Source organism: Streptomyces sp. NPDC001002 (assembly GCF_053599215.1).
In genome coordinates this window covers 1-56555 of sequence record NZ_JBSFLV010000038.1, presented here as the reverse complement: position 1 = coordinate 56555, position 56555 = coordinate 1, and the positions used below count along the sequence as shown (strand labels likewise).

Annotated in this window: 53 protein-coding genes and 1 pseudogene (1 of these 54 running past the window's edge); 28 read left to right on the top strand and 26 right to left on the bottom strand. The window is 71.1% G+C overall.

Annotated elements, in window-relative coordinates; genetic code table 11:
* The 6 genes from ACWDR3_RS19255 to ACWDR3_RS19230 all read left to right on the top strand — a co-directional run.
* On the top strand, positions 1-687 hold the end of the coding sequence (locus ACWDR3_RS19255; RefSeq protein WP_450353691.1) for an LCP family protein. The gene continues 1056 nt to the left of window position 1, outside the view; 687 of the gene's 1743 nt are visible here — the last part of the coding sequence; its start codon lies off the left edge, out of view; the stop codon is at positions 685-687.
* Positions 688-812: 125 nt separating this feature from the next.
* Positions 813-2459, top strand: a complete 1647-nt coding sequence (locus ACWDR3_RS19250) for an LCP family protein (RefSeq protein WP_450353690.1) — start codon at positions 813-815, stop codon at positions 2457-2459.
* Between the two features lie 134 nt (positions 2460-2593).
* A complete protein-coding gene (locus ACWDR3_RS19245; RefSeq protein WP_450353689.1) occupies positions 2594-4291 on the top strand; it encodes an LCP family glycopolymer transferase in 1698 nt (565 codons plus the stop codon).
* Between the two features lie 120 nt (positions 4292-4411).
* Positions 4412-5989 (top strand): LCP family protein, encoded by a 1578-nt coding sequence (locus ACWDR3_RS19240; RefSeq protein ID WP_450353708.1) that lies wholly within the window; start codon positions 4412-4414, stop codon positions 5987-5989.
* A 161-nt stretch (positions 5990-6150) separates the two neighbouring features.
* On the top strand, positions 6151-7671 hold the full coding sequence (locus ACWDR3_RS19235) for an LCP family protein (protein ID WP_450353707.1): 1521 nt from the start codon (positions 6151-6153) through the stop codon (positions 7669-7671).
* 28 nt (positions 7672-7699) lie between these two features.
* Positions 7700-8638, top strand: coding sequence for a squalene/phytoene synthase family protein (locus tag ACWDR3_RS19230; protein WP_450353688.1), 939 nt, complete (start codon positions 7700-7702; stop codon positions 8636-8638).
* A 36-nt stretch (positions 8639-8674) separates the two neighbouring features.
* Here ACWDR3_RS19230 and ACWDR3_RS19225 read toward each other — a convergent pair whose 3' ends face one another.
* Entirely contained in the window at positions 8675-9718 is a 1044-nt protein-coding gene (locus tag ACWDR3_RS19225; protein ID WP_450353687.1) for a glycosyltransferase family 2 protein, read from the bottom strand.
* A 129-nt stretch (positions 9719-9847) separates the two neighbouring features.
* On the opposite strand from ACWDR3_RS19225, the gene ACWDR3_RS19220 reads away from it, so the two are divergent.
* Positions 9848-11329 (top strand): LCP family protein, encoded by a 1482-nt coding sequence (locus tag ACWDR3_RS19220; protein WP_450353686.1) that lies wholly within the window; start codon positions 9848-9850, stop codon positions 11327-11329.
* A gap of 17 nt (positions 11330-11346) precedes the next feature.
* Here the strand turns inward: ACWDR3_RS19220 and ACWDR3_RS19215 are convergent, their stop codons facing one another.
* Complete coding sequence (locus ACWDR3_RS19215) at positions 11347-11979, bottom strand: HAD family hydrolase (RefSeq protein ID WP_450353685.1); 633 nt, start codon at positions 11977-11979, stop codon at positions 11347-11349.
* Positions 11972-13282: an LCP family protein gene (locus ACWDR3_RS19210; protein WP_450353684.1), complete on the bottom strand. Its 1311-nt coding sequence runs from the start codon at positions 13280-13282 to the stop codon at positions 11972-11974. The genes ACWDR3_RS19215 and ACWDR3_RS19210 overlap by 8 nt, the downstream gene beginning before the upstream one ends.
* A 118-nt stretch (positions 13283-13400) precedes the next feature.
* Between ACWDR3_RS19210 and ACWDR3_RS19205 the strand changes: the two genes are divergently transcribed.
* Positions 13401-13976 (top strand): acyl-CoA thioesterase, encoded by a 576-nt coding sequence (locus ACWDR3_RS19205; protein ID WP_450353683.1) that lies wholly within the window; start codon positions 13401-13403, stop codon positions 13974-13976.
* A 37-nt stretch (positions 13977-14013) separates the two neighbouring features.
* On the opposite strand, the gene ACWDR3_RS19200 is transcribed toward ACWDR3_RS19205, so the two are convergent.
* Positions 14014-15171, bottom strand: a complete 1158-nt coding sequence (locus ACWDR3_RS19200) for an acyl-CoA dehydrogenase family protein (RefSeq protein ID WP_450353682.1) — start codon at positions 15169-15171, stop codon at positions 14014-14016.
* A 202-nt stretch (positions 15172-15373) separates the two neighbouring features.
* Here ACWDR3_RS19200 and ACWDR3_RS19195 point away from each other — a divergent pair, with 202 nt between their 5' ends.
* The gene (locus ACWDR3_RS19195) at positions 15374-16717 is read left to right on the top strand and encodes a UDP-glucose dehydrogenase family protein (protein WP_450353681.1); all 1344 of its coding nucleotides are present in this window, start codon (positions 15374-15376) and stop codon (positions 16715-16717) included.
* Positions 16718-16888: 171 nt separating this feature from the next.
* Here the strand turns inward: ACWDR3_RS19195 and ACWDR3_RS19190 are convergent, their stop codons facing one another.
* On the bottom strand, positions 16889-17389 hold the full coding sequence (locus tag ACWDR3_RS19190) for a CGNR zinc finger domain-containing protein (protein WP_450353680.1): 501 nt from the start codon (positions 17387-17389) through the stop codon (positions 16889-16891).
* Positions 17390-17502: 113 nt separating this feature from the next.
* On the opposite strand from ACWDR3_RS19190, the gene ACWDR3_RS19185 reads away from it, so the two are divergent.
* Both ACWDR3_RS19185 and ACWDR3_RS19180 read left to right on the top strand, forming a co-directional pair.
* The gene (locus ACWDR3_RS19185; RefSeq protein ID WP_450353679.1) at positions 17503-17862 is read left to right on the top strand and encodes a VOC family protein; all 360 of its coding nucleotides are present in this window, start codon (positions 17503-17505) and stop codon (positions 17860-17862) included.
* A gap of 51 nt (positions 17863-17913) precedes the next feature.
* Positions 17914-18321 (top strand): VOC family protein, encoded by a 408-nt coding sequence (locus ACWDR3_RS19180; protein ID WP_450353678.1) that lies wholly within the window; start codon positions 17914-17916, stop codon positions 18319-18321.
* Here the strand turns inward: ACWDR3_RS19180 and ACWDR3_RS19175 are convergent, their stop codons facing one another.
* The 4 genes from ACWDR3_RS19175 to ACWDR3_RS19160 form a co-directional block, all read right to left on the bottom strand.
* A complete protein-coding gene (locus ACWDR3_RS19175; RefSeq protein ID WP_450353677.1) occupies positions 18322-19440 on the bottom strand; it encodes a dipeptidase in 1119 nt (372 codons plus the stop codon).
* 148 nt (positions 19441-19588) lie between these two features.
* Positions 19589-20767: a dipeptidase gene (locus ACWDR3_RS19170; RefSeq protein WP_450353706.1), complete on the bottom strand. Its 1179-nt coding sequence runs from the start codon at positions 20765-20767 to the stop codon at positions 19589-19591.
* 5 nt (positions 20768-20772) lie between these two features.
* A complete protein-coding gene (purE, locus tag ACWDR3_RS19165) occupies positions 20773-21312 on the bottom strand; it encodes a 5-(carboxyamino)imidazole ribonucleotide mutase (protein ID WP_450353676.1) in 540 nt (179 codons plus the stop codon).
* Positions 21309-22469 carry a 5-(carboxyamino)imidazole ribonucleotide synthase gene (locus ACWDR3_RS19160; protein ID WP_450353675.1) on the bottom strand — a complete coding sequence of 387 codons (1161 nt, stop codon included), beginning with the start codon at positions 22467-22469 and terminating at the stop codon, positions 21309-21311. Before ACWDR3_RS19160 ends, purE begins: the two co-directional genes overlap by 4 nt.
* A 208-nt stretch (positions 22470-22677) precedes the next feature.
* Between ACWDR3_RS19160 and ACWDR3_RS19155 the strand changes: the two genes are divergently transcribed.
* Positions 22678-23187 carry a GtrA family protein gene (locus ACWDR3_RS19155; protein WP_450353674.1) on the top strand — a complete coding sequence of 170 codons (510 nt, stop codon included), beginning with the start codon at positions 22678-22680 and terminating at the stop codon, positions 23185-23187.
* Positions 23188-23203: 16 nt separating this feature from the next.
* Here the strand turns inward: ACWDR3_RS19155 and ACWDR3_RS19150 are convergent, their stop codons facing one another.
* Both ACWDR3_RS19150 and ACWDR3_RS19145 read right to left on the bottom strand, forming a co-directional pair.
* The gene (locus ACWDR3_RS19150) at positions 23204-24484 is read right to left on the bottom strand and encodes an ATP-binding protein (RefSeq protein WP_450353673.1); all 1281 of its coding nucleotides are present in this window, start codon (positions 24482-24484) and stop codon (positions 23204-23206) included.
* A gap of 112 nt (positions 24485-24596) precedes the next feature.
* Positions 24597-25274, bottom strand: a complete 678-nt coding sequence (locus tag ACWDR3_RS19145; RefSeq protein WP_124003719.1) for a response regulator transcription factor — start codon at positions 25272-25274, stop codon at positions 24597-24599.
* Between the two features lie 329 nt (positions 25275-25603).
* Between ACWDR3_RS19145 and ACWDR3_RS19140 the strand changes: the two genes are divergently transcribed.
* A complete protein-coding gene (locus ACWDR3_RS19140; protein WP_450353672.1) occupies positions 25604-27100 on the top strand; it encodes an oligopeptide:H+ symporter in 1497 nt (498 codons plus the stop codon).
* Between the two features lie 95 nt (positions 27101-27195).
* Here ACWDR3_RS19140 and ACWDR3_RS19135 read toward each other — a convergent pair whose 3' ends face one another.
* From ACWDR3_RS19135 to ACWDR3_RS19110, 6 genes are all read right to left on the bottom strand, one after another.
* On the bottom strand, positions 27196-28416 hold the full coding sequence (locus ACWDR3_RS19135; protein WP_450353671.1) for a hypothetical protein: 1221 nt from the start codon (positions 28414-28416) through the stop codon (positions 27196-27198).
* Between the two features lie 86 nt (positions 28417-28502).
* Positions 28503-29627: a hypothetical protein gene (locus ACWDR3_RS19130; RefSeq protein WP_450353670.1), complete on the bottom strand. Its 1125-nt coding sequence runs from the start codon at positions 29625-29627 to the stop codon at positions 28503-28505.
* On the bottom strand, positions 29624-30448 hold the full coding sequence (locus tag ACWDR3_RS19125) for a hypothetical protein (RefSeq protein ID WP_450353669.1): 825 nt from the start codon (positions 30446-30448) through the stop codon (positions 29624-29626). The genes ACWDR3_RS19130 and ACWDR3_RS19125 overlap by 4 nt, the downstream gene beginning before the upstream one ends.
* Before the next feature lie 33 nt (positions 30449-30481).
* The gene (locus ACWDR3_RS19120; protein ID WP_450353668.1) at positions 30482-31171 is read right to left on the bottom strand and encodes an LPXTG cell wall anchor domain-containing protein; all 690 of its coding nucleotides are present in this window, start codon (positions 31169-31171) and stop codon (positions 30482-30484) included.
* 151 nt (positions 31172-31322) lie between these two features.
* Positions 31323-31880 carry an ATP-binding protein gene (locus ACWDR3_RS19115; protein ID WP_450353667.1) on the bottom strand — a complete coding sequence of 186 codons (558 nt, stop codon included), beginning with the start codon at positions 31878-31880 and terminating at the stop codon, positions 31323-31325.
* Between the two features lie 217 nt (positions 31881-32097).
* Entirely contained in the window at positions 32098-32475 is a 378-nt protein-coding gene (locus ACWDR3_RS19110; protein ID WP_450353666.1) for an STAS domain-containing protein, read from the bottom strand.
* Positions 32476-32711: 236 nt separating this feature from the next.
* Here ACWDR3_RS19110 and ACWDR3_RS19105 point away from each other — a divergent pair, with 236 nt between their 5' ends.
* A complete protein-coding gene (locus ACWDR3_RS19105) occupies positions 32712-33629 on the top strand; it encodes an RNA polymerase sigma factor SigF (RefSeq protein ID WP_450353665.1) in 918 nt (305 codons plus the stop codon).
* Between the two features lie 140 nt (positions 33630-33769).
* On the opposite strand, the gene ACWDR3_RS19100 is transcribed toward ACWDR3_RS19105, so the two are convergent.
* A complete protein-coding gene (locus ACWDR3_RS19100; protein ID WP_450353664.1) occupies positions 33770-34756 on the bottom strand; it encodes a helix-turn-helix transcriptional regulator in 987 nt (328 codons plus the stop codon).
* Positions 34757-35056: 300 nt separating this feature from the next.
* On the opposite strand from ACWDR3_RS19100, the gene ACWDR3_RS19095 reads away from it, so the two are divergent.
* The 3 genes from ACWDR3_RS19095 to ACWDR3_RS19085 all read left to right on the top strand — a co-directional run bounded on the left by ACWDR3_RS19095 (position 35057) and on the right by ACWDR3_RS19085 (position 38542).
* A complete protein-coding gene (locus ACWDR3_RS19095) occupies positions 35057-36457 on the top strand; it encodes an FAD-dependent oxidoreductase (RefSeq protein ID WP_450353663.1) in 1401 nt (466 codons plus the stop codon).
* Entirely contained in the window at positions 36454-36861 is a 408-nt protein-coding gene (locus ACWDR3_RS19090) for a nuclear transport factor 2 family protein (RefSeq protein ID WP_450353662.1), read from the top strand. The genes ACWDR3_RS19095 and ACWDR3_RS19090 overlap by 4 nt, the downstream gene beginning before the upstream one ends.
* 172 nt (positions 36862-37033) lie before the next feature.
* Complete coding sequence (locus tag ACWDR3_RS19085) at positions 37034-38542, top strand: ricin-type beta-trefoil lectin domain protein (RefSeq protein ID WP_450353661.1); 1509 nt, start codon at positions 37034-37036, stop codon at positions 38540-38542.
* Between the two features lie 30 nt (positions 38543-38572).
* On the opposite strand, the gene hutI is transcribed toward ACWDR3_RS19085, so the two are convergent.
* From hutI to hutU, 4 genes are all read right to left on the bottom strand, one after another.
* Complete coding sequence (gene hutI / locus ACWDR3_RS19080) at positions 38573-39760, bottom strand: imidazolonepropionase (RefSeq protein ID WP_450353660.1); 1188 nt, start codon at positions 39758-39760, stop codon at positions 38573-38575.
* A gap of 35 nt (positions 39761-39795) precedes the next feature.
* Positions 39796-41151 (bottom strand): formimidoylglutamate deiminase, encoded by a 1356-nt coding sequence (locus ACWDR3_RS19075; RefSeq protein ID WP_450353659.1) that lies wholly within the window; start codon positions 41149-41151, stop codon positions 39796-39798.
* Positions 41148-42350, bottom strand: coding sequence for an allantoate amidohydrolase (locus ACWDR3_RS19070; protein ID WP_450353705.1), 1203 nt, complete (start codon positions 42348-42350; stop codon positions 41148-41150). The genes ACWDR3_RS19075 and ACWDR3_RS19070 overlap by 4 nt, the downstream gene beginning before the upstream one ends.
* Before the next feature lie 293 nt (positions 42351-42643).
* Complete coding sequence (hutU, locus tag ACWDR3_RS19065; protein WP_450353658.1) at positions 42644-44308, bottom strand: urocanate hydratase; 1665 nt, start codon at positions 44306-44308, stop codon at positions 42644-42646.
* 129 nt (positions 44309-44437) lie between these two features.
* Here hutU and ACWDR3_RS19060 point away from each other — a divergent pair, with 129 nt between their 5' ends.
* From ACWDR3_RS19060 to ACWDR3_RS19040, 5 genes are all read left to right on the top strand, one after another.
* Complete coding sequence (locus ACWDR3_RS19060) at positions 44438-45904, top strand: diaminopimelate decarboxylase (protein ID WP_450353657.1); 1467 nt, start codon at positions 44438-44440, stop codon at positions 45902-45904.
* Positions 45905-46073: 169 nt separating this feature from the next.
* Positions 46074-46481, top strand: coding sequence for a hypothetical protein (locus ACWDR3_RS19055; protein WP_124003734.1), 408 nt, complete (start codon positions 46074-46076; stop codon positions 46479-46481).
* The gene (locus ACWDR3_RS19050; RefSeq protein ID WP_450353656.1) at positions 46478-47320 is read left to right on the top strand and encodes a transcriptional regulator; all 843 of its coding nucleotides are present in this window, start codon (positions 46478-46480) and stop codon (positions 47318-47320) included. The genes ACWDR3_RS19055 and ACWDR3_RS19050 overlap by 4 nt, the downstream gene beginning before the upstream one ends.
* Before the next feature lie 13 nt (positions 47321-47333).
* The gene (locus ACWDR3_RS19045; RefSeq protein WP_450353655.1) at positions 47334-47834 is read left to right on the top strand and encodes a roadblock/LC7 domain-containing protein; all 501 of its coding nucleotides are present in this window, start codon (positions 47334-47336) and stop codon (positions 47832-47834) included.
* Positions 47835-47856: 22 nt separating this feature from the next.
* Positions 47857-48231, top strand: coding sequence for a roadblock/LC7 domain-containing protein (locus ACWDR3_RS19040; protein WP_124003737.1), 375 nt, complete (start codon positions 47857-47859; stop codon positions 48229-48231).
* Between the two features lie 25 nt (positions 48232-48256).
* Here ACWDR3_RS19040 and ACWDR3_RS19035 read toward each other — a convergent pair whose 3' ends face one another.
* The 3 genes from ACWDR3_RS19035 to ACWDR3_RS19025 all read right to left on the bottom strand — a co-directional run bounded on the left by ACWDR3_RS19035 (position 48257) and on the right by ACWDR3_RS19025 (position 51392).
* Entirely contained in the window at positions 48257-48850 is a 594-nt protein-coding gene (locus ACWDR3_RS19035) for a hypothetical protein (protein ID WP_450353654.1), read from the bottom strand.
* 104 nt (positions 48851-48954) lie between these two features.
* Entirely contained in the window at positions 48955-49818 is an 864-nt protein-coding gene (locus tag ACWDR3_RS19030; protein ID WP_450353653.1) for a MurR/RpiR family transcriptional regulator, read from the bottom strand.
* Positions 49815-51392, bottom strand: coding sequence for an aromatic amino acid ammonia-lyase (locus ACWDR3_RS19025; RefSeq protein ID WP_450353652.1), 1578 nt, complete (start codon positions 51390-51392; stop codon positions 49815-49817). Before ACWDR3_RS19025 ends, ACWDR3_RS19030 begins: the two co-directional genes overlap by 4 nt.
* Positions 51393-51533: 141 nt before the next feature.
* On the opposite strand from ACWDR3_RS19025, the gene ACWDR3_RS19020 reads away from it, so the two are divergent.
* From ACWDR3_RS19020 to ACWDR3_RS18995, 6 genes are all read left to right on the top strand, one after another.
* On the top strand, positions 51534-52601 hold the full coding sequence (locus ACWDR3_RS19020; RefSeq protein WP_450353651.1) for an ABC transporter ATP-binding protein: 1068 nt from the start codon (positions 51534-51536) through the stop codon (positions 52599-52601).
* On the top strand, positions 52598-53239 hold the full coding sequence (locus ACWDR3_RS19015) for an ABC transporter permease (RefSeq protein WP_450353650.1): 642 nt from the start codon (positions 52598-52600) through the stop codon (positions 53237-53239). The genes ACWDR3_RS19020 and ACWDR3_RS19015 overlap by 4 nt, the downstream gene beginning before the upstream one ends.
* Before the next feature lies 1 nt (position 53240).
* Positions 53241-53903 carry an ABC transporter permease gene (locus ACWDR3_RS19010; RefSeq protein ID WP_450353649.1) on the top strand — a complete coding sequence of 221 codons (663 nt, stop codon included), beginning with the start codon at positions 53241-53243 and terminating at the stop codon, positions 53901-53903.
* 11 nt (positions 53904-53914) lie between these two features.
* The gene (locus tag ACWDR3_RS19005; RefSeq protein ID WP_450353648.1) at positions 53915-54847 is read left to right on the top strand and encodes an ABC transporter substrate-binding protein; all 933 of its coding nucleotides are present in this window, start codon (positions 53915-53917) and stop codon (positions 54845-54847) included.
* Between the two features lie 149 nt (positions 54848-54996).
* Complete coding sequence (locus ACWDR3_RS19000; protein WP_450353647.1) at positions 54997-55656, top strand: carbonic anhydrase; 660 nt, start codon at positions 54997-54999, stop codon at positions 55654-55656.
* 251 nt (positions 55657-55907) lie between these two features.
* Positions 55908-56333, top strand: a complete 426-nt coding sequence (locus ACWDR3_RS18995; RefSeq protein ID WP_450353704.1) for a hypothetical protein — start codon at positions 55908-55910, stop codon at positions 56331-56333.
* Positions 56334-56459: 126 nt separating this feature from the next.
* Here ACWDR3_RS18995 and ACWDR3_RS18990 read toward each other — a convergent pair.
* Positions 56460-56555 (bottom strand): annotated as a pseudogene (locus ACWDR3_RS18990) (nucleotide exchange factor GrpE); the annotation flags it as partial.

The window sequence follows — 56555 nt, the reverse complement described above, 5'->3', positions numbered from 1 at the left end:
ATGCTGAAGCTGGCGGAGACCGGCACCAAGGCGCTGACCGTCGACTCCAAGCTCGACAGCATCGGCAAGCTGAAGGACCTCGGTCTGGAGCTGGGCAAGCTCAACCCGAAGAACCTGACCTTCACCACGGTCCCGGTGGTCGACAACCCGGCGGAGAAGGTCGCGGCGACCGTCGTCCTCAACGACACGACGGCTCCGCAGGTCTTCGACATGATCAAGAACGATGTGTCGTTCACCGCGGTCAAGCAGCAGCAGAAGAAGGAAGCCGCCGCCGTGGCCGCCCGGTTGAAGGGCACCAAGTCCGCCGCCGCGGACGTCCGGGTGCGGATCCTCAACGGCGGTGCGGCGGCCGGCAGCGCGCAGGCGGAGCTGAACTACCTGCAGAACGACGAGGGTGTGCTGAAGTCCGAGAACGCGGGCAACGCGGACGCGGCGCTGGCGAAGACCACCCTCGAATACGCCCCCGACCAGGCCGATCAGGCCCGCCGCCTGGCCGACATCATGGGCCTGTCCGGCTCGGCGCTGAAGCCGGGCAAGAGTGTGACCAACTCCCAGGGCCTGCCGACCATGACGCTCACCCTCGGCAAGGACTTCAAGGGCGCCGGAGTCAAGATCAACGCTTCTTCCGGGTCGACTCCCGCCGGGGTGCAGAAGTCCACCGCGGACAAGGTCGAGTGCGCCAAGTAATCCGCAAGGGTTCGAAGCGATCCTGAAGGGCCTGCCGTGCATCTCACTAGATGCACGGCAGGCCTGTTCGCTTCCACTGAGGATTTTTCGGCTTCTTTCGGGCGTAGGGGTGGGGAGACAGAGGGATGACGCAGAGCAGTGTGCGCGGGGAAGGGACGTTCGACGACGTCCGGCACGCTCCTGATCCGGACGGCGGCGGCACCGAGGGTCCCGCCGAACCGGAGGGGTCCGGCCGCCGCAGACAGCCGCCCAAACGCGGGCACCGGGTGCTGCGTTGGTCGGCGCTGACCCTGTCGGTGCTGATACTCGGGACGGCCGGCGCCGGATACCTCTACTACGAGCACCTGAACGGCAACATCGAGAAGGGCCAGCGCAGCAGCGGCGACTCGAAGGCGCGGAAGACCGGTCCGAACGCGGACGGGCAGACGCCGATGAACATCCTGCTGATCGGCTCCGACAGCCGTAACTCCGCGGAGAACCTCAAGCTCGGCGGCTCCAAGAACGACGTCGGCAGCCCGCCGCGCGGCGATGTGCAGATGCTCATCCACCTCTCCGCGGACCGCAGGAGCGCCGCGATGGTCAGCATCCCGCGGGACACCCGGGTGGACATCCCCAAGTGCACGGATCCCGACACCGGCACGAAGTACCCGGCGACCAACACCATCATCAACGAGTCGCTGGCCCGCGGCGGCGCCGGCTGCACGCTGGCCACCTGGGAGAACCTCACCGGGGTCTACATCGACCACTGGATGACGATCGACTTCGCCGGCGTGGTGCGGATGGCGGACGCGATCGGCGGCGTCGACGTCTGTGTGCGGCAGAACGTGTGGGACCACCCGACGGCCGCCGTGCCCGGCGGTTCGGGGCTGAAGCTGACGGCCGGCACGCACAAGGTCAAGGGCGAGAAGGCGCTGCAGTGGCTGCGCACCCGGCACGCCTGGGGCAGCGACCTGATGCGGGCCAGGGCCCAGCACATGTACCTCAACTCGATGATGCGCACGCTGACGAAGCAGAACGTCTTCACCGACACCGGGCGGCTGACGGGCCTGGCGGAGGCGGCCACCAAGTCGCTGACGGTCTCCGAGGAGATCGGCACCGTCAAGAAGCTGTACGACCTGGGCATGCAGCTCAAGTCGGTGCCGTCCGACCGGATCACGTCGCTGACGATGCCGAACGTCGCGGACGCCGAGAACAGCGACCATGTGGTGCCGGACGCCGCCAACGCCGACAAGCTGTGGCAGATGCTCCGCGACGACGTGCCGCTCGACAAGAACGGCAAGGCATCGGACGGCAAGGCGTCCGACGCCAAGAAGAAGAGCAAGGGCACGAGTACGGCCACCGAGGCGCCCTCGGTCGACGCGAGCGCGCTCGGCGTGCTGGTGCAGAACGCCACCAGCAGCTCCAATGAGGCGCCGGTCTCCGGGCGGGCGCGCGCGATCGCCCAGGTGCTCACGGGCAAGGGCTTCACCAGGGCCGCCGCGGACACCACGGCGGCGCTCTCGGAGGAGAAGACGGTGGTGCGCTACCCGAGCGCCGACATGAAGGGTGACGCCCAGTCGGTCGCCAAGTCCCTCGGGATTCCGCTGAGTTCGGTGAAGAAGTCGACCGATGTGTCAGGAGTCACGGTCGTGGTGGGCGCCGACTGGCGGGAGGGCACGGCGTATCCGAAGCAGTCCGCGCCGCAGGCCGGTGACCTGCCCGACAACGCCGACGCCATCAACGGCTCGGACAAGGGCCAGTGCATGGATGTGTACGCGCCCTATCGCTGGTAGCGGATCCGCGTTCGAGATTGAGAGGGAATGACCACTTGTAGGGGGGCGCGTTTCCTCAGGGGCGACACCTGAGGCGGAACTGTGCGGTTAGTGTGGGCGATCCAGCGCCGCGCCTGACGGAGGACTCATACACCGTGGACGTGCAAGGCCGTGGCCGTGCGGACGGCATCGACCCCGCAGACCAGTGGGTGCTCAACCCGAACACGGGAGAGTACGAGCTGCGTCTGACGCCGTCCACGCCCGAGGCGGCGGTCCCGGGCCCTCGCAGAGCGGCCCCCCGGGACCCCGCACCCCGTGACACCGCACCGCAGGGCACCGGCCGTACGCCGTCCCCCGGGGCGAGCGCGGGCCGGCGCGGCCGTCGCCCGGTGCCGAAGAAGCCGAAGGCGTCCCGGGCCAAGAAGGTCCTGCTGTGGACCGGCGGCACCATGGCGTTCGTCCTGGTCGCCACCGCCGGCGGTGCCTACTTCTATCTGAAGCACCTCGAAGGCAATGTGGCGACGACCGACATCGGCGACGCGGGCAAGAGCGGCTTCAGCAAGGACGAGGCCTTCAACATCCTGATCATCGGCACCGACAAGCGCACCGGTGACGGCAACGAGGGCTACGGCGACCAGGGCAGCGTCGGCCACGCCGACACGAACATCCTGCTGCACGTCTCCAAGGACCGTACGAACGCGACCGCGATGAGCATCCCGCGCGACCTGATCGTCGACATCCCCGACTGCCCGACCAAGCAGGCCGACGGCACCGAGACCGTCGTCCCGGGGCAGCAGGCCGTGCGCTTCAACCGGAGCCTGGGCGAGAGCGGCCGGGACCCCGGCTGCACCATGCGCACGGTGAAGGAGACCACCGGCATCTCGGTCGACCACTTCATGATGGCCGACTTCAACGCGGTCAAGACGCTGACGACCGCGGTGGACGGCGTCACGGTCTGCCTTGAACACGCCGTCAAGGACAAGCAGTCCAAGCTCGACCTGCCCGCGGGCGAGTCCAAGGTGGAGGGCGAGCAGGCCCTCGCCTTCGTGCGCACCCGGCACAGCTTCGGCAACCAGGGCGACCTCGACCGCATCAAGGTGCAGCAGCAGTTCCTCGGTTCGCTGATGCGCAAGATGTCCTCCGGTGACACCCTCACCAGCCCCACCAAGCTGCTGAAGCTGGCCGAGGCCGCCACCAAGGCGCTCACCGTGGACAGCGCCATCGGCAAGGTCGGCACGCTCAAGGACATGGCCCTGGAGCTGAAGAAGGTGCCGACGAAGAACATCTCCTTCACCACGGTGCCGGTGCGGGACAACCCGGCCGAGGTGGTCAGGGCGACGGTCGTCGTCGACCAGTCGACCGGGCCGCAGCTCTTCGACATGATCCAGAACGACGTCTCGCTCACCGCGGTCAAGCAGCAGAAGAAGAAGGAAGCCGCCGCCGTGGCCGCCCGGTTGAAGGGCACCAAGTCCGCCGCCGCGGACGTCCGGGTGCGGATCCTCAACGGCGGTGCGGTCGGCGGCAGTGCGCAGGCCGAGCTGAACTACCTCCAGAACGACGAGGGCGTGGAGAAGTCCGAGAACGCCGGCAACGCGGATGCCGAACTGGCGAAGACCACCCTCGAATACGCCCCCGCCCAGGCCGACCAGGCCCGCCGCCTTGCCGACATCCTCGGTCTGTCCGGCTCCGCCATGAAGCCCGGCGAGAGTGTGACCAACTCCCAGGGCCTGCCCGCCATGACGCTCACCCTCGGCAAGGACTTCAAGGGCGCCGGGATCAAGCTCAACTCCTCCGCCGCGGCGAGCGTCGACGTCGACAAGTCCACGGCCGACAAGGTCCAGTGCGCCGGCTGACGGGTCCGTGCGCCGGTTAACAGGGCGGTAACGCCGATCAGGGCAACCTCACGGGCCCTTCGTATGTCTCCAGAACGTACGGGGGGCCGGTGGGAGGACGGGTAAGTGACGCAGGGGACTGTGCGGGAGACCGAGTCTGCCGCCACGGGGGACGACGCCGGTGACGGCACCGGCGCGGCCGAGGGCAACGGACGGCACGGCGGGGGCGGCCGGTCGGCGCGGAGATTCCGGCTGCTGAGATGGTTCGCGCTCACGCTCGCCGTGCTCATAGTCGGCACGGCCGGGGCCGGTTACCTCTACTACGAGCACCTGAACGGCAACATCAAGAAGGACGACCTCAACCTCGGCGACAACAAGGTCGCCGCGCCCACGCCGAACGCGGCCGGGCAGACCCCGCTGAACATCCTGATCATCGGCTCGGACGCGCGGGACACCAAGGAGAACCAGGAACTGGGCGGCGCCCGGGAGACCTTCGGCTCCACCCCGCTCGCCGACGTCCAGATGCTGGTCCACCTGTCCGCCGACCGGTCCAACATGTCGGTCGTCAGCATGCCCCGCGACACCCTCGTGAAGATCCCGAAGTGCACCGACCCCGACGACGGCGAGGTGTACCCGGCGAGCGACGGCCGGGTGATGACCAACCAGAGCCTCGGGCGCGGCGGTCCGGGCTGCACGGTGGCCACCTGGGAGAAGCTGACCGGCGTGCACATCGACCACTTCATGATGGTCGACTTCTCGGGCGTGGTCTCCATGGCCGACGCCATCGGCGGTGTCCCGGTCTGCGTGGACGCCAACATCTACTCCCGCGACAGCTCGGGCCACGGCTCCGGGCTGAAGCTGGAGGAGGGCACCACGTCCATCAAGGGCGAGCAGGCCCTGCAGTGGCTGCGCACGCGCTACGGCTTCGAGGACGGCAGCGACCTCGCCCGCGCCAAGGCCCAGCACATGTACATGAACTCGATGGTCCGCGAGCTGCGCGAGAACGCCACGCTCAGCAACCCGGGCAAGCTGCGCACCCTCGCCGAGAAGGCCACCGCGGCCCTCACGGTCGACCCGGGCCTGGACACCGTGAAGAAGCTCTACGACCTCAGCAACGAGCTGCGCAGGCCCGCGCCGAAGCGGATCACGATGACGACCATGCCGAATCGATACGTCGGTGCGCGCGTCGAGCCCACCGAGGACGCCGACCAGCTGTTCCGGCTGGTGCGCGAGGACATCGCGCTGGACGGCAAGGACAAGAAGAAGGCGACGGCGGCGCAGGAGGCCTCGGACGACCCGGCGGCCGCCCCCGGCACGATCGGCGTCCAGGTGCAGAACGGCACCCGCACCGACGCCCTCGGCGCGGCCTCCGGGCGGGCGGGCACGGTCGCCGGGCTGCTGGTGGAGAAGGGCTGGACGAAGGCCGGCGTCGATCAGGGCACGGTCCTCAGCGAGGCCCGCACGGTGGTCCGCTATCCGAGCGCCGACCTGGAGGGCGACGCCCAGGCGGTCGCCAAGTCCCTCGGGATTCCGCTGAGTTCGGTGAAGAAGTCGACGGACGTCTCCGGGGTCACGCTCGTCGTGGGCGCGGACTGGCGCGAGGGCAGCACGTACAAGGCGCCCAAGAAGAACGACAGGACGCCGAAGACGGCCGAGGCGCTCAACGGGGCGGACGAGGAGGCGTGCATGCACGTCAATCCCGGATTTACCTGGTCCTGAACCACAGGAGCCGCTCCTCCCCCTCAGGCCCCACAGCCAACTCCTAACTCCCTACAGAATGATGAGCCCGCTCGGTCGGCGGCCGTGAGGCGCAGGGGTGGGAGGGGCTGGAGTTGACGCAGCAGAGCGTGCGTACCGAGGTTCCCGCGGTCGAGGACACCATGTCCCTCAGACCACGGGGCGCAGGTCGGCGCAGACACCGCGGACGGCGGATCCTGCGCTGGACGGCGATCGTCACCGCGCTGGTGACCGTGGGGACGGCCGGGGCGGGTTACCTCTACTACCGGCACCTCAACGCCAACATCCAGAAGGACGCCCTCAACATCGGCGACGCCAAGGACCGGGCGGCCGAGTCGGAGGCGAACGCGGCCGGGCAGAAGCCGCTGAACATCCTGCTGATCGGCTCGGACGCGCGGGACTCCGCGGAGAACCAGAAGCTGGGCGGCGCGAAGGACACGTACAACACCGCGCCGCGCGCCGACGTCCAGATGCTGGTGCACGTCTCCGCCGACCGGACCAACATGTCGGTCGTCTCCATGCCCCGCGACACCCTGGTCGACATCCCCGAGTGCACCGACCCCGACACCGGCAAGGTGTACGCGGCGAGCACCTCGGCGATGACGAACACCACGCTGGAACGCGGCGGTCCGGGCTGCGCGGTGGCCACCTGGGAGAAGCTGACCGACATCCACATCGACCACTTCATGATGGTCGACTTCGCCGGCGTGGTCTCCATGGCGGACGCCATCGGCGGTGTCCCGGTCTGCGTGGACGCCAACATCTACTCCCACACCTCCTCGGGCCACGGCAGCGGCCTGAAGCTGGAGAAGGGCACCACGTCCGTCAAGGGCGAGCAGGCGCTCCAATGGCTGCGCACGCGCTACGGGTTCGAGGACGGCAGCGACATCGCGCGCACCAAGGCGCAGCACATGTACATGAACTCGATGGTCCGCCAGCTGCGCGCCAGTGCCACGCTCGACAACCCCAACAAGTTGCGGAAGTTGGCCGAGACGGCCACGAAGGCGCTGACGGTGGACGACGGGCTCGGCACCGTGGCGAAGCTCTACGACGTGTCCACGGAGCTGAAGAAGGTGCCCACCGCGCGCATCACGATGACGACGATGCCGTGGGTGTACTCGGCCGACGGCAACCGGGTGCTGCCCAAGGCCGGCGACGCCGAGAAGCTGTGGCGGCTGGTGCGCGAGGACATCGCCCTGGACGGCAAGGACAAGAAGAAGACCGGCACGGCGACCACGACGACGGACAAGGCCGCGGCGGACGACGAGATCGCCGTACAGGTGCAGAACGGTACGAAGTCCGACACGGAGTCGGCGGTGACGGGCCGGGCCGGCACGGTCGCCGAACTCCTCGTCTCCAAGGGCTTCGACAAGGCGGAGGCGGACTCCTCGGCACTGCTCAGCCAGGACGAGACGGTCGTCCGCTACCCGAGCGCCGGCCTCCAGGCCGACGCCCAGCGGGTCGCCAAGTCGCTCGGGATTCCGGTGAGTTCGGTGAAGAAGTCGACGGCCGTTTCCGGTGTCACACTGGTGGTCGGCGCGGACTGGCGTTCGGGGGCGAAGTACACCGCCGAGGACGACACCACACCGGCCTCGGCGAGCGCGCTCAACGGGGCGGACAGCAAGGCCTGTATGCACGTAGACCCGGACTACACCTGGTCCTGACAATCGAACGCAGCTCGACGGGAGAGCCGTGATCCGTTGGTCCACCGCCCAGACTCAGGCGGGAATCACCGATCCGCGTCTGCGCAGAACCTACGACGCCCAGCGCACGCAGGTACGAAGATTCGCGCGGCACGAGTACATCGCGACCCGGCTCCTGCTGCCGAGTCGCCTCCATCCGCCCGTGGTCGCCGCGGTGGCCTACATGCACGCGACGGACGAGCTGATCGACACCGGCGCGGTGCGCGACCGCCACGCGGCCCTGCGCGTCTGGGAGGCCGACACCGTGGCGGCCCTCGACGGCGACGAACCGCCCGGGAACGGCACCCTGTCGGCGCTCCGCGACACCGTGGACCGCCACCCGCACCTGGCCGCCCGGGTGCGGACCTTCCTCGACGGCGCGCCCGTGGAGGCCAGTTGGACCGGCTTCGACACGGAGGCCGACTTCCAGGCCTACGTGGACGGTTACGCGCTGCCCGCCCTGATGCTCACGGCGTCGCTGATCGCGCCCGATCCGGACGCGGGGGACGACGAGCCGTTCGTCGTGGGGTGCCGGGCCCTGATCGAGGGAATGCAGCGCACCGATTTCCTGGCCGACCTCTCGGAGGACGCCGGTTGGGGCCGGATCGGCATTCCGAAGGACGAACTGGCCCTGCACGGGCTGAAGTTCGGGGACCTGCTGAGCAAGTCGGAGGAGTGCGCACCCGCGTTGGAGGGCCTGGTCCAGGCGCAGGCCGACCGCGCCGAGGCCGCGCTCACGGAGGGCCGGGGCCTGCCCGACCTCGTCGCGCCCGAGTACCGCCCGTTCCTCGACGCCCTGATCACCGTCCAGGACCTCCGCCTCGCCGCCGTACGCCGCACGGGAGGGGAGCTCCTGCACCGCACGGCGGGCCCGTCGCCGACGGCCTCGCTGCGGGTCCTGGGCCGGCAGTACCGCCGCGCCCGGGCCGAGCGGCACGCGCGGCGGTAGCCCACCGGCAGGCAGTGGGCCGCCGCCCGGTGGCGCTCAGCTCGCGGTCAGTACCGCGGGGCGGCGAGACGCGATGACCTTCTTCGCCAGGGACTTGGGGCTGGTCAGGAAGCCCCAGCCCCAGCACAGGTGCATGGTGGCGAGGGCCACGGGGATCTGGAGACGGGCCTTCAGAGGGAGGCCCTTGCCCGCCGGCAGGGAGCCCAGGACGATCGCCGCGAGATAGCCGCCGGGGATCACGAAACCCCAGGGCGTCAGGGCCGCGCCGACCACGATGCCGGCCGCGATGGCGAGCACGGCCGTCGGCGGGGCGAGGTAGCGCAGGTTGATGGAGCCCTCGTGGAAGCGGGCGACGACGTGCCGCCAACGGCCGTAGTCCTTGTACTGCTTGGCGAGGGCCTTCACCGAGGGACGGGGGCGGTACGACACCTTCAGCTCCGGCGAGAACCAGATCAGGCCGCCCGCCTCGCGGATGCGGAAGTTCAGCTCCCAGTCCTGGGCGCGGATGAACTCCTCGTTGTAGCCGCCCTGTTGCTCCAGCGCCTCGCGCCGGAACACCCCGAGGTAGACCGTCTCGGCCTCCCCCGCGGCGCCGCCCGTGTGGAAGACGGCGTTGCCCACGCCGATCTTCGACGTCATCGCGGCGGCGACGGCGTGCTCCCAGTCGTTCTCGCCCTCGGCGTGCATGATGCCGCCGACGTTCTGCGCGCCGGTCTCCTCCAGGAGCCGTACGGCGGTGGCGATGTAGTTCGGCGAGAGCATGCCGTGGCCGTCGACGCGGACGACGATCGGATGGCGGGAGGCCTTGATCGCGGCGTTCAGAGCGGCGGGCGTGCGGCCGATCGGGTTCGGCACGGTGTGCACGCGTTTGTTCTCGAAGGACGCGGTTTCGGCCACGAGCTCGGCCGCGATCTCGTCCGTACGGTCCTTGGACGGACCGAGGGCGAGCACGACCTCCATCTCACCGTCGTACTCCTGGGCGAGGATCGCTTGGACGGCTCCGCGCAGATGCCGCTCCTCGTCGAGGACGGGCATGATCACAGATACGGCGGGGAGGCGCACGTCGGAATTGGCGTTCATCGGTGCTCACGTTACCGCGAACGGGGGACACGTTCGCGCCCCGCCGGGGCGGCGGACCGGGCCACAGATCGTATGGACCTACGGTGCTCACGGATCCCACGTACGGCCGTCGCCCGGAGGTGTCCCCCCTTGCCCACGCCGCCACGGTCCCCCGCCCCCGCCGGCTCCCGGCGCCGCCCCCAGCCGCCACGAACGCCACAGGGGCGCTCGCCCCGGCCACCCGTCCGGCGCAAGAAGCCGCGCTGGGCCATGCGGGCGGTGACGACCCTGTCCGTCGTCGTCCTCGCCTCGGCCGGGATCGGACACGCGGTGGTCACCAGCCTGGACGCGGACATCGCCCGCGTCGACCCCTTCAAGGACATGAAGAACCGCCCGCGCGCGGGCCACGGCATGAACGTCCTGCTGGTCGGCACGGACGGCCGCGACAAGATCACCGAGAAGGAGCGGCGCCGCTACCGCCTGGGCGGCGCGCCCTGCCACTGCACCGACACGATCATGATCGTGCACATCTCCGAGGACCGGGAGCGGGCCAGCGTGGTCTCCCTGCCGCGCGACTCGTACGCCATGACGCCCCCGCACGTCGACGGGACCACCGGGCACCGCCACAAGGGCCACCCCATCAAGCTCAACGCGGCCTACGCGGAGGGCGGTCCGAACCTCACCGTGCGCACCGTCGAGGACATGACCCATGTGAAGGTCGACCACTATCTGGAGGTCGACTTCACCAGCTTCATGAAGACGGTGGACGTCCTCGGCGGGGTGAAGGTCTGCACGGCCGCCCCCCTCAAGGACACCTACACCGGCCTGAACCTCCCGGCCGGCTCGCACACCCTGATGGGCGGCCAGGCCCTCCAGTACGTCCGGGCCCGGCACGTGGACGGCGCCTCCGACCTCAGCCGGATGAAGCGTCAGCAGCGCTTCCTGGCGGCCCTCATCGAGCGGGCCACGTCCTCGGGGATCCTGCTGAACCCGATGAAGTTCCGTGACGTGACCCGGGCCGTGCTCGGCTCGGTCCGCGCCGACAAGGGCTTCGGCACCGACGAACTCCTCGACCTCGGCCGGGCGATGCGCGACTTCTCCCCCTCCTCCTCGGAGTTCACGACGGTCCCCATCGGCCGGATGGGATACGCCGTCAAGGGCGTCGGCTCGACCCTGAAGTGGGACACCGCCAAGGCGAACCGCCTCTTCCGCGCCCTGAACGACGACAAGCCGCTCACCACGCACCGGCCGGTCAGCAAGGCGGTACGGGTGGACGTGGCCCCGCAGCAGATCCGCGTGCAGGTCGAGAACGGGACTCCGACCGTCGGCCTCGGCAAGCGCGTGGACTCGCAGTTGGCCGGCACGGGATTCCGTACCACCCGGGCCCCGGCGAACGCGGCCGACCGGACCGTGAAGCGCACGGTCGTGGCCTACGACCCCCGCTGGGACCGCTCGGCCAAGTCCCTGGCCGCCGCGCTGCCCGGCAGCGAGCTACGGGCCGTCAAGGGCCTGGGGCCGACCCTGAAGGTGATCGCGGGCGCGGACTTCCGTGAGGTGCGCAAGGTTCGCGCGGACGACCCGTACCAGGGCGAGTTCGGGGTGGTGACGGGCGACCAGGTGGTGTGCCCGTAGTTCTTCGGACGGGTGGCTCAGCGGAACAGGGGCTCCAACGCCCGCTCCAGGTCCGCCGGTTCGCGGAAGTGGACGGTGTGCATGCCGAGGGCGGCGGCCGCGGTCACGTTCTCCTCGCTGTCGTCGACGAAGAGGCAGCGGTCGGGGCTGACGCCGGCCAGGTCGGCGGCGAGCCGGTAGATACGCGGGTCGGGCTTGGCCAGGCCGACCCGCGCGCTGTTGACGACGTGGTCGGCAAGGTCGCTCAGACCCATCGAGTCCAGGTCGGACTCCAGCTCCAGGGCAGCGTTGGAGACCAGGACCAGCGGGACCCGGACGCGGGCCCGGCGCAGCAGGCCCACCACCTCGTCGTCCGCGTGGAAGGGCGACTCCAGCAGGGCCCGGGCCAGGTCGAACGCGGTCTGCGGCTCGGGCACCAGATCGGCGAGGTCGCTCGCGATCGTCTCCGCCCACTCCTGCGAGGTGATCTCGCCCAGCAGCAACGGCAGATCCGCGTCCGGCGCGAACGCCAGCTTCTTGGTGGTGCCCTCGGCTATCCCGGCCACCCGCTCCAGCGCCTCCAGGCGCCCGGAGTCGAAGGACCGGATCACGTTGTCCACATCGCACAGAACCGCCCCGAAGGGCGGTCTGCCGTTGCCGGTGTCAGTCACTCGACACCGTGACCTTCTGGTCGTTGTTCAACTCGTTCACCAGCGTCTTGACCTTCGCCTTGTCCCAGAGGAGGTTGCCGCCGCTGGAGCCGGAGATCGGCATGTTCATGGAGGTGCCGTCGCCGCCGCTGACGCCCTTCATCGCGAAGAACATCGACGCCAGGTCCCACAGGCTCATGTCCTTGTCGACGGAGAGCGAGTCGAGGCCCGCGCCGAGGGTCGGGTAGAGCTTGAAGGGGTTGAGGATGGTCGACGGGGTCGCCACCTGGTGGGCCAGCGCGGAGAGGAACTTCTGCTGGTTCTTGGTGCGCTGGAGGTCCGAGGCGGCGAACGCGTGCCGGGTGCGGACGAAGGCCAGGGCCTGCTCGCCGTTCAGCTTCTGCTTGCCGGCCTTGAAGTCGGCGCCCGAGTACTTGTCCTTGAAGGCCTTGTCGATGTCGATGGTCACGCCGCCGACCGAGTCCACGATGTTGGCGAAGCCGGCGAAGCCGATCTCGACGTAGTGGTCGATGCGCAGACCCGTGTTGAACTCGACGGCGCGCACCAGCAGGGTCGGGCCGTCCTCGGCGTAGGCCGCGTTCAGCTTGGTGTGCCGGCCGGTGGCCGGGTAGGTCTTGCCGGAGGTGGAGCCCTTGTACGACGGGATCTCCACGTCCGAGTCGCGGGGCAGCGAGATCAGGGTGTCGCCGCTGTCGCCGACGTGCAGGATCATCATCGAGTCGGTGCGCTTGCCCTCGGCGGAGCCGGTGTGCAGGTCCTTCTTCTGCTCGTCGGACAGGCCGGCGCGGCTGTCGGAGCCGACGATCAGGTAGTTCGTGCCGTCGCCGCCGGAGGGGCGGTCGATGACCTTGGAGAGGTCGACGTCACGGTTGAGCTTGGAGTCGGCCCAGAAGTAGGTCGCGACCGACGTCACCACCAGGACCGTGACCAGGGTGATCGCGGTCCACTTGATGCGGCGGCGCCAGTTCGGCCGGGGCCGCTCGCTCTGGTAGCCACCGCCGCCCGGGCCCCCGCCGCCGGGTGTGCCGTAGACCTGGCCGGTGTTGTAGCCGTCGCCTGCGGGGCCCTGGCCGTAGCCGCCGTACCCCTGGCCGTCGCCGTACCCCTGGTCGCCGTATCCCGGCTGCTGCGGCACGGAGCCGCCGTAGGGCGGTGCGGACGGGCCGGAGGCGCCATAGGCGCCCGAGGCGGGCCGACGAACCTGCCGCATGACGCGTGCAGGGTCGGGCTGTGCGCTGGCGCTGCCTCGTCCGTACCCGCCGCCGCGGTTGTTGTCGGACCATTCCTCGGGCCAATCGTTCATGGGGCCCAGTGTGCCGTCCGCGGCCATGTCCTTTACAAGGGTCGTCGGAAAATCAGGGCACTGCTGTTGCCAACCCGACACAAAGTCCCCGGAAGTCACCACAGCTAGGGTGGCGGTCATGACAGATCTGGCCCCCGCCGCGGAGTCGAACACTCCGGAGACCCCGGACACCTCGGACATCCCCGGCAAGCCCACCTCGGCGTCGCGGACCACGCTGAGCCACATCATGACCAACGCCGACACCAACCTGTTGGGCACCGTGCACGGTGGCGTGATCATGAAGCTGGTCGACGACGCGGCGGGCGCGGTGGCCGGCCGGCACAGCGGCGGGCCCGCCGTCACCGCGTCCATGGACGAGATGGCGTTCCTTGAGCCGGTCCGCGTCGGCGACCTGGTCCATGTGAAGGCGCAGGTCAACTGGACCGGGCGGACCTCCATGGAGGTCGGCGTCCGGGTCCTGGCCGAGCGCTGGAACGAGTCGACGCCCGCCACCCAGGTCGGCTCGGCCTACCTGGTCTTCGCGGCCGTGGACGCGGAGGGCAGGCCGCGTCCGGTGCCGCAGGTGATCCCGGAGACCGAGCGCGACGAGCGGCGCAACCAGGAGGCCCAGATCCGCCGCACGCACCGCCTGGCGCGGCGCCGGGCGATCATGGAGCTGCGGGAGAAGCGGGCGGCGGAGGGCCTGGACGACTGACGGGGGGACCGGCTCTCGCCGGCCCCCTCCGCGACTGTTACGGAAGGTTCCGTGCCATGACGATGCGCTGGACCTGGTTCGTGCCCTCGTAGATCTGCGTGATCTTCGCGTCGCGCATCATGCGCTCCACCGGGTAGTCCCGCGTGTACCCGTACCCGCCGAGCAGCTGGACCGCGTCCGTGGTGACCTCCATCGCCGCGTCCGACGCGAAGCACTTGGCCGCGGCGCCGAGGTAGGTGAGGTCGGCGTCGACGCGCTGGGAGGCGGCGGCGGCCTGGTAGGTCAGGGCGCGGGCGGCCGAGATCTTCATGGACATGTCGGCGAGCATGAACTGGATGCCCTGGAAGTCGGCGATCGGCTTGCCGAACTGCTTGCGCTCCAGGACATAGCCCTTGGCGTAGTCGAGGGCGCCCTGGGCGATGCCGAGGGCCTGGGCGGCGATGGTGATGCGGGTGTGGTCCAGCGTCTTCATCGCCGTCGCGAAGCCCGTGCCCTCCTCGCCGATCATGCGGTCGGCGGGGATGCGAACGTTGTCGAGATAGACCTCGCGGGTCGGGGAGCCCTTGATGCCGAGCTTCTTCTCGGGGGCGCCGAAGGAGACGCCCGGGTCGGACTTCTCGACCACGAACGCGCTGATGCCCTTGGAGCGCTTGGTGGGGTCGGTGACGGCCATCACCGTGTAGTACTCACTGACGCCCGCGTTGGTGATCCAGCGCTTGACGCCGTTGAGGACGTAGTGGTCGCCGTCGCGGACCGCCTTCGTCTTCATGCCGGCCGCGTCGGAACCGGCGTCCGGCTCGGACAGGGCGTAGGAGAACATGCCGTCGCCCTTGGCGAGCGGGGTCATGTACTTCTTCTTCAGGTCCTCGGAGCCGGAGAGGATGACCGGGAGCGAGCCCAGCTTGTTCACCGCGGGGATGAGGGAGGAGCTCGCGCAGACGCGGGCCACCTCCTCGATCACGATGACCGTGGCGAGCGCGTCGGCGCCCCCGCCGCCGTACTCCTCGGGGACGTGCACGGCGTGCAGGTCGTTCGCCACGAGGGCGTCGAGGGCCTCCTGCGGGAAGCGGGCCTCCTCGTCCACCGCGGCGGCGTACGGCGCGATCTTCGCCTCGGCCAGTGAACGGATCGCGTCGCGGAGCATGTCGTGCTCCTCGGACGGGCGGTACAGGTCGAAGTCAGCCGATCCGGCCAAGGTCTCTCACGCTCCAAGGACGCTTCTGACGCACTGTGGTGACGGTGCTAATTACCGTTAAGTAACTCAAATTTTAGGGGCCCGCCCACGGGACGCATACGTGAGCTTGGCGACAGAGGGAAAGGTGCCCGTCGAAGGCCCTTTCCACGCCCCGGTTATGCTCGGGCACCGCAGCAGCAGCCGTACCTCTCTGGAGCCCCCCATGAGCCTCAAGATCACCGTGATCGGTACCGGCTATCTCGGCGCCACGCACGCCGCGGCCATGGCCGAGCTCGGGTTCGAGGTGCTCGGCCTCGACGTCGTGCCCGAGAAGATCGAGATGCTCAAGCGGGGCGAGGTCCCGATGTACGAGCCCGGTCTGGAGGAGCTGCTGCGCAAGCACGTGGCCGGCATCGAGGGATCGAGCGGGCGGCTCCGCTTCACCATGGACTTCGCCGAGGTCGCGGCCTTCGGTGACGTGCACTTCGTCTGCGTGAACACCCCGCAGCGGCACGGGGAGTACGCCGCCGACATGTCGTACGTCGACTCCGCGATCGCCTCTCTCGCGCCGCACCTGACCGGCCCCGCCCTGGTCGTCGGCAAGTCCACCGTGCCCGTCGGCTCGGCCGACCGGCTCGCCGCCTACCTCGCCGCGAACGCGCCGGCGGGCGCGGACGCCGAGCTGGCCTGGAACCCGGAGTTCCTGCGCGAGGGATTCGCCGTCCAGGACACGCTGCACCCCGACCGGATCGTGGTCGGCGTGCGCAGCGAGCGGGCGGAGAAGCTGCTGCGCGAGGTGTACGCGACACCCCTGTCCGACGCGACACCGTTCGTGGTCACCGACTTCCCCACCGCCGAGCTGGTGAAGACCTCCGCGAACTCCTTCCTCGCCACCAAGATCTCCTTCATCAACGCGATGGCGGAGGTCTGCGAGGCGGCCGACGGCGACGTGGCCAAGCTCGCCGAGGCGATCGGCTACGACGACCGGATCGGGAAGAAGTTCCTGCGGGCCGGCATCGGCTTCGGCGGCGGCTGTCTGCCCAAGGACATCCGGGCGTTCATGGCCCGCGCCGGTGAGCTGGGCGCGGACCAGGCGCTGACCTTCCTGCGCGAGATCGACTCGATCAACATGCGCCAGCGCGGCCGCATGGTGGAGCTGACCCGGGAGGCGCTCGGCGGCGGTTCCTTCCTCGGCAAGCGGGTCGGGGTCCTCGGCGCCGCGTTCAAGCCCGACTCGGACGACGTCCGGGACTCCCCCGCGCTCAACGTCGCCGGGCAGATCCACCTCCAGGGCGGCCAGGTCACGGTCTACGACCCCAAGGGCATGAACAACGCCCGCCGCCTCTTCCCGACCCTGGGCTACGCCGACACGGCCCTGGACGCGGTCCGCGGCGCCGACGTCGTACTCCACCTCACCGAGTGGCAGGAGTTCCGCGACCTCGACCCCGCCGCCCTCGGCACGGTCGCCTCCCACCGCCTGATCCTCGACGGCCGCAACGCCCTCGACGCGGAACTGTGGCGCAAGGCGGGCTGGACGTACCGGGCGATGGGTCGTCCGACGGCGTAACAGCGCGCCGCGGCACAGCACTCGACGGTCGGACAGGCGACGCCGGTTCGGCCGAGGCTCAGTCGGCCGAACCGGCGTCTGGCTGCATTCTGCACCACCGGAACCACCCGTAGGCGGGGAACCACTCGGCCCGAGACCGGAGACACAGGACCCGGGACCGGCGGCCCGGAACTACTTCGCCCGGTACCGCCGCATCTTCGCCCGCGCCCCGCACACCTGCATCGAGCACCAGCGGCCGCGGCCCGCCGGGCTGCGGTCGTAGTACGCCCAGTGGCAGGTCGGGGCCTCGCAGGCCTTGAGGCGGGTCCAGGTGCCGGTCGTGAGGGAGTCGGCGATCGCCGCCGCGACGCGGGAGAGCAGGGGTTCGTCCTCGGCGGGCGTGAGGCGCGCGGAGCCGTCGTGCGCGTCGACCGCGACGAGCAGCGGGGCCCCGCCCAGCAGGACGCCCAGCGGGGTGACCTCGCGGTGCGGCGGGTGGCCCGCGTGGGCGAGCAGGGCGACGCGCAGGGACTCACGCAGTTCACGGGCCGCGGGCACCTCGTCCGCCGCGAGTCCGAAGCGCGCCCGGCCGTCCGCCGTGTCGAGTCCGTCGACGCCGTCCTCGATGTCCAGCGTGTTCACCAGACCCTGGACCAGGACCAGGCCGCCCGGCGCCGGAACTCTCTCACTCATACCTGCGACCTCATGCTTGCGACGTTACCTCCAATACGGGAGCATGCAGTAACCGTTACCGCTTCCACCTCTCTACAGGTAACTGGCTCTACAGGTAACTAGGAGGAGTAGTCATGGCCATCGCCAAGCTGGGCGCCGTCGTCCTGGACTGTCCCGACCCCCGCGCGCTCGCCGGCTTCTACGCCGAGATCCTGGGCGGCACCGTCGAGGGCGAGGGAGACTGGGTGGACCTGAAGGTGCCCGACGGGCAGTCGCTGGCGTTCCAGGAGGCCCCGGGGTTCGTACCGCCGAAGTGGCCCGCCCCGGATCACTCCCAGCAGTTCCACATCGACCTCACGGTCGAGGACCTGGACGCGGCGGAGGCGGACGTGCTGGCGCTCGGCGCGAAGGCACTGGACGCCGACGACCACACGCGGACCTTCCGTGTGTACGCCGACCCGGCGGGGCACCCGTTCTGCCTCTGCGCCTGCTGAGAAGAGGCTCCAAGGCCCGCTGAACCGACCGTCGACCAGGAGGCACCCGTCATGCCCGTGGCCCGTTTCCGTTCCGTCGTGCTCGACTGCCCCGACCCGCGCGCACTGGCCGAGTTCTACTCGGCGATCCTGGGCGGCACGCCCCGCGTGGAGGACGAGGACTGGGTCGTCCTGGAGGCACCCGGCGTACCGCGCCTCGCCTTCAGCCAGGACCTCGGTCACCGGCCCCCGCCCTGGCCGCGCGAGGGCGACAACGGCCAGCAGTTCCACCTCGACCTCGACGCCGGCCCCACCTGGGCGGAGTTCGACGCGGCGCACGAGCGGGTCATGGCGCTGGGTGCCCGGCCGCTGGACCTGGAGGACCGCGAGGAGAAGGACTTCCAGGTGTACGCCGATCCGGCCGGGCACCCGTTCTGCCTCTGCCGGATCGAGAACCCGCGGCCGGCCCACAATCCCTGACTAACCGTCCAGCTCGGCGATCTTCGCCGTCGACGGCTCCCGGCGCTGCTGGGCCGCGCGGGCGGTGAAGTCGGCGCCGCGCAGGACGCGTTGGACGTTGCCCCAGGTGAGCAGGGCGATGTCGGACTCGGTCCAGCCGCGGTGCAGGAGCTCGGCGATGAGGTACGGGTAGCAGGAGGCGTCGCCGAGGTCCTGCGGGTGCGCGGTGCCGGCGTCGTAGGTCCCGGACAGGGCGACGCACTCCGGCCCCGCGACCTCGCGCACGTGGTCGAGGTGGTCGGCCACGTCGCGGACGGACGGCCCGGTCTGCTCGGCGGTGAGCGGCACCATGCACAGCCCCTTGGCGGCGCCCAGCGCGGCGAGCAGTCCGTCGGGGAGGTTGGACGGGTGCGGGCGCAGCGCGCGGGCGGCGGAGCGGGTGCACACGACCGGCGCCTTGGAGACGGCGAAGGCGCGGCGGGCGGTCTCCTCGGAGGCGCCGGAGACGTCGGCGAGCACGCCGAGCCGGTTCATCTCCCGTACCACCTCCTCGCCGAACCGGGTCAGCCCCGCCTCGCTCGCCCAGGACGCGCCGGACAGGGTGAGGACGCGCAGGCCCAGGGCGTGCAGGGCGCGCAGGATGCCGAGGGAGTCGCCGAGGGCCGAGGCGCCGGCGGGCCCCAGCAGCACGGCGACCCGGCCGCAGTGCCGGGCGTCGGTGGTCTCCCCGGCGGTGCGGGCCAGCCGCAGACCCTCGGGGTGGCCGTGGACGACGGTCTTCACGAGGTCCAGCTGTTCCAGGGTGGCGCCGACCGCCCGGTCCCCGGCCAGCCCCTCGGGCAGGTGCAGGGACCAGAACAGCGCGCCGACATGCCCTTCGCGCAGCCGCGGCACGTCCGTGTCGACCGCGCTCTCGCCGAGCTCCAGGTCGAACCAGGGCATGTGGCGAAGGGCCCACGGCAGTCCGCTGTAGCCGTCGGCGACGGGGTGGGCGGCGAGGATGGCGTGGGCGCGCTCCAGGGGCGCGGTGTCCGGATCGGAGACGGGGGTGTACGGCTCGCCGGGCTCGAAGGGGTCCGGGAGGTCGTCGAGCGCGCCCACCTCGGTGGTGGGGTGCAGTTCGTCCTGGAGGTCTGCCATGGCGGGCTCCGTACGTCGTGAAAGTCCCGGTGGGGGTACGGTCACCGTCGCACGGGGGCCGGAGGCCTTCCTGGTGGGTGGGGCGTTCGGGGGTCGGCCGGTTCAGCGACCCGCCGCCCCCTCGCCCTTCTCGCCCCGCCGACCCGGCTCAGCCGTCGAGCGCCTCGATCGTGGCGTTGGACGGGCCCCGCGTCGCCTGGAGCTCGCGCGCCACGTCCTCCGCCGCGCCCAGCACCCGTACCGAGTTCTGCCAGGTCACCTTGGCAAGGTCGGACTTCGACCAGCCGCGGTCCAGCAGTTCCGCGATGAGGTTGGGGTAGCCGGAGACGTCGTTCAGGCCGTCAGGGGTGAAGGCCGTGCCGTCGTAGTCGCCGCCGATGCCGAGGTGGTCGACGCCCGCTACCTCGCGCATGTGGTCGAGGTGGTCGGCGACGGTCGAGACCGTGGCGACCGGCCGGGGAGTGCGCTCCTCGAAGGCGCGGTGGAGCTTCATCGCCTCGGGGCTGGTGTCGAGGTGGTGCAGTCCGTGGGCACGCAGGTTCGCGTCGGCGGCGGCCGTCCAGTCCACGGCCGCCTGGAGCACGAACTTCGGTACGAACGTCACCATCGCCACGCCCCCGTTCGCGGGCAGCCGCTCCAGGACGTCGTCCGGGATGTTGCGGGGGTGGTCGCAGACGGCCCGCGAGGAGGAGTGGGAGAAGATCACCGGCGCCGAGGTCGCGTCCAGCGCGTCCCGCATGGTCGTCGCCGCCACGTGCGAGAGGTCGACGAGCATGCCCTCCCGGTTCATCTCCCGCACGACCGCACGGCCGAACTCCGAGAGACCGCCCACGCCGGGCTCGTCCGTCGCCGAGTCCGCCCACGGCACGTTGTCGTTGTGGGTGAGCGTCATGTAGCGCACGCCGAGGGCGTACAACCCCCGCAGTGTGCCGAGGGAGTTGGCGATGGAGTGCCCGCCCTCCGCACCCATCAGGGAGGCGATACGGCCCTCCCCGCGCGCCGCCTCCATGTCCGCCGCGGTCAGCGCGGGCGCCAGGTCGGCCGGATAGCGGGCCAGCAACTGCCGTACACAGTCGATCTGTTCCAGCGTCGCGGCGACCGGCTCGGGCTGGTCGGAGGGGACGTACACCGACCAGTACTGCGCCCCGACCCCGCCCTCGCGCAGCCGCGGGAGGTCGGTGTGCAGGTGGGCGTTCTGGTGCGCGGCGATGTCACGGGAGTCCAGGTCGTAGCCGACCTGCTTGCGCAGCGCCCAGGGCAGGTCGTTGTGCCCGTCGACGACGGGGAACTCGGCGAGCAGGGACCGGGCTTCTTCGAGGGACGTCATCGCCGTCACTTGCCGAATCCGAAGCCGCCGTTGCCGCCGCCCTCGACCTTGGCGCGCAGGCGTTTGCCCTTCTCGGTGGCCTGGTCGTTCAGTTCCTGCTGGAAGTCCCGCATGCGGCCGAGGAGTTCCTCGTCGTGGGTGGCGAGGATGCGGGCGGCGAGGAGACCGGCGTTGCGGGCGCCGGCGACCGAGACGGTCGCGACGGGGACGCCGGCCGGCATCTGCACGATGGAGAGCAGGGAGTCCATGCCGTCGAGGTACTTCAGCGGCACGGGGACGCCGATCACCGGCAGCGGGGTCACCGAGGCGAGCATGCCGGGCAGGTGGGCGGCGCCGCCCGCGCCCGCGATGATCACCTTGAGGCCGCGGCCGTCGGCCCGCTCGCCGTACGTGATCATCTCGCGCGGCATGCGGTGCGCGGAGACGACGTCGACCTCGTACCCGATCTCGAACTCGTCGAGGGCCTTGGCGGCGGCCTCCATGACGGGCCAGTCGGAGTCCGACCCCATGACGATGCCTACGACGGGTCCTGCAACGGGGCTCATTCGGTGATCGTGCCTCTCAGGTAGCCGGCGGCGTGACGGGCGCGCTCCAGCACCTCGTCCAGGTCGTCGCCATAGGTGTTGACGTGACCGACCTTGCGGCCGGGCTTCACGTCCTTGCCGTACATGTGGATCTTGAGCTTGGGGTCGCGGGCCATGCAGTGCAGGTACGCGGAGTACATGTCCGGGTAGTCGCCGCCCAGGACATTGACCATGACGGTCCACCGGGCGCGCGGGCGCGGGTCGCCGAGGGGGAGGTCGAGGACCGCGCGGACGTGGTTGGCGAACTGGCTGGTGATCGCGCCGTCCTGGGTCCAGTGGCCCGAGTTGTGCGGGCGCATGGCCAGTTCGTTGACGAGGATGCGGCCGTCGCGGGTCTGGAAGAGCTCGACGGCGAGGTGGCCGACGACGTCCAGTTCCTTGGCGATGCGCAGGGCCAGCTCCTCGGCCGCGAGGGCGAGGGACTCGTCGAGGTCGGGGGCGGGCGCGATGACCGTGTCGCAGACGCCGTCCACCTGCTGGGACTCGACGACCGGGTAGGCGACGGCCTGGCCGTGCGGGGAGCGGACGACGTTGGCGGCGAGCTCGCGGACGTAGTCGACCTTCTCCTCGGCGAGGACGGGCACACCCGCGCGGAAGGGCGCCTCGGCCTCCGCAACGGACCCGACGACCCACACGCCCTTGCCGTCGTAGCCGCCGCGGACGGTCTTGAGGACGACCGGGAAGCCGTCGCCCTCAGCGCCCTCAGGCACGCCTTCCGCCGCGAAGGCGGCGACATCGGCCGGGTCGGCCACGATCCGGTGCCGTGGGCACGGCACCCCGATCGCGTCGAGCCGGGCCCGCATCACGCCCTTGTCGTGGGCGTGCACGAGCGCGTCGGGGCCGGGGCGCACGGGGATGCCGTCCGCCTCCAGGGCTCGTAGATGCTCGACGGGTACGTGTTCGTGATCGAAGGTGATCACATCGCAGCCCCGCGCGAAGTCACGCAGCGTGTCGAGGTCGCGATAGTCGCCGATGACGACATCGCCGACGACCTGCGCCGCGGAATCCTGAGGGGTGTCACTGAGGAGCTTGAACCTGATGCCGAGCGGGATGCCTGCCTCGTGTGTCATACGAGCGAGCTGGCCACCGCCGACCATGCCGACTACCGGGAACGTCACGCTCCTAGGGTATCGGCCGGACCGGCGCCGCCGATTTCCGGCCGTTCTCTCCACCGTTCCCTCGGCTCTTACCCGGCTTTTCCCTTGCATTTCCGCAGCTCTTCCCAACCTGTTCCCCAGCTGTGAGCTCGTACACAGGAGATTACGAACAGGGGGTGGTTAGCATGGCTGGGTTGACGAAACCGACCGGACGGGGGCCTGCACGACCATGGGACGTGGTTCCTCCGGGCTGCGAAGGCTCGTACACGAGGCCGCCAAGTTCGGCGCGGTGGGCGGCGCGGGGCTTCTCGTCAACCTCGGCGTGTTCAACCTCATGCGGCACTCCACCGATCTCCAGGTGGTCCGCGCGAGCGTCATAGCCACCGTCGTGGCGATCGTCTTCAACTACATCGGCTTCCGGTACTTCACCTACCGCGACCGCGACAAGGGCGGGCGGACGAAGGAACTGACGCTGTTCCTGCTGTTCAGCGCGGTCGGCCTGGTGATCGAGAACGGCGTCCTGTACGCGGCGACCTACGGCTTCGGCTGGGACAGCCCGCTGCAGAGCAACATCTTCAAGTTCCTCGGCATCGGCATCGCCACCCTCTTCCGCTTCTGGTCCTACCGCTCCTGGGTGTTCCGCGCACTGCCGGCCCGTGAGGCCGTGGCGAGCGCCGAATCGTTCCTGGAAGAGGCGGAGACCGCGGTACGGCCCGCTGTGGAGCAGCGCGCCAGCTGAAGCACTTCCCAGACCTCTAGCGGACCGTCGTCGGCTCGTCGTCGTCCGGGTCCAGGGGGCGCTTGAGGGGGTTGCGGGAGAGGAACAGGCCGAAGACCGGGGGCTTGGTCTGGAGCATCTCCAGGCGCCCTCCGTCGGCCTCCGCGAGGTCACGGGCGACCGCGAGGCCGATGCCCGTGGAGTTACGGCCGCTGATGGTCCGCTCGAAGATCCGCGCCCCCAGATCGGCGGGCACCCCCGGTCCCTCGTCCGTCACCTCGACGACGGCCTGGTTGCCGACCACACGGGTGCGCAGCGCGACCGTGCCGCCGCCGTGCATGAGCGAGTTCTCGATCAGCGCCGCCAGCACCTGCGCCACCGCGCCCGGCGTGCCCACGGCCTGCAGATGCCGCTTGCCGGAGCTGACGATCGCGCGGCCCGAGCTGCGGTAGGCCGGGCGCCACTCGGCGAGCTGCTGCTGGATGACCTCGTCGAGGTCGAAGGAGACGGCGTTGCCGGTGCGCGGGTCGCGGGAGTTGGTCAGCAGCCGCTCCACCACGTCCGTGAGCCGCTCGACCTGGGTGAGAGCGACGTTGGCCTCCTCCTTCACCGTGTCCGGGTCGTCGGTGAGGGTGATCTCCTCCAGCCGCATCGACAGCGCCGTCAGCGGCGTACGCAACTGGTGCGAGGCGTCGGCGGCCAGCCTGCGCTCGGCGGTGAGCATGCGGGCGATGCGCTCGGCGGAGGCGTCCAGGACGTCGGCGACCCGGTCCAGCTCGGGGACGCTGTAGCGCTTGTGGCGGGGGCGCGGGTCGCCGGAGCCTAGGCGTTCGGCGGTCTCGGCGAGGTCGGTGAGCGGGGAGGCGAGCCGGTTGGCCTGGCGGATCGCCAGCAGTACGGCGGCGACCACCGCGAGCAGCGCGACCAGGCCGATGATCAGCAGCGTCCGGCCGACCTCGCGGGTGACGGTCGAGCGAGGCTCCTCGACGACGACGGTCTCGCCCTCCTCGCCCTTGGCATGCCCGCGGATGACCTCGCCCTCGGGCCGCGTACCGACCTCGATGACCGGCTCACCCGGGATCCGGATCACGGCGAACCGATCCTGCGCCACCTGGCTCCGCAGCACCTCGGCATTCACGGTCCCGGCCCCGATCAGCCGACTGTCCACGATGCTCGCCAGCCGCTGCGCCTCGGAACTCACCCGCTCCTGCGCGCTGTTGCTGATGGTCCGCGTCTCGACGATGACGAGGGACACCCCGAAGACGGCGATCACGACGAGCACGACAGCCAAGGTGGACTGGATCAAACGACGGCGCACGAACTCCTCCGGGCGGTGACTTCAGCGCCCCGTAGGGGCGCGGGGAACTGCGCGACCAGCCACGAACTACCCGCACTCGCCATCGTCGCATCGGCCCTACGGCGAGCAGGCGCTAGCTCTTCTCGAACCGGAACCCGACCCCACGCACCGTGGCGATGTACCGCGGGTTCGCCGCATCATCCCCGAGCTTCTTCCGCAGCCAGGAGATATGCATGTCGAGCGTCTTGGTCGACGACCACCACGTCGTGTCCCAAACCTCCCGCATCAACTGGTCCCGAGTCACCACGCGGCCGGCGTCCCGCACGAGCACCCGAAGCAGATCGAACTCCTTGGCGGTGAGCTGGAGTTCCTCGTCGCCCATCCACGCCCGGTGCGACTCCACGTCGATGCGCACGCCGTGCGTCGCCGGCGGCTGCGCCGGCTCCGCCGCCCCGCGCCGAAGCAGCGCCCGCACCCGCGCCAGCAGCTCGGCCAGCCGGAACGGCTTGGTGACGTAGTCGTCCGCGCCGGCGTCGAGGCCGACGACGGTGTCCACCTCGTCGGCACGCGCGGTCAGGATGAGAATGGGCACGGCGTGCCCCTCGGCGCGCAGGCGGCGGGCGACCTCCAGGCCGTCCATGCCAGGCAGACCGAGGTCGAGCACGACCAGGTCGATGCCGCCCTGGATCCCGGCGTCGAGCGCGGTGGGGCCGTCCTCACGCACCTCGACCTCATAGCCTTCCCGGCGCAGGGCGCGGGCCAGCGGCTCCGAGATGGACGCGTCGTCCTCGGCGAGCAGTACACGGGTCATGAGGTGATGGTAGACCGCTCTTTACCTGAGCTGGGGTGTGATCGGCCCCCATGATTCTTACCTTTGGGCGTTCTGGTGCGAACCTCTGTCTGTGGGATGCGATTGTGGGAGGGACCTTGGAAACAGGCTTGCGGTTCCTCCAGCGCCTGTGATCCGTGTCTCAAGTCCTTCCATATCCGGCAGTGTCCTGCCGTATGGTGATCGGACGCGTGTGGCACCGTGGGGACCTTTGGCGAGGAATTGACGCTGAAGGTCTCTTTTGTGTGCGGGCCGGCTCTCACCGGCCTCGAAAGAAATGCGCGCGTGACCCCAGCAGCAAGGATCGACCCATGGCGTCCAGCCTGACGAAGGACTCGGTGACTCCGGGCACCCCCGGTTCCGAGCAGACCTTCTTCGGCCACCCCCGCGGACTGGCCACTCTCTTCATGACCGAGATGTGGGAGCGCTTCTCCTACTACGGCATGAAAGCCCTGCTCCCGCTGTACCTGGTCGCCCCGGGCGGCCTGCACCTGAGCGCGGCCACCGCGACCGCGATCTACTCGGTGTACCTCTCGCTCGTGTACCTGCTCGCCCTGCCGGGCGGCTGGTTCGCGGACCGGGTCCTGGGCCCCCGCAAGACGGTCGCGGTCGCCGGCGTGATCATCATGCTCGGCCACCTCACTCTGGCCCTGCCGAGCGCGGGCACCTTCTACGGCGGTCTCGGCCTGGTCGCGATCGGCTCGGGCCTGCTGAAGGCCAACATCTCCACGATGGTCGGCCACCTCTACGACGGCCCGGACGACCCGCGCCGCGACGGTGGCTTCACGGTCTTCTACATCGGCATCAACGTGGGCGCGTTCGCCGCGCCGCTGGTGATCGGCACCGTCGGCGAGAACGTCAACTGGCACCTGGGCTTCGCGCTCGCCGCGCTCGGCATGGCGCTGGGTCTGGCCCAGTTCCTGCTCGGCACCCGGCACCTCAGCTCGCGCTCGGACATCGTCCCCACGCCGATGTCCGCCGAGGAGAAGACGGCCACGCTGCGCAAGGCGGGCTTCTGGGCGGCCGTCGCGATCGTCTTCTACGCGGTCGTCGGCTTCTCCGGCCACTACACCCTGAACTGGCTGCTGGTCCCGATCACCGTGGCAGGGCTGGTCATCCCGGTGCTGGTCATCGCCCGGATCAAGCGGGACAAGGACCTCGACCGCGCCGAGCAGTCGAAGATGTCCGCGTACATCTGGTTCTTCGTGGCCGCGGCCGTGTTCTGGATGATCTACGACCAGGGCGGCTCGACCGTGTCCCTGTTCGCGGACTCCTCCGCCGACAACACGATCTTCGGCTGGGAGTTCCCGGTCTCCTGGTACCAGTCGGTCAACCCGGTCATGATCATGGCGCTCGCGCCGGTCTTCGCCTGGGCGTGGCTGGCGCTGGCCCGGCGCGGCAAGGAGCCGAGCACGGCGACCAAGTTCGCGATGGGCCTGGTCCTGATCGGCGCGTCCTTCTTCCTCTTCCTGGCCCCGCTGGGCATCGCGGACGGCGGCCACAAGGCGGCGGCTCTCTGGCTGGTCGGCATCTACTTCGTCCAGACCGTCGGCGAACTGACCCTCTCCCCGGTCGGTCTCTCGGTCACCACGAAGATGGCCCCGGCGAAGTACGCCTCCCAGATGATGGGCGTCTGGTTCCTCGCGGTCACTGCCGGCGACGCCACGACGGGCCTGCTCTCCATCGCGGGCGTCGACCTCAACAAGACGGGCATCGTGGCCCTGGAGGCGGTGCTCGCGGTGATCGCGGGCGCGGCGGTGTGGATGTACCGAAGGAAGGTCCGCGAACTGATGGGCGACGTGCACTGACGTACGTCACGTCCAGAAGTCCTCGATGGTCTACGAGGGGCCACCGCATCCTTGCCGGATGCGGTGGCCCTCCGCCTTCACCAGGTCCTCCACTCTTACCTGGTCCTTCTCCTGCCCGGCATGAACGTGAAGACGGCCCCGCCCAGCAGGATCGCCGTCCCCGACACCAACCCCAGTGCCTTCAGCGCGCCGTGGTCGTCCGTGCCCGTTGCCGCCAGGCCTCCGCTTGTCGACGTCGACGTACCGGACGACGTGCTGCCGCCTGAAGTCGACGAACCGCCCGATACCCCGCTCGCCTGTTCCGTCGTGTCCAGGGTCAGGGAGACCGCTGTCTCGTCCGGGGTGCAGGTGGTGGTCGTGCCGAGGGCCTCGATGGTGAGGATGCCCGGGGAGAGGGTGGAGGAGCCGCTCGCGCCCGGCTTGTAGGTGCCGGTGAGGTCGGGGATCGCGATGGGGTCGCCGGTCTTGATCGCGTCCGCGTTCAGGGGGCCCTCCACGTGCACCGAGCCCGAGTCCGCGCCGCCCACGACCACGTCCATCGACGGCTTGACCGAGCCCGCCGGGATGTCGGCCGGGCTGTCCATCACCGACTTCTTGAACTGGACCGTGAGGTCGAAGTCGCCGCCGTCCTTCTTGGCGTTGATCTGGATCGGCGAGGTCGCCTTCTTCTCACCGAGGGGCGACTGGCAGGTGTACGGGATGTCGACCTCCTTGCCGGTGAAGTCGGTCTGCCCGCCGGTGCCGTCGCTCTCGCTGGGGGTGGTGGAGGGCGTGTCCGAGGCGGTCGGTGTGTCGGTGGGCGTCTCCGTCGGCGTGTCCGTCGGCGTCGGTGTGTCCGTGCCGCCGCCGCTCCCCGCCGTCACCGTGATCGTCGCCGCCGGAGGCACCGTCACCGTCGGCGCGCACTGGGTGTTCGTGCCCAGGGCGTTGACCGTGTACGCGTCCGGCGTCAGGGTGACCGACCCGGCCGTCGTCAGTTTCAGGCTGCCCTTCATGTCCGACAGGACCATGGCCGCGCCCTTGGGGATGGCCGGGTTCTCGCGCGGGCCCTGAAGAGCGATCGACGCGGTCTGCGCGCCCGTCGCCTTGAGCGTGCCCGAGGGCTGCACCGAGTTCGCGGGCAGGTCGATGATGTCGGGGTTCTTGGACGCGGCCTGCGTGAACTTCCACACGATGTCCACGGTGTCGCCGACCTTCGCGGTGGCCGGCGCGGTGATCTCGACCTTCGTGGTGCCGTCCACCGGGTCGATGCCGGCGGGCGGTACGCAGTGGGTGGCGTACGACACCTCGGCGGCCTGCGCGGGCGCGGCGGCCATGCCCAATAGGACGCCGGCCGAACACAGGGCCAGGGCGGCGCCCGCCGCCCCCGCTCTCCGGGCCGGTGTGACTCTCCTCGGCTGTCTCACGTGGGTCCCTTCCTGGTGGGAGTCGTCGGACCCGTGGGAGTCGACGGACTCGGCTGACTGGAGTCGTGCGGTGCGGAGAGCCGACCGGCCGTGCCCGGATCGGAGTCCGGGGTGAACCACGGCAGGGTCGAAGCGACGGGGGGCGCCTCGGCGGGCGCCCTGGTGATCGTGAACTTCGGGCGGCGGAGGGCGAGTTCGGGCAGGCGCAGACCGCGGTGGCGCAGGCCGCCCGCGCGGCGCGGGCGGACCCGGTCGACGACCGCCATGCCGATACGGAACAGTGCGGCCGGCACGACCACGCAGACCAGGATCCAGAACACCGTCACGCCCCACGGCCGGCCCACGCCCCACGGCTGTTCGGCCAGCACCTTCCCGCTGTACTTGAGCGAGACGGTGTAGTCGCCGTGCGCGCCCGCGGCCAGGTCGACGGGGAGTTCGATGCGCGCCTTCCCGCCCGGCCCGATCGTGCCGCGCCACTCCTGCTCCTCCCACTGCGGGGCGAACACGCCGTGGGAGGTGCCGACTTGGAAGACGGGGTTCTTGACCGCGGCGGTGCCGACATTGCCGACGGTGAAGTCGAGGGTCCGCGAGGGCGGGGCGCCGAACCAGGTGAGCAGCCCGCTGGAGCCGTCGAGGCGAGTGTCGGTGAGGACCGAGAGCCGGCCGCCGGCGGTCTCGGCGGGCAACGGTTCGACGGCGTGGCCCGCGACTTGGAGGACCGCGTCGGCCTGCGCCTTCGCCCCGGTCACGGTCGCCACGTGCACCACGCACGGGCACGGCACGGGCGGTTCGGCGACCGGAAGTTTCTTGCTGAAGGCCCCCTCGGCATCGGTGGTGACGGCCCGACCGTCGCTGTTGGCACAGGAGTTGGTGCCGCCGACGACACCCCGGGCGGGCGTGGCCTGGCCGCAGATCAGCACCATCAGCAGCGCGTTCGCCCGCCAGCCGCTGCCGCTGACGGTGATCGAACCACCGGTCCCCGCCTGGGACTTGGACAGCTTCACGACCGGCCCGTCCGCCGCCGCGGCCGTGCCCGCCAAGGGCAGCAGAAGCAGCGCGAGCACCGCGACCAGCGCGGATGTCCGACCCTTCGGCCCAGATGTCCGAACCTTGCCGCTCACATCACCGCTCCCGTCAACTCGACTTCCGTACGCGAGGGTTGAGCCACCCCGCCGTCCGCCCGCGCCCGCCGCCTGCGATGTCGTACGACCATCAGGGCGACCCCGGCCGTCACCGCGCCCGCGACCCCCGCCACCGCGCTCCACGGCACGAACCGGGCCGAGGCGTGTGCGGTGTCGTGGGCTCCGTCGGCCGCCGTCGCCGTGAGGCGGACGTCGACCGCGTCCAGGGCGGGGCGGTCGGGCCAGGGTTCGTTGAGGTCGAGGCGCTCGCCGGGGCGGAGGTGGACGGGCAGGGTGCGGGCGGCGCGGTCCAGGACCGGGCCGAGGATGCCGTCCGCGTGCACGGCAAGGCGCGGCACCAGCACGGTCGTACCGCGGTTGACCAGCTCGTACGCGATGTGGTCGGGGTGCACGGTGACGTGTTCGACGGTCAGCGCGGACAGGGTCGGGGCGGCCGTGCGCAGGCGGAGCGGGACCGTGGCGCGTCGGCCGTCCTGGTCGCGGGCGACGAGCTCGCCGGTGCGGTCGCCGGTGGCGGTCACCGTGAAGGGGATGTCGGCGCGGGTGCGGGCGGGCACCCGTACCCGGCTCTCGGCGAAGGCGATCCGCAGGCCGGTGCCCGTGCCGGACAGCCGTACGGTGAGGGGCCGTTGACCGCGGTTGGTCACCGACACGGTGTCCCGCAGGGGCGTGCCGGGCTCGCCCTCGGCGTAGAAGGCGGGGCGGGAGCCGCCGGCGGGCGCGAGGGACCAGCCCTCGGCGGCGGTCGCCGGCGAGGCGGCGGCCAGCAGCAGCAAAGCGGACAGGAACAGGACACGCATCCGGCGGCTCCAGCGGTCGTACGGACGGTGTCGTCAGCGGCGTACCGCCTGGCCCCGCCTGGTCAGCCACAGCGCGCCCGCCGCGCCCGCGAGCAGCACGGTGCCGCCGAGGGTGCCGAGGGCGATGGCGGAGTCGTCCGGGCCGGTCTGCGGGAGGGACGAGCCGCCCGAGTCCGTACCGCTCTGGGAGGTGCCGCCGGTGGCGGATCCTCCCGAGGCCGTCACGTCGAGGGTCAGCGCGGCGCCCGGGCTGCCCGACGGCGTGCACGTGGTCGTGGTGCCGAGCGCCTTGATGGTGAGGATCGCCGGGGTGAAGGTGACCTTCCCGGTGGCCTTCGGGGTGTACGTCCCCGTCAAGTCGTTGATCTTTATGGGGGTGTTGGCGGGGATGGCGGCCTGGTTGGCGGGTCCGGTGACGTTCATCGTCCCGCTGTCGGCGCCGCCCAGTTTGATGGTGGCGCTCGGGTTCATCGCGCCCTTGCCCAGCTCGACCGGGCTGGAGGAGACGCCCTTCTGCCAGGACATGGTGATCTTGTAGCCGCTGCCGCTCTTGACGCCCTTGATGTCGATGGGCGAGACGGCACTCTTGTCACCGATCGGCGTCTTGCACTGGTAGTTGACGTCGACGACGTCGGCACTGGCTGCGGGGGCGGTCATCAGCACCGCCGAGCCGGCCAGGGCCGCGACGGACGCGAGCGCGGCGGTTCGTTTGTGGTACGACACGATCCCCTCATTCCTGACGGCACATCAGATCGGCCGTCAAGGTACGCCCGGGGTCGTGAGGAAGGAAGACACGATGCGCGCCGGAGTTGTGGGGATCCGGCGCGCACGGAAGGGGGTTCGAGTGGAGAGGGTGCTCCTGGGTGAGGGAGCGTCAGGCCGGGGCGCCCAGCTCCGCCCACACCTTCTTGCCGGGTGTGCCGGGGGTCCGTACGACCCCCCAGTCCAGGCAGAGCCGCTGCACGATGAACATGCCGTGGCCGCCGGGGCGGCCCGCGCGGTGCGGGGTGCGGGGGGCCGGCTCGCCCGTGCCGCGGTCGGAGACCTCGACCCGGATCACCTTGTTGTCGCCGCTGATCCAGAGCTCGTCGGGACCCTCCGCGTGCAGACAGGCGTTGGTGACCAGCTCGGAGACGACGAGCAGCACGTCCTCCGCGGTGGCCCGCCGGTCGGCCGAGGCGGCGGGCAGCCAGCCCCACTCGTACAGCGCCTGGCGGGCGAAGTCACGGGCGAGCGGTACGACGCCGCTCGCGCCGTCGAAGTTCAGCGTGCGGACCTGCCGGCCCACCGGGGCCGCGGCAGCCGCACCCGGCGGCACGGCCGCATCCCCATCTCCCCCGGTCGCCGCCGTCACGCCCCCGTCGGACGCCCCGGAAGCGCCGCTGGGCTCCGGGCCGCGGTCGCCCGGCGGGTAAGGCCGGGTGGTGCTCATCAGCGCTTCACCTCACCGATTCACCAGTTCACGATTCAGAAGTCAGTACGTACATCGACGGCCGATCCGTCACTGTGCCCGCAGACCATGTTCAGGATGTCTCCTGCCCGACGGAACCGGCGGAACACCCCCTGATGCGACGCGGAACGCGTAACGCCCGGAAAGTCCCCCGCCGACAGGAACGCCCGCGCCGGGCCGCCGGTGTCCCGCACGCGTCTCAGCCCGCCTCGCCGGCCAGGGCCGCTTCGAGGGTGTCGTGCACGGTGAAGACCGCGTCCGCACCGGTGATCTCGAAGACGCGCGCCACCACCGGCAGCATCGCGGCGAGATGCACCCCACCCCCGGCGGCCTCGGCCTTGAGCCGGGCGCCGAGCAGCACGTTGAGACCGGTGGAGTCGCAGAACTCCAGTCGTGAACAGTCCACGACGAGCCGGTTGAATCCCTTGTCGAGGCAGTCCTCCAGCGGCTCGCGCAACAGATCGGCGGTGTGGTGATCCAGCTCACCCGCCGCCGTCACGACGGCGCTGCGGCCCTCTTCCCGCACCTCGACCAGTAGCCGACCAGACTGTGCGCTGCCGACCGTCCCGCGGTCCATGCCGTCTTCTCTCCCGACGTGGTGGGCTGCTGACTGATGCCCTCGAACACTACGCCTTCCTCACACTCTCCGACACCTGAACAACCGCCTGAAAGCGGACATATCGCCATAGAAAGCACTTGCGGCGGGCGTGGGAAACCGGATAGGGCTAGAGGTACGTAACCGACACGGCCGGCTTTGGAGGCGCCGCACACCGCAGTGCACGCACTGGCTTCGGCAGCCATATGCCGAGAACGATGGAGGACATCATGTCACCCCGGCTCGACGCACCGCACACCCCACAGGCGACGTCGACACCCCTTCCGGAACAGGAACATCTGGATCCCATCGAGAGCACCGACACGGATGTACTCGCCGGGCTTCCGGAGATCCCCCCGTTCGACGAGGTGGGGCCGGTCGACGCACGAGCGCTCTCCAAGACGCTCTTCGCGCGCCTCGAATCCCTCGAAGAGGGCACCCACGACTACTCCTACGTCCGCAACACGCTCGTCGAGCTCAACCTCGCGCTGGTCAAGTTCGCCGCCTCCCGCTTCCGCTCCCGCAGCGAGCCGATGGAGGACGTCATCCAGGTCGGCACGATCGGCCTGATCAAGGCGATCGACCGCTTCGAGCTCTCCAGGGGCGTCGAGTTCCCGACCTTCGCCATGCCGACCATCGTCGGCGAGATCAAGCGTTTCTTCCGTGACACCTCGTGGTCCGTACGCGTACCGCGCAGGCTGCAGGAACTCCGGCTCGACCTGGCCAAGGCCGGCGACGAGCTGGCCCAGAAGCTCGACCGGTCGCCCACGGTCGGCGAACTCGCGGAGCGGCTCGGCCTCTCCAAGGACGAGGTCGTCGAGGGCATGGCCGCGTCGAACGCGTACACCGCCTCCTCGCTGGACGCCCAGCCCGAGGAGGACGACGCCGAGGGCGCCCTCGCGGACCGCATCGGCTACGAGGACCACGGCATCGAGGGCATCGAGTACGTCGAGTCGCTCAAGCCGCTGATCGCCGCGCTTCCGTCCCGGGACCGGCAGATCCTCTCGCTGCGCTTCGTGGCGGGCATGACCCAGTCCGAGATCGGCGACGAGCTCGGCATCTCGCAGATGCACGTCTCGCGGCTGCTGACCCGGACCCTGGTGCGGCTGCGCAAGGGGCTGACGGTCGAGGAGTGACGACTCCCGGCGCCGCCGGGCCCTTCGGCTGAACTCCCGGTGCTGCCAAGCCCCTTGGCTGACATCCCTGGCCTCGGTTACCTCCTGAGCGCGGCGCGTGTGCGCCGCGCTCAGGCCGTTCAGCCGTCGACCGTCGGCCGTCAGCCGCGCCGGGTCGCCGTCGGGGTCTCGCCGAAGTGCTTGCGGTACGCCTTGACGAAATGGCTGCTGTCGGCGAAGCGCCAGCGGGCGGCCAGTTCGGAGACGGTCAGCCGGGTGGCGACGAGTTCCGCCCTGGCACGTTCCAGGCGCCGCTCACGGACGTACGCCATCACCGAGGACGTGGCGGACTGCTGGGCGAACACCCGGTAGAGCGTGCGCGGCGACACATGGAGCGCGTCCGCGATGTCCCGGGGGCTCAGGTCGTCGCCGTCGAGCAGCCGGTCCTCGATGTAGTCCGTCGCCGCCGCGAGCAGCGCCGGTGCGAACTCCGCGTCGTCGACGACCTGTTCGTTCAGCAGTCCCCGGAACAGTTCGACCGCCGCCTCGCGCGCCGACGCGGCGGACGCGGGCGCGAGCAGGTCGGCCGTCTCCGCGAACAGCCGGAGGTGGGCGAGCAGCAACCGCGCGGCGGGCGAGGTCTGTTCGGCGCTGACGGAGAGGGTGTTCGCGGGGAAGCGGAGCGCGCTCGCGGGCAGGGTCACCGCCAGCGCACGGGTGCCCCGGTCGACCTCGAAGTCCCAGGGCTCCACGTTGTTGCGGATACACAGGGTCCCGGCTCCCACGCTGGCCTCGTGGCCCGGTCGGCCCCGCGCGGCGAACCGCCACTCGCCGCCGAACGTGACGTGCGTGACGATCCCCTCCCCCTGGTGCCCGCCCCGGCCGCCGGTGCTCCCGGAGATCGCGTGGCTGGACAGGTCCTCGACCTGGAGATCGAGCATCCGCTGGGCCCGGATGCGGACCTGGTACGCCCCCTCGCTCCGCCGGGGCAGCAGCAGCGGGGGCGGCGGCACCATGTCGCTGGACTGGCGTCGCCATTCGCTGACCAGCACATGGTTCCGGTTCTCGTCGGCGTAGGGCACGCGGACGTCGACCAGGGGCGGCCCGTCGCCGCCGATCCGCCAGGCAGATATGCCTCCGCTCTCCACGCGGCCAGGGTAGGCGGGTGCGCCGGGGCGGCGCCAAGGGGCGCGCCCGTGGGAACCGGGGGCGGCGGGGTTGGCAGGGAGGTACCGGGCAGCTGGCCGGACGGCACAAGACCCGGACGGGCGGCGACGGCGAGACTGGCCGTCACGGGGATTCGCGCGGTGCGTTCGGCACGTGACCTCGCCCGGGGCTCACGCCCTGTCCGCGCGCCGGTCCTCATGCCCTGTCCGCACGTCCGGCCCTCGTGGCCGGTCCTCATGTCCTGTCCTCACACCCCGCCCTCACCCACGGGAGCCAGTTCCATGACCGAGTCCGTGATCGCGCTCTTCGAGAAGCTCGTCCAGGCCGATCCGCCCGACGGCGTACCCGTGCTGTTCGACACGGCCTGTGTGCTCGGCGGCAGCATCGCGGGGCTGCTGGCGGCGCGGGTGCTCGCCGACCGGGCCCGCCGGGTCGTGGTCGTCGAGACCGACGACATCTCGACGGTGACCGGGTCACGGACCGGCGTGCCCCAGGACCGGCAGGTGCACACGCTGCTGCCGGCCGGTCAGCGGTGGGTGGAGCGCTGGCTGCCGGGGATCACCGCGGAGGCGCAGGCCCGCGGCGCCTCCTTCGCCGGTCCCGACAAGCAGGTCACGGCCCTCAACGGCGTACCGCAGGCGCATGACGGCGAGGACCACCACCTGCTCGCGATCGGACGCCCTCTGCTGGAGTCGCTGATCCGCGACCGGGTCACGTCGCTGCCCAATGTGTCCGTCCTGCACGGCCAGGCGACCGGGCTGCGGTACCGCGACGACGCCGTCAGCGGTGTGGGGTACGTCCCGGCCGGCGGGGGCCCGGACGTGCTGGAGGCGGACTTCGTCGTGGACGCCATGGGGCGCTCCAGCAGGCTGTCCAACTGGCTCAGGGAGAGCGGCTACGACCATCCCCGGCTGGAGCGCCTCGAAGCCCCGATCAACTACGCCACTGCCCTCTTCGAACGGCCGGAGGAGTTCGCCGACCTGGAGACGGCCTGTGCCCTGGGGATCTTCACGCCGGACTTCCCCTCGGGCGGGGTGTCCGTCGCGGCGGCGAACGCGATCGAGGACCGGCAGTGGCTCGTCATGCTGATGGGGTACGGGGACAGCCGGCCCGGCCGGACCGTGGACGAGTTCCGCGCGGCCTGCGCCGAACTGCCCCCGTTCTTCGCCGCCGTCACCGCCGGTGCCGTCACCAGCGATGTGGTGACCTACCACCAGGCCGAGAGCCGGCGGCGGCACTTCACCGAGGTGAACCGCTTCCCGGCCCGTCTGGTGAGCGTGGGCGACGCGGTGGCGTCCTTCAACCCCATCCGCGGCCAGGGCATGAGCTCCGCCGCGCTGCACGCCTCCTGCCTGGCCTCCTACCTCGGTGGCAGCCCCGAACTCGGCACGGCGGCACGGGAGTTCTTCCGTCTCCAGCAGGTCGTCGTGGACGCCGCCTGGATGGTCTCCGCGGGGAGCGACGCGGCCCGCCTGGACGCGCTCAACGGCACCGAGGTGCCGGAGGAGGTACGGCAGCAGCGCTGGGCCATGGACCAGATCACCGCCGCCACCCTCTCCGACGGGGACGTCACGCGCGCCTTCCACTACGTCTCCTACATGCTGCGCCACCCGGCCACGCTGGCCGACCCGGCCCTGCTGGCGAAGGCGGTCGCGGCGAACGAGGGGGGCGCGACGGAGTGACGGACACCGAGACCGCCGGCGCTGCCTCCGGCTCCGACTCCACCGGCACCGCGCTCGACCGCTACATCGGCCTGGCCGACCGCGCGGTGCACGACGAGTCGGCGCTGGCCGAACTCCTGGCGCTGTTCGCTCCCGACGCGACGGTGCGGATCGGCCCGGAGCCGGTCCACGGTCGTGCGGCGGTCGTGGCGTTCTACCGCGCGCACTTCGCCTCCTTCGCCGACTCCAAGCACTACTGGAACAGCACGGTGCTCGCCGACGGCACCCTGCGGGCCGAGTGGGTGTGCGCGGCGCGCACGGCCGACGACCGGCTCGTGACGGTGGCGGGGGTGGAACACGCGACGCTCGACGGGAACGGTCTGATCGCGGACCTGCGCAACGAGTTCACCCGGCCGCCCGGGTAGCGCGGCGGGCGGTGTGCAGGCCGGCGCGGCGGCCGGCGCGCCGCGCTCGGGCCGCTCGCTGGGCGTTCCCGGGTTACCCACGGAAACCTCTTCTCCCACCGGTCCTCTTGCCTCACTATGGTCCCCACAAACTGGCCGGTACGTCAGGAGCCCGGCGGGAAAAGAGGTTTCTGTGGAGACCGGGCTGCACACGGGCGCGTCCGACGCCCGCCTGACCGAACTGCTGCGCACCAGCACCGCCACGGCCTACCCGGCCCTGCACGAACTGCGCGCCCGCCACCAGCAGTCGGTGCTCGCGTACGCCAGGCTGTGCGCGACCGGCGACGCCTCCGCGCGCCAACTGGCCGCCCAGGCCTTCACCTTGGCGGCCCGGGAGACGGCCCGCGGCATCGAACCCGGCGGACCCTGGCGCCACCACCTCCTCCTGCTCACCGCCCGCACGGCCGCGTCCTGGGCCACGGACGACCGGGCCGCGGGACTGGACGCCGGACTGCTCCTGGTCCTCAACACGGCGGGCCCCGGCGGCCTCGTCCCACCGATGACCGCCGCCTTCCAGACGCTCCCGTCCCGCGCCCAAGGCCTGGTCTGGTACGGCCTGGTGGAGCGCCAACCCGCAGCCACGACAGCCCTGTTCCTCGGCATCACCCCCGACGACGTGACGTACGAGAGCGCCGCGGCCCTTCAACTCCTCGGCCAGGCCTGCCTCCGCACCCGGCTCGCCGCCTCCGACGATCCGCGGTGCGGCGACTTCCGCCGGCTCATCGAGGAGTCGGTACGGCCCGACCACCCGCGCGAGAGCGCCGACCTCCAGGCCCACATGGCGCACTGCCCGCACTGCACGGCCGCCTTCGAGGAGTTGTGCGCCCTGCGCGACTCCCCGCGCACCGCGCTCGCCGAGGGCCTGCTGCCGTGGGCGGGCACGGCGTACGCCGGCAGCGAGCCGCCCCCGCGCCCCAAGGCCCTTGTGAAACCGTCCTCTTGGCCACCGTCCCGGCGGATCGTCCTCACCTCGGCCGCCCTCGGGGTGGCGCTGGCCCCGCTGTTGGTCCTGCTGCTCACTCAGGGCGGCACGGGATCGTCCCCGACGTCCGGGCAGGCGGCGGGCGCGGCCGGTGCGCCGAGCAGCGCGCCGCAGGTCACGGTGACGGCGACGGTGTCGGCCACGCCGTCGCCGTCGGCCACCACCGGCAAGCCGTCGAACTCCCCGTCCCCGACGCCGAGTTCGACTCCCTCCAAGTCGACCCGCCCCTCCCCCACGGCCCCTGCCGCGCACGCCCCGAACGGCACCTACGCGCAGGTCGTGAACGTCTCCTCGGGCCGCTGCCTGGACATCCGCGACGGCGACCTCTCCAAGGGAACGGACGTGATCACGGCGCCCTGTTCCGGGTCCAGCACCCAGCGCTGGCGGGTCGATGCCGGGCGCGGGGTCGTGCAGTCGGCCGCCGACCCGGACTTCTGCCTCGACAACCGCGGCGACGTGGACAAGGGCGTCGGCATCTGGGAGTGCGACTCGGTGGACGGGGACAACGGCGACAACCTGACCTTCACCGTGGACTCCGACGGCGTGATCCGCCCGGCGATCGCCATCCTGACCGCGGTGACGCCGGAGGACGGGGACGGGGTGGGGATGGAGCCGATCAGCGGGGGTGCGGAGCAGCGGTGGCGGGCGGGGGCGGCCTGAGCCCTGAGTCGGCGGTCTCCGGACGAGGGCTCAGACCTGGCGGACGCCTCGGCGCCAGACGCCGGTGACGAGGGGGACGCCCGGGCGGTAGGCCAGGTGGACGTGGCTCGGGGCGTCGAGGAGCGTGAGGTCGGCGTAGGCGCCCGGGGCGAGGCGGCCGACGTCCTCGCGGCGCAGGGCGCGGGCGCCGCCTGCCGTGGCGGACCAGACGGCCTCGTCCGGGGTCATGCCCATGTCCCGTACGGCGAGGGCGATACAGAACGGCACGGACGAGGTGAAGGACGAGCCGGGATTGCAGTCCGTGGACAGCGCGACGGTCACGCCCGCGTCCAACAGCCGCCGGGCGTCCGGCCATTGGGCCCGCGTGGAGAACTCGGCGCCGGGCAGCAGCGTGGCCACCGTGTCGCCGCTCGCGAGGGCGTCGACGTCCGCGTCGGTGAGGTGGGTGCAGTGGTCGGCGCTGGCGGCGTCCAGCTCGACGGCCAACTGCACACCGGGGCCGTACGAGAGCTGGTTGGCGTGGATGCGCGGGTGCAGGCCCCTGGCCTTGCCGGCGGTGAGGATCGCGCGGGCCTGGTCGCCGTCGAAGGCGCCCTTCTCGCAGAACACGTCGATCCAACGGGCGTACGGAGCACAGGCGTCGAGCATCTCGCCGGTGACGAGGGCGACGTAACCGGCGGGGTCGTCGGCGTAGTCGGGCGACACGATGTGCGCGCCGAGATACGTCACCTCGTCGGTCTGGGCGGCGGCGATGCGCAGGGCGCGGGCCTCGTCGGCGACGGTCAGGCCGTAGCCGGACTTGGTCTCGAAGGTCGTGGTGCCCTGGCGCAGGGCCTCGGCGAGGTAGCGGGTGAGATTGGCCGCCAGGGCCTCGTCGCTCGCGGCGCGGGTGGCGGCGACGGTCGTGCGGATGCCGCCCGCGGTGTAGGAACGGCCGGACATCCGGGCGTTGAACTCCTGCGTGCGGTCGCCCGCGAAGACGAGGTGCGAGTGCGAGTCGACGAACCCGGGCAGCACCGCACGCCCCTCGGCGTCGACCCGATTGTCAGTGGCGGGTGCTTGGCTGGATTCACCGGTCCACACGACCCGGTCGCCGTCGATGACGAGCGCCGCGTCCTGGATCAGTCCGAGGGGAGAACCGTCACCCAGGGAGGGGTCGTTGGTGACCAGCGTGGCGATGTTGGTGATGACAGTGCTGGTGCCGGTGCTGCTGCTCATCGTGTCCTCGTGGGTGCGGGGGTCGTCGGTCGTCTCTACGCGCGCAGGGCTTCGACGGCCCGCGCCAGCGCCTGCGGCACATCCGGTACGAGGGTGTGCGCCCCGTCGCGCACGACGTGCCGTCCGCCCACGATCGTGTGCCGTACGTCCGCTGCCGTCGCGGCGAATACGGCGGTCTCGGCGCCGAGCCTGGGCAGCGGCCCGGCCGTCCTGACCGAGTCGAGGGCGATCGTCGTGAGGTCGGCGAGCGCACCGGCCTCGATGGTGCCCGCCTCGTCCCAGCCGAGCGCCGCGTGGCCGTCGGCTGAGGCGGCGCGCAGCAGGGCCGCGGCGGTCCAGTGACCCCGGGTGCGGGTGCGCAGGCGCTCGTTCAGCTCCATCGCGCGGGCCTCTTCGAGCAGGTCGATGACGGCGTGGCTGTCGGAGCCGAGGGAGAGCGGGGAGCCGGCACGCTGGAGGGCGACGGCGGGTCCGATGCCGTCGGCGAGGTCCCGTTCGGTGGTCGGGCACATGCAGGTGCCGGTGCCGCTGTCGCCGATCAGGGCGATGTCCTCGTCGGTGAGGTGGGTGTTGTGGACGCCGGTGCTGCGCGGTCCCAGGACACCGTGGTCGGCGAGGAGCCGGGTCGGTGTGCGCCCGTGCGCGGCCAGGCAGGCGTCGTTCTCGGCGGTCTGCTCGGACAGGTGGACGTGGAGCGGGGCCCGCCGCTCCTCGGCCCACCGGGCCACGGTCGCGAGCTGTCCGGCGGGCACGGCCCGCACCGAGTGAATGGCCGCGCCGATCCGTGCGTGATCCCGTTCCTTGAGAAGTGAACAGCGTTCGGCCCAGGCCTCCGCGGTGCCGTCGGAGAAGCGCAGTTGGTGGGCGTTGGGCGGCTCGCCGCGGTGCTCGCTGACGATGCCGGCGGCGAGGTAGGCGGTGTCGAGGAGGGTGATGCGGATGCCGGCGTCGGCGGCGGCCGCGACGAGGGCCTCGCCCATGGCGTTGGGGTCGGCGTAGGGGGTGCCGCCGCGCTGGTGGTGGACGTAGTGGAACTCGCCCACCGCCGTGATCCCGGCCAGCGCCATCTCGGCGTACACCGCGCGGGCGAGGGCGTGGTAGGTCTCCGGGGTCAGCTGGTCGGCGAAGGAGTACATGACCTCGCGCCAGGTCCAGAAGGTGCCGGAGCCGACCTGGACGGTGGAGCGCAGGGCGCGGTGGAAGGCGTGCGAGTGGGCGTTCGCCAGGCCGGGGAGGGTGAGTCCGCGCAGGATCTCGGCGCCGGGTGGCGGCGCGGTCACGTCGGTGCGGACGTTGGTGATCCGCCCGCCTTCAATGTCGACGGCGACGCCTGGCTCGACATAGGTGTCGAGCCAGGCGTGCTCCAGCCAGTACGTGCGGGTCCCGGTCACCTGCAGGCCAGTCCTTCCAGTACGTCGGCGAGTGCGGTCACCCCGGCCACGCAGTCGTCCTCGGCGGCGAACTCGGCCGGGGAGTGCGAGACGCCCGTGGGGTTGCGCACGAACAGCATGGCGGTCGGGATGCTCCCGGAGAGGATTCCGGCGTCGTGTCCGGCGCCGGTACCGAGGACGGGGACCTTGAGGTCGGTGTCCTTTCCGAGGATGCGGGCGAGTTCGTCACGCAGGGCGTGGTCGAACTCGACGACGGGAGTGAAGGACTCCCGCACGACGTCGAGGTCGATGCCGTGCGCGGTGGCGTATTCGCGGGCGGCCTTCTCGATGCCGTCCACCACCTGATCCAGGCTCGCCTGGTCCTCGGCGCGGGAGTCGAGCCAGCCGCGCACCAGGGAGGGGATGGCGTTGACGCCGTTCGGCTCGACGGCGATCTTGCCGAAGGTCGCGACGGCACCGGCGAGTTCGGCCTCGCGACGGGCGGCGAGCACGGTCTCGGCATACGAGAGCATAGGATCCCGCCGGTCCACGAGCCTGGTCGTACCGGCGTGATTGGCCTCCCCCCGGAAGTCGAACCGCCACCGCCCGTGCGGCCAGATGGCACTGGCGATACCGACACGATCGCCGGACAGGTCCAACGCCCGCCCCTGCTCGACATGCAGCTCGACAAAGGCGCAGATGCGGGCGAGCCGTTCGGGGTCGGGCCCGATGGAGTCAGGGTCGTAACCGGCGGCTTCCATGGCCCGAGGCAAGGTGACGCCGTCCATGTCGGTCAGCAGGTGCGCCTTCTCAACGGTGAGCTGCCCACCGGCCAACCGCGACCCGACACACGCGAGCCCGAACCGGGCGCCTTCCTCGTCCCCGAAGTTGACGATGGCAAGCGGCTTCCCGAACTGCACTCCCCTGCGGCGCAGTTCATCAAGAGCGGCAAAGGAGGACACGACCCCGAGGGGCCCGTCAAAGGCCCCGCCATCGGGCACGGAGTCAAGATGCGACCCGGTGACGACAGCGTCCCCGGCGTCCGGGTCCCCGAGCCAGGCCCACTGATTCCCGTTCCGGTCGAGCTCGTAGGTAAGCCCCCGGGCTTCGGCCTGCCCCTTGAACCACTCCCGACATTCGGCATCGGCCCCGGTCCAGGCGAAGCGCCGATAACCACGGGAGTCAGGGTGCCGCCCAATGGGCAGCAACTCCCGCCACATCTCCTGAAAGGAGGGCACGTTGTGACTTACGGCCTGGCTGCGACCTCCAGCCGACTCAGGCTGCAGGCGACCTTCACCTGGCACAGGCTGTGGGCGGCCTTCACCTGGCACAGGCTGTGGGCGGCCTTCGCCTGGCTCAGACTGTGGGCGACCTCCAGCCGACTCAGGCTGCAGGCGACCTTCAGCTGGCTCAGGCTGTGGGCAGGCGTTCCGCACGGCGGAACGGGTGGGCACAGCCGGACGTTCACCCGGCGACGAGACATCCGCCCCCACCGAGGAGTTGCCGCTCACCGTCACGCGTCGCCACCCTCACGCATCGGCACCCGCACACCCCGCTCGTCCGCAACCCGCTCCGCGATGTCGTACCCGGCGTCCACATGCCGAATGACGCCCATACCCGGGTCGTTCGTCAGCACGCGCCGGATCTTCTCGCCGGCCAGAGCCGTGCCGTCCGCCACCGAGACCTGGCCCGCGTGGATGGACCGCCCCATGCCGACCCCACCCCCGTGGTGGATGGACACCCAGGACGCCCCGGACGCGACATTCACCATCGCGTTCAGCAACGGCCAGTCGGCGATCGCGTCGGAGCCGTCCAGCATGGCCTCGGTCTCGCGGTACGGGGAGGCGACAGACCCGCAGTCGAGGTGGTCACGGCCGATGGCCAGCGGCGCCGCCAACTCACCGCTCGCCACCATGTCGTTGAAACGCTCGCCCGCCTTGTCCCGCTCGCCGTACCCGAGCCAGCAGATACGCGCCGGAAGGCCCTGGAAGTGCACGCGCTCCCCCGCCAGCTTGATCCAGCGGTGCAGCGACTCGTTCTCCGGGAAGAGGTCGAGGATCGCCTTGTCCGTCTTGTGAATGTCGGACGCCTCACCGGACAGGGCCGCCCAGCGGAAGGGGCCCTTGCCCTCGGAGAACAGGGGGCGGATGTAGGCGGGCACGAAGCCGGGGAAGGCGAACGCCCGCTCGTACCCGGCGAGTTGGGCCTCACCACGGATCGAGTTGCCGTAGTCGAAGACCTCGGCCCCGGCGTCCATGAACCCGACCATGGCCTCCACGTGCCGCGCCATCGACTCGCGGGCCCGGGTCGTGAACCCCGCCGGGTCCTTCGCCGCCGCGTCCGCCATGTCCTCGAACGCGATGCCCACCGGCAGATACGCCAGCGGATCGTGCGCCGAGGTCTGGTCGGTCACGATGTCGATCGGCGCACCCTCGGCCAACATCTGCGGCAGCAGCTCCGCCGCGTTGCCGAGCAGACCGATGGAGAGCGGACGGCGCGCGTCACGGGCCTCGACGGCGAGTTGGAGGGCGTGCGCGAGCGAATCCGCGCGCACATCGAGATACCGGTGCTCGATCCGGCGCTCGATGGCACGCGGGTCGACGTCGATACAGATCGCCACACCGTCGTTCATGGTGACGGCGAGCGGCTGGGCGCCGCCCATGCCGCCGAGCCCGGCGGTGAGGGTGATCGTCCCGGCGAGCGTGCCGCCGAACTTCTTCGCGGCGACCGCGGCGAACGTCTCGTACGTGCCCTGGAGGATGCCCTGCGTGCCGATGTAGATCCACGAACCGGCGGTCATCTGGCCGTACATGGTGAGGCCGAGGGCCTCAAGGCGCCGGAACTCCTCCCAGTTGGCCCAGTCGCCGACCAGGTTGGAGTTGGCGATGAGGACGCGCGGGGCCCACTCGTGGGTCTGCATCACGCCGACCGGGCGGCCGGACTGGACGAGCATCGTCTCGTCCTGCTTCAGGGTGCGCAGCGTGCGGACCATGGCGTCGAAGGAACGCCAGTCACGCGCGGCCTTGCCCGTGCCGCCGTAGACGACGAGCTTGTCGGGGTGCTCGGCGACCTCCGGGTCGAGGTTGTTCTGCAGCATCCGCAGAGCGGCTTCCTGCTGCCATCCCAGGGCGCTCAGTTCCGTACCGCGCGGCGCTCGTACGGGGCGGGGTCCTGACATGGTCTGCCTCCTAGCGGATTGCTCCCGGTGGACTCTTACAGCGGTTATTCACATCCTGGCGTCCTGAATAGAACTAGTCAACACCTCCTGGCGTCTCTACGGGTGCGCTGTGGATGTTTGGCTGGACGCATGGGCGCAGCCGACGACAGGACGGGGGACGTGGTGGACAGGGCGAGGGACACGGCTACGGGCAGGGAAGCCGACGACGAGCCGACCATCCGGATCGACGGCCGGACCGACGGCCAGGCGGGACGGGCCGCGCGCCGGGACGAGGCCGTGCGGGCCGCCGTGGAGCAGGGGCTGCTGGGACCGGACACCCCCATCGTGGGCCTGCTGGACGTCGCCGGCATCCGGGAGTCGGCGATGGCCCTGCGGGCGGCGTTCGACGCGGTCACGGCGCCCGGCACGCCCGTGCTGCACGCCTTCGCGGTGAAGGCGACCCCGCTGGTGCCGGTGCTGCGGCTGCTGCGCGAGGAGGGCCTCGGCGCGGAGGTGGCGAGCCCGGGCGAGCTGGCGCTGGCGCGGGCGGCAGGGGTGCCGCCGAGCCGTACGGTCCTGGACTCGCCCGCGAAGACACCGGCCGAACTGCGCGAGGCGCTGGCGCTGGGGATCGCCGTCAACGCGGACAACCCGCAGGAGCTGGACCGCATCGACGGCCTGATGCGGTCGGCGACCAGTCGCTCGCCGCTCGGGATCCGGGTCAATCCGCAGGTCGGCGGCGGGTCGATCGGGGCGACCTCGACCGCGACGGCGACCTCGAAGTTCGGGGTGGCGCTGCGCGACGAGGGGGCGCGCGAGTGGGTGGTGCGGGCGTACGCGGAGCGCCCGTGGCTGACCCGGCTGCACGCGCACACCGGCTCCCAGGGCATCCCGCTCTCGTTGCTGGCGCAGGGCGTGGCCGACACGTACGCGCTGGCCGAGGAGATCAACCGGCGCATCGGGCGCCCGCAGATCGACACGCTCGACATCGGCGGCGGGCTGCCGGTGAACTTCGGCTCGGACGAGGAGACGCCGACCTACGCGCAGTACGCGCGGCTGCTGAGCGAGGCGGTGCCGGGGCTGTTCTCGGGGCGGTACGGGCTGGTGACCGAGTTCGGGCGGTCGCTGCTGGCCAAGCACGGGACGGTGGTGGCCCGCGTGGAGTACGCCAAGAGCGCGGGCGGACGGCCGATCGCGGTCACCCACGCGGGCGTGCAGGTGGCGACGCGGACGGTGTACGTACCGGGGTCGTGGCCGCTGAGGATCTCCGCGTACGACGGGAAGGGGCGGCCCAAGACGGGGGCGCCGGTGGTGCAGGACGTCGCCGGGCCGGCCTGTTTCGCGGGCGACCTGCTCGCCGAGGGGCGCGCGCTGCCGCTCCTGGAGCAGGGGGACTACGCGGCGGCGCTCGACACGGGCGCGTACTACTTCGCGCACCACTACGCCTACAACTCCCTTGCCCGGCCGGGCATTTACGGCTTCACCCAGGACGCGGCCGGCGGGGGTGTCTCCTTCGCGACCGTGCGCAGGCAGCAGAGCCTCGACGAGATCGTGGCCGAATCCGGCGGGGCGCACGCGGATGCGCTCACCACCCGGCGTGCGCCCGGGCGCGGTTGACGGGTCCCGACGGACATGATGTTCAACTGGGGAGAAAACAGGCACAGTTGACCCACCTTAATCCCCTGGCGCATGTTCCGCCGGAAAATGCCAGATCCCTCACCCCTCACGCACACGGTGCGTAGTTTCGGCGTCACTCAGCCGAAACCAAGGCAGGAGGGGAGCCACGGTGCCCGGAATCGACGAGTGTCTGCTGGAAGCCATGCGACTGCCCGGTGCTCGGGGCGCCGCACTGGTCGACTGGACCAGTGGGCTCGCCCTGGGCACCGTGGGCGAGTCGCCCGGCGGCGACCACGAGGCCGCCGCCGTGGAGGCCGCCGAGTTCGCGCGGCTCGCCGCCGAGCAGCACGCCTTCGCACCGGACGACGACCCCGAGGCCGGTCCGGCGGCCGACGCGGACCCGCCGGTCGAGGACCTGATCGTCAGCAACCGGGACAGCTACCACGTGCTCAGGTTCGTGGGCGCGTCCTTCGACGGCAGCGTGTTCCTGCACCTGTGGCTGGCCCGCGCCGAGGGCAATCTGGCGCTGGCCCGCATCCGGCTCGCCGAGATGGCGGAACGGCTGGTGCTGGCATGAGTGCCGTGAGCACGACCGAACCGCCGCGCCTGCCGGTGCGGGACAAGGCGGCCGCGAGCGACCGCGGGTGGGGCGGTGTCTCCCCGATGCTGACCCGGCTCGCCGCCGAGCGGGCCACCGGCGTCCTGGTCCGCGAGCGCGGCTCGCTCTACCTCGCCGAAGGCCTGGTGGTGCACGCCGAGAGCGCGTGCGCCCCCGGCCTGGACGTCCTGCTGACGGCGCACGGCACGCTCACCCCCGAGGTCTGGCACCAGGCGCTGGCCGAGGCGGGCGACCGCTACCACGTGGGCCGCCGGCTGGTCGACAGCGGACAACTGGCCGCCGGCGCACTGGAGTTGTGCCATCTGGCGGCGGTGTACGACGCGGCGTACTTCACGCTGGGGCCCAGCAGCGCCCCGGGCCGGTTCCGCTACGGCTCCGCGCACGGGCTGAGCCCCGTGCATCCGGTGCCGGTGGCCGACCTGGAGCGCGAGACGCTGCGCCGGCGCGATCTGCTGCACCGGCTCTGGCCGGACCCGGGCCCCGACGAGGCCCCGCTGACCCGCGCCGAGCGCCCCGAGGTGCCCGCGCTCACCCGCCGCCAGCGTTCGGTGCTGGCGCTGGTGGACGGGGTGCGCACGGCGACGGACATCGCCCGGGCGCTGGGCCGGCCGGCCTTCCACACCCTGGTGGACGTACGGCGGCTGACGGCGGCCGGCGCGGTCGGCATCCGCCGGCCGGGCCGCGGCCCCCAGCCCGCCGAGCCGGCCGCCGACGAGGACCCAGCCGCCGGACAGCTTCCGCCCGATCCCCACGTCACGCTGCTGAAGAGGCTCAGGGATGCGCTGGAGGCCCTTTGAGAGGAGACACCGGATGGCCGCCGAGCCCGAAATCCTGGACGAGCTGCGCCGGTTGAGGGCCCGCGTCCCGCAGCTCACCGGCGCCCTCGCGACCGGCGTCGACGGGGCGGTCCTCGCCCAGGACACCCCGGGCGTCGACCCCGAGAGCATGGCCGCGCTCGCCGCGACCGCGCACACGGCCGCCGCCAGGCTGGCGGACGCGACCGGCCAGGGCGAGGCCCGCGAGGTGCTCGTACGCGGTGTGTACGGCTATGTGGCGACGTACGCGGCGGGCGGCGGGGCCGTGCTGACGCTGCTCGCCCAGGACCGGGTGAACGTCGGGCGGCTGCTGCTGGAGGGGCGCCGGGCCGGGGCCCGGGTCGGCGAACTCGTCGACGCGCGGGCCGCCGCGCTCGCCCGGGCGGCCCCCAAACCCGGGAAGCCGGCGCTCAAGCCGGCAGCCCCCGCACGGACCAGAACGGCGCGCGCTCCACGCACCACGAACACCAGCGCGCGCACCACCACGGAAAGTTGACAGGAACCCAAGGAGCAGAGTCATGGCGAACACCGAAACCTCGCTGAAAGAGTGCCTGGCCTCGATCGAGGGCGCGACCGGGGTCGCGCTCGTCGACTACACCAGCGGTATGGCGCTCGGCACGTTGGGCGGCAGCAAGAGCTTCGACCTGGGCGTGGCCGCCGCCGGCAACACCGACGTCGTACGCGCCAAGATGCGCACGATGGAGCACCTCGGGCTCAAGGGCCAGATCGAGGACATCCTGATCACGCTGTCCGACCAGTACCACCTGCTCCGCCTGATGAGCGGGCGCGGCGGCAACGGTCTCTTCCTCTACCTGGTGCTGGACGCCAAGCGGTCCAACCTGGCGATGGCCCGCCACCAGCTGAAGAAGATCGAGGAGGACCTGGAGATCTGACGGGCGGCGGCTCGGCCTACGACCGCTAGACGAGCGCCGCGGTGCGGCGGCGGGTCCCGCCAGGGGCCGCGTCGCCCGCCGCGATGCCCGTGCTGCGGTAGGCCTTGACGGACTTGCCGGCCGGACGGCCGCCGTTGCCGGCGAGCCAGTCGACGCGGACCCACAGCAGGGCGTCCTCGGCCCGTTCGCGCCGGCCCAGCCAGGCGGCCTTCAGGCGCAGCCCGACACCGGCGCCGGCCAGCAGCATGCCGCCCGCGGCGGGCACGGCGAAGGAGGAGCCCACCGCGAGCAGGAACGCCAGCAGCAACCACCAGCGGTGCCCACGACGCCAGTTGCGCACGCCGACCGCGCGGTCCTGGAGGACGTCGTGCCTGCCGGCCCGGGCGGCGGAGCGGGCCAGTGCCACGTACCGTTTGCGACGGCCGTACGACACCACCGCCGCCGCGACGATGAAGAGCGCGGCGCCCGCCATCACGCCGATCCGGCGCCCGGTCACTCCCGGCACCAGCACCCCGACCCCCGCCGCGAACACTCCGGCCCACCACAGGGGTGCGGCCCCGGCGCGTACGACGACGGCCACCCGGACCAGTCCCTGTGCTCTGCGATCTCCGCGTGCCACCTTCCGCCTCCCGACTCGGTCTGTGCGGCTTCGTGGGAGGGGAGGCTAACGAGCGAACGTGAGACGAATCTGAAAATCGGGCCGCCGGCTGACCACCGCACTCACTACTCGACGAACAGCCCCCGCGCCGCCGCCCCCGCGTCGAACTCCTCCAGGCGGGCCTGGGCGTCCGGCAGGTCGTCGCACATGGCCTCAAGCAGGACCCGGCCGAGCAGCATCGGGGCGCAGGCCGTGTCGAAGGCGAGGCCGGTGCCGACGGCGGCGGGCAGGAGGAGGTCGGAGGCCTTGGCGACCGGTGCGAAGGCGGAGTCGGCGACGGTCACCACGGTCAGGCCGGCGGCCTTGGCGAAGGTCAGGGTGTCGACGACCTCGCGGGGGTGCCGGGGCAGCGCGAAGCAGAGCAGGGCGGTCGCCCCGGCGCGCACGGCGGCCCCGATGCGGTCGTGGATCATCGTGCCGCCCTCGTTCAGCAGCCGTACGTCCGGGTGGACCTTGGCGGCGAAGTAGGCGAAGCCGTAGGCCTGGGAGGCGGCGGCGCGCAGGCCGAGGACGGGCAGCGGGCGGGAGTTGGCGAGCAGACGGCCCGCCTTCTGCAACGGGCGCGGGTCCGCGAGCAGTTCGGCGAGGTGCTTGAGGTTCTCGATCTCGGCCTCGACGGCCTGCTGGTACTCGTTGTAGGAGCCCGCGTCGGCCGACTGCTCGGCGGGGGCCACCTCGCGCAGATGTTTGCGCAGCGCCGGGTAGCCGTCGAAGCCGAGGGCGACCGCGAAGCGGGTCACCGAGGGCTGACTCACACCCGCCAGTTCGGCCAGCTCCACGCTGGACAGGAACGGCACGTCGGCGGCGCGCCGCACCATGCTGTGCGCGATGCGCCGCTGGGTCGGCGTCAGCCGGTGCCCCTCGAAGAGCGTCTGCAGCCGTCCCGCCGGAGTGTCCGCCACGGTCGTGCCCCTCTCCGCGTTCGTCACGCGTTCCCCCTCCAGATGTCCGTGAACCGGTCCAGCAGCGCGGCCGCCGCCGTCACGTCGTCGGTGAGCGGCCGGTCGGCCTGGTCCTGCGCCAGCACCGACTCGGCGAGCTCCAGCGCGCGGCCCACCGGCAGGTCCGGCTCGGGCCGCAGCCCGCGCTGGCGCAGCGCCCGTACCGCGGCGACGAGCTCGCAGCCGACGACGAGACGGTACGCGCGACAGGCGCGCAGCGTCTGGCGTGCGGCGAGCGAGGCGAAGCTGGCCTGTTCCTCGACGCCCCGGGAGAGTACAGCGTGCCCGAGCGAGGCGGGAGCGGAGAAGGCCCGCAGGTCGCCGAGGGCCGCCGCGGCGGCGTACTCCAGGATCATCACGCCGGAGGAGGCGGGTTCCTGGTCGGCGAGGAAGGGCTTGAGGCGGGTGAACGCGGGTTCGTTGAGCGAGGAGAGCCGTGACGTGGACAGCCGGGCCACCTGGGTGAGCGCGAGCCTGAAGTGGTCCAGGGCGAGGGCGAGTTGGGCCTGGTAGAAGCCGCCGTGGTGGTAGGCGGCCATGTCCTCGGGAGAGATCAGCGGGTTCTCGGCGGCCGCGTTGATCTCGATCGCGAGCACCGCCTCCAGCGCGTCGGCCGCGTCGTGCGCCGGCCCGTGGATCTGCGGCAGACAGCGGAAGCCGTACGGGTCCTGGATCCGGCCCAGCGGCGGGGTCGGCCGGTCCGCGGCACCGATCAACTCCCGCATCCGCCGGGCGACTTCACTGCTCCCCCGGTGCGGCCGGGCGGCATGCACGGGAGCGGCGTACGGCTCGTGCGACCCGTCCACGGCCAGCATCGACAACGCCCCCACCACCTGCGTGGCCTCGACGAGCCCACGCAACTCGTGCAGCGCGAGGGCGGCTTGGCCGAGCGTGAGGGCGTTGCTGCTGATGATGGCCAGCGCATCATTGTTGTCGAGCGGCTGCGCCTCGGGAACTCCGACGACGACACCACGTACACCCTCGGGACCCGCCCCCTGTCCGTCAGGGCCACCACCCCGCCACGGATGCTCCCCCGCCAGCGCCAACCCCATCTGAGCCAGTGCCGCGATGTCGCCCGTGCCCACCGAGCCGAACTCGTTGACCAGGGGGTACACCCCGTTCTCCAGGGCCTCGCACAGGGCCGTGACGACCGTGGGGCGCAGGCCCGCGCCGCCCGCGAGGATCTGGTTGGCGCGGACGGCGAGCATCGCGCGGACCTGGCGGGCGGGCAGTTCGTCGCCGATGGCGCCGGCGTGGCTGCGCAGCAGGCGCAGGCCGTGTTCGGCGGCGGCCTCGGTGGGCACGTCCTCGTTCCGGTTGGCGCCGACGCCGGTCGAGCGGCCGTAGACGCGTCCGGTGGCCGCGATCTGCCGGGCGGCGTCCCAGGACTCTCCCGCCCGCTTCATCGCGTCGGTGCCGGGCACCGGCCGGGCGGCTCCGTCGGCGAGGCGGACGACGTCCTCGATGCCGAGCCCGACGCCGTCGAGGACCACCAGGCCGGTGTGGCCGGCCGAAGTGCCGACCGACGCGCCCGTCGGCGTGTCCACGATCCGAGACGACATAAAGCTCAAACTCCCCTCAATCAGGACATCTGATCTTGCCTTTCGGTCATCCGTTACCTCGGATTAACACCAACCCGTTGACAACCTATTCAGACACCAAGAACTCTGCATGACGTTATACAGCCGGGCAAGGGACAACTCATGATCCAGTTCGATGCGGTCCACAAGCGCTTCCCCAACGGCACGACAGCAGTCCACGATCTCTCCCTGGAGATCCCGGAAGGCGGCGTGACCGTCCTCGTCGGATCCTCCGGTTGCGGCAAGACGACCACCCTGCGGATGGTCAACCGGATGGTAGAGCCGACGTCGGGCACGATCCGGGTCGGGGGCAAGGACGTCACCCGACAGGACGCGGCCGAACTGCGCCGCTCCATCGGGTACGTCATCCAGCAGGCCGGCCTCTTCCCGCACCGCACGGTGCTGGACAACATCGCCACCGTGCCGCTGCTGCTGGGCCACGGCCGCCGCAAGGCCAGGGCCCGGGCCGCCGAACTGCTGGAGACGGTCGGCCTGACCGCCGAGTCCGGCCGGCGCTACCCGCACCAGCTCTCCGGCGGCCAGCAGCAGCGCGTCGGCGTCGCCCGCGCGCTCGCCGCCGACCCGCCGGTGCTCCTGATGGACGAGCCCTTCGGCGCCGTCGACCCGGTGGTCCGCACCCAGCTCCAGGACGAACTCCTGCGCCTGCAGAAGGAGTTGAACAAGACCATCGTCTTCGTCACGCACGACGTCGACGAGGCCGTCCGCCTGGGCGACCGCATCGCGATCTTCCGCACCGGCGGCCACCTCGTGCAGTGCGCGGCGCCCGCCGAGCTCCTCGCCCGCCCGGCCGACGACTTCGTGGCCGACTTCCTCGGCGCCGAGCGCGGCCTGAAGCTGCTCTCGCTGCGGACCCTCGCCGACGTCCCGCAGGGCCCGGCACCGGAGGGCGGCGCCTGGACCCTCGTACTCGACGAGGCACGCAAACCGCTGCACTGGGCGCCGAAGAACACGAACGATCCGGAGATCCCCGTACGACCGCTGCGCGACGGCGATTCGCTGCTCGCCGCGCTCGACGAGTCGATCGCCTCCCCCACCGGGCTGATAGCCCGCGTCGACGCGGCGGGTGTGCTCACCGGCGTCTCCGCCCGCGACGACATCCACGAGCACGCGGGCCGGGCGCACACCGCCGCCCGCACCCGTACCGAGCCGGGGACGGAGGTCGCCGCATGACCATCGACTGGTCGTGGATAGGCGACCACACCGACGACCTCACCAGCCTCACGGTCTCGCACCTCCAGGCCGCGCTGTCCGCCGTCTTCTTCGGCCTGCTGATCTCGCTCCCGCTCGCGGTCGTCGCCCACCGGGTCCGCCCCCTGCGCGGCTTCCTGCTCGGCCTGTCGAACGTGCTGTTCACGATCCCGTCGATCGCGATCTTCGTGCTCCTGCTGCCGATCAGCGGCCTCACCCGCACCACCACGGTGATCGGCCTGACCGTCTACACGCTGGTCGTGCTGCTGCGGAACACCGTCGAGGGCCTCGACTCGGTCCCGACGAAGACCAAGGAGGCGGCGAAGGCGATGGGCACGCGCCCGCTGCGCACGCTCCTCACGGTCGAGTTCCCGCTGGCGCTGCCCGTGATCATGGCCGGCGTCCGGATCGCGACCGTGATGTCGATCTCGCTGGTCTCGGTCGCGACCTACATCGGCGACGGCGGCCTCGGCCAGCTCTTCACCGACGGCTTCCAGCGCAACTTCCCGACCCCGGTGATCGTGGGCGTGGTCCTCACGATCCTGCTCGCGGTGGTCGCGGACGCGCTGCTGGTCGCCCTCCAGTACGTCCTGACCCCGTGGCGCAGGAGGCGAGCCTGAGATGTACGAACTCTTCAAGAACCTCGGCGACTGGCTGACCAGCGGGGCGAGTTGGACCGGTTCCGACGGCATCGCCCACCGCCTCGCCGAGCACCTCCAGTACTCGCTCCTGGCCACCCTCATCGCGGCCGCGATCGGCCTCCCGCTGGGCCTGCTGATCGGCCACACCGGCAAGGGCGCCTTCGTCGCGATCAACCTCGCCTCCTTCGGCCGCGCCCTGCCGACCGTCGGTCTGGTCGTCCTGGTCTTCCTGGCCGGCGGCCTGTCGATGCTGCCGGTCTACGTGGCCCTGGTCGCCCTCGCCGTCCCGGCGATCGTCACCAACACCTACGCCGGCATGACCGCCGTGGACCCGGAGGTCAAGGACGCGGCACGCGGCCAGGGCATGCGCGGCCACCAGGTGCTGTTCCAGGTCGAGTTGCCGCTCGCGCTCCCCCTGATCATGACCGGCCTGCGTCTCGCGCTCATCCAAGTGGTCGCCACCGCCACGATCGCCGCGTACGTCTCCTTCGGCGGCCTGGGCCGGTACGTCTTCGACGGGCTCGCCCAGCGCGACCTCGTCCAGGTGCTCGGCGGTGCGGTGCTCGTCGCCGTCGTCGCCATCGTCCTGGACCTGGGCCTGTCCGGCCTCCAGCGCTTCCTCTTCCGCCACCGCACCGCGTAGGGATCACCGAAATGAATCGTCGTACCGTCCTCGGCGGCCTCTTCGCGGTCGCCTCCGTCCCCGTCCTGTCCGCCTGCGCGGGCGGCATCACCTCCCTCGACAGCCAGGGCACCACCAGCGGTGGCGGCGGCTCCAGCAAGAACGGAGTCACCATCGGCACCGCCAACTTCACCGAGAACCAGGTGCTCGGCTACCTCTACGCGGCCGTCCTGGAGTCGGCCGGCGTGAAGACGAAGGTCCGCCCCAACCTCGGCACCCGGGAGATCCTCATCCCCGCCCTCAAGGGCGGCGACATCGACCTGCTCCCCGAGTACCAGGGCGCCCTGCTGCACTACCTGGACCCCAAGGCGACGGCGACCGAGGAGGGCGCGATGCAGAACGCCCTCGCCATCGCCCTCCCCGCCGGCCTCCAGGTGCTGCCGTACGGCATGGCCGAGGACTCCGACGCCTTCGTGGTCACCAAGGAGACGGCCAGGAAATACGGCCTGACCTCGCTCGCCGACCTCAAGAAGCAGAACGGCAAGCTCGTCATCGGCGCGGCACCCGAGGTGAAGAAGCGCCAGGTGGGCGTGGTCGGCCTGAAGGACGTCTACGGGGTGGAGTTCAAGGAGTTCAAGTCGCTCGACTCCTCCGGGCCGCTGGTCAAGGGCGCCCTGAAGAAGGGCGATGTGGACGTGGCGAACCTCTTCACCACCGACACCGACATCGTGGCCAACGACTGGGTGGTGCTGTCGGACCCCAAGAACCTCATCCCCGGCCAGCACATCGTCCCGCTCATCGCCGACCGCAAGGCCGACTCCACCGTCCGCAAGGCCCTCGCCCGCCTCGGCAACGTCCTGACCACGGCCCAGCTCACCGAGCTCAACCGCCAGGTGGACAAGGACAAGAAGGACCCGGAGGACGTGGCGAACGCGTACGCGAAGCAGCACGGCCTGGCCAAATAGCCGAAGACGTAGCCGAAGAGGTGGCCGCCCGGCGACGTAATGACCGGTCGATGATCTGACGACGAATCACCCAAGTGTCCTTAAACGGGCACTCTGGGTAACTGATCCCATGCGTAGGGTGATTGAACGCACACCACCTGAGGAAACGCATGGCCTCGAACCGCAGGGCCTTTCTGACCGCCACGGCCGTCGGCGTGCCGGCCCCCACGACCGCCACCGCCGCCGGCCCCCGGCCCCGCCCGACCACCGCCCCCGCCGCGCTCGCCGAACTCCTGGACGGCAACCGCCGCTACGCCGCCGGCCACTCCCGCCACCCGGACGAGAGCCGCCCGCTGCGCCACCAACTGGCCACCGCACAGCACCCGTTCGCGGTCATCGTCGGCTGCATCGACTCCCGGGTACCACCGGAGCTGGTCTTCGACCAGGGCCTCGGCGACCTGCTGTGCATAAGGACGGCCGGCCAGGTCCTGGACGAGGCGGTGCTCGCGTCCATCCAGTACGGCGTCGAGGAACTGGGCATCCCCCTGGTGCTGGTCCTCGGCCACGAACGCTGCGGGGCGGTGGCGGCGACGCTCGACCAACTGCGCACCGGCGCCGATGTCCCGGGCCACCTGGAACTGCTGGTGGACGAGATCGCCCCGGCCGCGCGCCGTACCCGCGCCCTGCCCGGCGACTGGGCCGAGCACACCATGCGGGCCCACACCGCCTGGGTACGGGACGCGATCCGCGCCGACCCGGCCTTCACCTCCGCGCAGGTGGCGGCGGCACGCTTCGACCTCGACACGGGGCTCGTGTCCCTGCTGCCGTAACCCCTTCCCCCACGCGAAGAAGCTCATCCCCATCCCCATGCCCATGCCCATGAACGGCGTGCTCTCCGTCCTGCTGATCGACCTCGGGGTATCGAGGTGCGGATCACGGGCGTCGAGCACGGTCATCGCAGGGTTCTGGAGTCCCTCGGGGCCCTCGCCGCGAACCCGAATTCCAACAGGGGGGCTATCCCCAGTGCGGCGAGCGCCCCGGCTCCCTAACGTGGTTTTCCATGACGGGAATGGAGACCATGATGGACGCGCGGGACGCCGAGCTCAAAAAGGAACTGAACGCCACTCTGCAGGCCCGCCGGGAGCTGGGCGAGGACTACGAGTCCGCGCTGGTCGACTCCTTCCTGGAGAAGGTCGACCAGCGCATCGACGGTGCGGTGGAGCGCCGGGTGCGCCGGCAGCTCGCCGAGCAGCAGATGGTGGTCGCCCGGGGTTCCCGGGCCTCGAAGTCGACGGACTCCTTCGGCGAGCGTTTCGGCTTCGGCATCGTCTCCCTCGTCCTGGCGATTCCCCTCTCGGGCATCGGCGGCGGAGTGGCCCACCTCCCCGGCCTCCTCGTCACCTGGGCCGGCATCGTGGGCGTCAACGCGTTCCAGGCCCTGCGCATGAACCCGAACCTGTTCGGCAGCAGGCGCCGCCAGAAGGACGCGGACGACTGGGAAGACTGAGGGGCGGGCCGGCCGAGCGCCGGTCCGTGCTTTTCCTGGCTGCTGGGCGCCGGCCGGCCTCTGTGTCTTTCAGCCCGTCCGGCGTTTGAGGACGAGGCCGTCCAGGCCGAAAGCGGGGGTCTGGGGACAGGTCGTCTCGGTGACGTCCGGCGCGTACGAGTGCATCAGGGCCTCGTGGATGGTCGGGTCGAAGGGCTCGCCCTCCTTGCCGAACTGCTGCAG

Excerpts from the sequence above, each read along its gene's own strand:
- ACWDR3_RS19140 (WP_450353672.1), top strand. The coding sequence starts at position 25,604 with ATGGCGTCCAGCCTGACGAAGGACTCGGTGACTCCGGGCACCCCCGGT.
- ACWDR3_RS19045 (WP_450353655.1), top strand. The coding sequence starts at position 47,334 with ATGGCCGCCGAGCCCGAAATCCTGGACGAGCTGCGCCGGTTGAGGGCC.
- ACWDR3_RS19105 (WP_450353665.1), top strand. The coding sequence starts at position 32,712 with ATGGAGGACATCATGTCACCCCGGCTCGACGCACCGCACACCCCACAG.
- ACWDR3_RS19170 (WP_450353706.1), bottom strand. The coding sequence starts at position 20,767 with ATGACGTCCCTCGAAGAAGCCCGGTCCCTGCTCGCCGAGTTCCCCGTC.
- ACWDR3_RS19070 (WP_450353705.1), bottom strand. The coding sequence starts at position 42,350 with ATGTGGCGGGAGTTGCTGCCCATTGGGCGGCACCCTGACTCCCGTGGT.
- ACWDR3_RS19040 (WP_124003737.1), top strand. The coding sequence starts at position 47,857 with ATGGCGAACACCGAAACCTCGCTGAAAGAGTGCCTGGCCTCGATCGAG.
- ACWDR3_RS19195 (WP_450353681.1), top strand. The coding sequence starts at position 15,374 with ATGAGCCTCAAGATCACCGTGATCGGTACCGGCTATCTCGGCGCCACG.
- ACWDR3_RS19005 (WP_450353648.1), top strand. The coding sequence starts at position 53,915 with ATGAATCGTCGTACCGTCCTCGGCGGCCTCTTCGCGGTCGCCTCCGTC.
- ACWDR3_RS19250 (WP_450353690.1), top strand. The coding sequence starts at position 813 with ATGACGCAGAGCAGTGTGCGCGGGGAAGGGACGTTCGACGACGTCCGG.
- ACWDR3_RS19125 (WP_450353669.1), bottom strand. The coding sequence starts at position 30,448 with ATGCGTGTCCTGTTCCTGTCCGCTTTGCTGCTGCTGGCCGCCGCCTCG.
- ACWDR3_RS18995 (WP_450353704.1), top strand. The coding sequence starts at position 55,908 with ATGGACGCGCGGGACGCCGAGCTCAAAAAGGAACTGAACGCCACTCTG.
- ACWDR3_RS19145 (WP_124003719.1), bottom strand. The coding sequence starts at position 25,274 with ATGACCCGTGTACTGCTCGCCGAGGACGACGCGTCCATCTCGGAGCCG.
- hutU (WP_450353658.1), bottom strand. The coding sequence starts at position 44,308 with ATGTCAGGACCCCGCCCCGTACGAGCGCCGCGCGGTACGGAACTGAGC.
- ACWDR3_RS19180 (WP_450353678.1), top strand. The coding sequence starts at position 17,914 with ATGCCCGTGGCCCGTTTCCGTTCCGTCGTGCTCGACTGCCCCGACCCG.
- ACWDR3_RS19135 (WP_450353671.1), bottom strand. The coding sequence starts at position 28,416 with ATGGCCGCCGCGCCCGCGCAGGCCGCCGAGGTGTCGTACGCCACCCAC.
- ACWDR3_RS19020 (WP_450353651.1), top strand. The coding sequence starts at position 51,534 with ATGATCCAGTTCGATGCGGTCCACAAGCGCTTCCCCAACGGCACGACA.
- hutI (WP_450353660.1), bottom strand. The coding sequence starts at position 39,760 with ATGAGCAGCAGCACCGGCACCAGCACTGTCATCACCAACATCGCCACG.
- ACWDR3_RS19185 (WP_450353679.1), top strand. The coding sequence starts at position 17,503 with ATGGCCATCGCCAAGCTGGGCGCCGTCGTCCTGGACTGTCCCGACCCC.
- ACWDR3_RS19015 (WP_450353650.1), top strand. The coding sequence starts at position 52,598 with ATGACCATCGACTGGTCGTGGATAGGCGACCACACCGACGACCTCACC.
- ACWDR3_RS19010 (WP_450353649.1), top strand. The coding sequence starts at position 53,241 with ATGTACGAACTCTTCAAGAACCTCGGCGACTGGCTGACCAGCGGGGCG.
- ACWDR3_RS19225 (WP_450353687.1), bottom strand. The coding sequence starts at position 9,718 with ATGAACGCCAATTCCGACGTGCGCCTCCCCGCCGTATCTGTGATCATG.
- ACWDR3_RS19190 (WP_450353680.1), bottom strand. The coding sequence starts at position 17,389 with ATGAGTGAGAGAGTTCCGGCGCCGGGCGGCCTGGTCCTGGTCCAGGGT.
- ACWDR3_RS19155 (WP_450353674.1), top strand. The coding sequence starts at position 22,678 with ATGGGACGTGGTTCCTCCGGGCTGCGAAGGCTCGTACACGAGGCCGCC.
- ACWDR3_RS19025 (WP_450353652.1), bottom strand. The coding sequence starts at position 51,392 with ATGTCGTCTCGGATCGTGGACACGCCGACGGGCGCGTCGGTCGGCACT.
- ACWDR3_RS19110 (WP_450353666.1), bottom strand. The coding sequence starts at position 32,475 with ATGGACCGCGGGACGGTCGGCAGCGCACAGTCTGGTCGGCTACTGGTC.
- ACWDR3_RS19095 (WP_450353663.1), top strand. The coding sequence starts at position 35,057 with ATGACCGAGTCCGTGATCGCGCTCTTCGAGAAGCTCGTCCAGGCCGAT.
- ACWDR3_RS19210 (WP_450353684.1), bottom strand. The coding sequence starts at position 13,282 with ATGAACGATTGGCCCGAGGAATGGTCCGACAACAACCGCGGCGGCGGG.
- ACWDR3_RS19050 (WP_450353656.1), top strand. The coding sequence starts at position 46,478 with ATGAGTGCCGTGAGCACGACCGAACCGCCGCGCCTGCCGGTGCGGGAC.
- ACWDR3_RS19235 (WP_450353707.1), top strand. The coding sequence starts at position 6,151 with ATGTCCCTCAGACCACGGGGCGCAGGTCGGCGCAGACACCGCGGACGG.
- ACWDR3_RS19115 (WP_450353667.1), bottom strand. The coding sequence starts at position 31,880 with ATGAGCACCACCCGGCCTTACCCGCCGGGCGACCGCGGCCCGGAGCCC.
- ACWDR3_RS19060 (WP_450353657.1), top strand. The coding sequence starts at position 44,438 with ATGGGCGCAGCCGACGACAGGACGGGGGACGTGGTGGACAGGGCGAGG.
- ACWDR3_RS19000 (WP_450353647.1), top strand. The coding sequence starts at position 54,997 with ATGGCCTCGAACCGCAGGGCCTTTCTGACCGCCACGGCCGTCGGCGTG.
- ACWDR3_RS19205 (WP_450353683.1), top strand. The coding sequence starts at position 13,401 with ATGACAGATCTGGCCCCCGCCGCGGAGTCGAACACTCCGGAGACCCCG.
- ACWDR3_RS19175 (WP_450353677.1), bottom strand. The coding sequence starts at position 19,440 with ATGGCAGACCTCCAGGACGAACTGCACCCCACCACCGAGGTGGGCGCG.
- purE (WP_450353676.1), bottom strand. The coding sequence starts at position 21,312 with ATGAGCCCCGTTGCAGGACCCGTCGTAGGCATCGTCATGGGGTCGGAC.